This is a genomic window from Nostoc sp. DedQUE04 (assembly GCF_034530995.1).
Taxonomy (GTDB): Bacteria; Cyanobacteriota; Cyanobacteriia; order Cyanobacteriales; family Nostocaceae; genus Nostoc.
Window position 1 is genome coordinate 1 of the sequence record NZ_JAVRCA010000053.1, and the last position, 57671, is coordinate 57671.

General features: G+C 41.4%; 45 protein-coding genes and 1 pseudogene. 22 read left to right on the forward strand and 24 right to left on the reverse strand.

Features of this window, described 5'->3' with window-relative positions; genetic code table 11:
- Nucleotides 1–369: 369 nt before the first annotated feature.
- Nucleotides 370–1326 carry an ABC transporter substrate-binding protein gene (locus RM049_RS28305; protein ID WP_322687764.1) on the reverse strand — a complete coding sequence of 319 codons (957 nt, stop codon included), beginning with the start codon at nucleotides 1324–1326 and terminating at the stop codon, nucleotides 370–372.
- A gap of 94 nt (nucleotides 1327–1420) precedes the next feature.
- Between RM049_RS28305 and RM049_RS28310 the strand changes: the two genes are divergently transcribed.
- Nucleotides 1421–2866: an MFS transporter gene (locus tag RM049_RS28310; protein ID WP_322706538.1), complete on the forward strand. Its 1446-nt coding sequence runs from the start codon at nucleotides 1421–1423 to the stop codon at nucleotides 2864–2866.
- Nucleotides 2867–3066: 200 nt separating this feature from the next.
- Entirely contained in the window at nucleotides 3067–3870 is an 804-nt protein-coding gene (locus RM049_RS28315) for a phytanoyl-CoA dioxygenase family protein (protein ID WP_322706539.1), read from the forward strand.
- Nucleotides 3871–4280: 410 nt separating this feature from the next.
- Here RM049_RS28315 and RM049_RS28320 read toward each other — a convergent pair whose 3' ends face one another.
- The 5 genes from RM049_RS28320 to RM049_RS28340 form a co-directional block, all read right to left on the reverse strand.
- Nucleotides 4281–5192 (reverse strand): beta-1,6-N-acetylglucosaminyltransferase, encoded by a 912-nt coding sequence (locus tag RM049_RS28320; protein ID WP_416212670.1) that lies wholly within the window; start codon nucleotides 5190–5192, stop codon nucleotides 4281–4283.
- A 387-nt stretch (nucleotides 5193–5579) separates the two neighbouring features.
- Nucleotides 5580–6632, reverse strand: a complete 1053-nt coding sequence (locus tag RM049_RS28325) for a D-alanine--D-alanine ligase (RefSeq protein WP_322706541.1) — start codon at nucleotides 6630–6632, stop codon at nucleotides 5580–5582.
- Nucleotides 6633–6938: 306 nt separating this feature from the next.
- The gene (locus RM049_RS28330; RefSeq protein WP_322706542.1) at nucleotides 6939–8336 is read right to left on the reverse strand and encodes an ATP-grasp domain-containing protein; all 1398 of its coding nucleotides are present in this window, start codon (nucleotides 8334–8336) and stop codon (nucleotides 6939–6941) included.
- Between the two features lie 59 nt (nucleotides 8337–8395).
- A complete protein-coding gene (locus RM049_RS28335; RefSeq protein ID WP_322675537.1) occupies nucleotides 8396–9229 on the reverse strand; it encodes an O-methyltransferase in 834 nt (277 codons plus the stop codon).
- 4 nt (nucleotides 9230–9233) lie between these two features.
- Nucleotides 9234–10463, reverse strand: coding sequence for a sedoheptulose 7-phosphate cyclase (locus tag RM049_RS28340; RefSeq protein ID WP_322687769.1), 1230 nt, complete (start codon nucleotides 10461–10463; stop codon nucleotides 9234–9236).
- A gap of 1555 nt (nucleotides 10464–12018) precedes the next feature.
- On the opposite strand from RM049_RS28340, the gene RM049_RS28345 reads away from it, so the two are divergent.
- From RM049_RS28345 to RM049_RS28355, 3 genes are all read left to right on the forward strand, one after another.
- Nucleotides 12019–12198, forward strand: coding sequence for a hypothetical protein (locus RM049_RS28345; RefSeq protein WP_322706544.1), 180 nt, complete (start codon nucleotides 12019–12021; stop codon nucleotides 12196–12198).
- A 442-nt stretch (nucleotides 12199–12640) separates the two neighbouring features.
- Nucleotides 12641–13132: a hypothetical protein gene (locus tag RM049_RS28350; RefSeq protein ID WP_322675540.1), complete on the forward strand. Its 492-nt coding sequence runs from the start codon at nucleotides 12641–12643 to the stop codon at nucleotides 13130–13132.
- A 1511-nt stretch (nucleotides 13133–14643) separates the two neighbouring features.
- Nucleotides 14644–15750, forward strand: coding sequence for a response regulator (locus tag RM049_RS28355; RefSeq protein WP_322675541.1), 1107 nt, complete (start codon nucleotides 14644–14646; stop codon nucleotides 15748–15750).
- Nucleotides 15751–15881: 131 nt separating this feature from the next.
- On the opposite strand, the gene RM049_RS28360 is transcribed toward RM049_RS28355, so the two are convergent.
- Entirely contained in the window at nucleotides 15882–18467 is a 2586-nt protein-coding gene (locus tag RM049_RS28360; RefSeq protein ID WP_322706545.1) for a GAF domain-containing protein, read from the reverse strand.
- Nucleotides 18468–19136: 669 nt separating this feature from the next.
- On the opposite strand from RM049_RS28360, the gene RM049_RS28365 reads away from it, so the two are divergent.
- The 5 genes from RM049_RS28365 to RM049_RS28385 all read left to right on the forward strand — a co-directional run bounded on the left by RM049_RS28365 (nucleotide 19137) and on the right by RM049_RS28385 (nucleotide 26417).
- On the forward strand, nucleotides 19137–20030 hold the full coding sequence (locus tag RM049_RS28365) for a hypothetical protein (RefSeq protein WP_322706546.1): 894 nt from the start codon (nucleotides 19137–19139) through the stop codon (nucleotides 20028–20030).
- Between the two features lie 12 nt (nucleotides 20031–20042).
- Nucleotides 20043–21020 carry an SDR family NAD(P)-dependent oxidoreductase gene (locus RM049_RS28370; RefSeq protein WP_322706547.1) on the forward strand — a complete coding sequence of 326 codons (978 nt, stop codon included), beginning with the start codon at nucleotides 20043–20045 and terminating at the stop codon, nucleotides 21018–21020.
- Between the two features lie 116 nt (nucleotides 21021–21136).
- The gene (locus tag RM049_RS28375; RefSeq protein WP_322706548.1) at nucleotides 21137–21367 is read left to right on the forward strand and encodes a hypothetical protein; all 231 of its coding nucleotides are present in this window, start codon (nucleotides 21137–21139) and stop codon (nucleotides 21365–21367) included.
- Nucleotides 21368–21503: 136 nt separating this feature from the next.
- Nucleotides 21504–23843, forward strand: a complete 2340-nt coding sequence (locus tag RM049_RS28380; RefSeq protein ID WP_322675151.1) for a cation:proton antiporter — start codon at nucleotides 21504–21506, stop codon at nucleotides 23841–23843.
- A gap of 783 nt (nucleotides 23844–24626) precedes the next feature.
- Nucleotides 24627–26417, forward strand: coding sequence for a diguanylate cyclase domain-containing protein (locus tag RM049_RS28385; RefSeq protein WP_322706549.1), 1791 nt, complete (start codon nucleotides 24627–24629; stop codon nucleotides 26415–26417).
- Nucleotides 26418–26605: 188 nt separating this feature from the next.
- On the opposite strand, the gene RM049_RS28390 is transcribed toward RM049_RS28385, so the two are convergent.
- A complete protein-coding gene (locus RM049_RS28390) occupies nucleotides 26606–26824 on the reverse strand; it encodes an Hfq-related RNA-binding protein (protein WP_322706550.1) in 219 nt (72 codons plus the stop codon).
- Nucleotides 26825–26893: 69 nt separating this feature from the next.
- On the opposite strand from RM049_RS28390, the gene dapF reads away from it, so the two are divergent.
- Nucleotides 26894–27733, forward strand: coding sequence for a diaminopimelate epimerase (gene dapF, locus RM049_RS28395; RefSeq protein ID WP_322706551.1), 840 nt, complete (start codon nucleotides 26894–26896; stop codon nucleotides 27731–27733).
- A gap of 182 nt (nucleotides 27734–27915) precedes the next feature.
- Here the strand turns inward: dapF and RM049_RS28400 are convergent, their stop codons facing one another.
- From RM049_RS28400 to ada, 3 genes are all read right to left on the reverse strand, one after another.
- Nucleotides 27916–28929, reverse strand: a complete 1014-nt coding sequence (locus RM049_RS28400; protein WP_322706552.1) for a DMT family transporter — start codon at nucleotides 28927–28929, stop codon at nucleotides 27916–27918.
- A 62-nt stretch (nucleotides 28930–28991) separates the two neighbouring features.
- A complete protein-coding gene (locus tag RM049_RS28405; RefSeq protein ID WP_322706553.1) occupies nucleotides 28992–29630 on the reverse strand; it encodes a DNA-3-methyladenine glycosylase 2 family protein in 639 nt (212 codons plus the stop codon).
- Complete coding sequence (ada, locus tag RM049_RS28410; protein ID WP_322706554.1) at nucleotides 29614–30693, reverse strand: bifunctional DNA-binding transcriptional regulator/O6-methylguanine-DNA methyltransferase Ada; 1080 nt, start codon at nucleotides 30691–30693, stop codon at nucleotides 29614–29616. The genes RM049_RS28405 and ada overlap by 17 nt, the downstream gene beginning before the upstream one ends.
- Before the next feature lie 130 nt (nucleotides 30694–30823).
- Between ada and RM049_RS28415 the strand changes: the two genes are divergently transcribed.
- The 3 genes from RM049_RS28415 (at nucleotide 30824) to RM049_RS28425 (ending at nucleotide 35456) form a co-directional block, all read left to right on the forward strand.
- Nucleotides 30824–30952, forward strand: coding sequence for a hypothetical protein (locus RM049_RS28415; protein WP_322706555.1), 129 nt, complete (start codon nucleotides 30824–30826; stop codon nucleotides 30950–30952).
- 31 nt (nucleotides 30953–30983) lie between these two features.
- Nucleotides 30984–33605, forward strand: coding sequence for a PAS domain S-box protein (locus tag RM049_RS28420; protein WP_322706556.1), 2622 nt, complete (start codon nucleotides 30984–30986; stop codon nucleotides 33603–33605).
- Between the two features lie 63 nt (nucleotides 33606–33668).
- A complete protein-coding gene (locus RM049_RS28425) occupies nucleotides 33669–35456 on the forward strand; it encodes an ATP-binding protein (protein ID WP_322706557.1) in 1788 nt (595 codons plus the stop codon).
- A 35-nt stretch (nucleotides 35457–35491) separates the two neighbouring features.
- On the opposite strand, the gene RM049_RS28430 is transcribed toward RM049_RS28425, so the two are convergent.
- Nucleotides 35492–36061, reverse strand: coding sequence for a Uma2 family endonuclease (locus tag RM049_RS28430; protein ID WP_322706558.1), 570 nt, complete (start codon nucleotides 36059–36061; stop codon nucleotides 35492–35494).
- Nucleotides 36062–36177: 116 nt separating this feature from the next.
- Between RM049_RS28430 and ureE the strand changes: the two genes are divergently transcribed.
- The 3 genes from ureE (at nucleotide 36178) to ureG (ending at nucleotide 38006) form a co-directional block, all read left to right on the forward strand.
- Nucleotides 36178–36624 (forward strand): urease accessory protein UreE, encoded by a 447-nt coding sequence (gene ureE / locus RM049_RS28435; protein WP_322706559.1) that lies wholly within the window; start codon nucleotides 36178–36180, stop codon nucleotides 36622–36624.
- Nucleotides 36599–37291: an urease accessory protein UreF gene (locus tag RM049_RS28440; RefSeq protein ID WP_322706560.1), complete on the forward strand. Its 693-nt coding sequence runs from the start codon at nucleotides 36599–36601 to the stop codon at nucleotides 37289–37291. The genes ureE and RM049_RS28440 overlap by 26 nt, the downstream gene beginning before the upstream one ends.
- 118 nt (nucleotides 37292–37409) lie before the next feature.
- Nucleotides 37410–38006, forward strand: coding sequence for an urease accessory protein UreG (gene ureG, locus RM049_RS28445; RefSeq protein ID WP_322687918.1), 597 nt, complete (start codon nucleotides 37410–37412; stop codon nucleotides 38004–38006).
- A gap of 320 nt (nucleotides 38007–38326) precedes the next feature.
- Here ureG and RM049_RS28450 read toward each other — a convergent pair whose 3' ends face one another.
- The 4 genes from RM049_RS28450 to RM049_RS28465 all read right to left on the reverse strand — a co-directional run bounded on the left by RM049_RS28450 (nucleotide 38327) and on the right by RM049_RS28465 (nucleotide 43629).
- Nucleotides 38327–40210 carry an ABC transporter ATP-binding protein gene (locus RM049_RS28450; protein WP_322706561.1) on the reverse strand — a complete coding sequence of 628 codons (1884 nt, stop codon included), beginning with the start codon at nucleotides 40208–40210 and terminating at the stop codon, nucleotides 38327–38329.
- A gap of 231 nt (nucleotides 40211–40441) precedes the next feature.
- A complete protein-coding gene (locus RM049_RS28455) occupies nucleotides 40442–41188 on the reverse strand; it encodes a class I SAM-dependent methyltransferase (RefSeq protein WP_322706562.1) in 747 nt (248 codons plus the stop codon).
- Between the two features lie 338 nt (nucleotides 41189–41526).
- On the reverse strand, nucleotides 41527–42099 hold the full coding sequence (locus RM049_RS28460) for a single-stranded DNA-binding protein (RefSeq protein WP_322706563.1): 573 nt from the start codon (nucleotides 42097–42099) through the stop codon (nucleotides 41527–41529).
- Between the two features lie 273 nt (nucleotides 42100–42372).
- Nucleotides 42373–43629, reverse strand: coding sequence for an FAD-dependent oxidoreductase (locus RM049_RS28465; protein WP_322706564.1), 1257 nt, complete (start codon nucleotides 43627–43629; stop codon nucleotides 42373–42375).
- A gap of 210 nt (nucleotides 43630–43839) precedes the next feature.
- Between RM049_RS28465 and RM049_RS28470 the strand changes: the two genes are divergently transcribed.
- Complete coding sequence (locus tag RM049_RS28470; protein WP_322706565.1) at nucleotides 43840–45135, forward strand: ABC transporter ATP-binding protein; 1296 nt, start codon at nucleotides 43840–43842, stop codon at nucleotides 45133–45135.
- Between the two features lie 2 nt (nucleotides 45136–45137).
- On the opposite strand, the pseudogene RM049_RS28475 reads toward RM049_RS28470, so the two are convergent.
- From RM049_RS28475 to fldA, 4 genes and pseudogenes are all read right to left on the reverse strand, one after another.
- A pseudogene (locus RM049_RS28475) lies at nucleotides 45138–45410 on the reverse strand (DUF5615 family PIN-like protein); the annotation flags it as partial.
- Nucleotides 45411–45505: 95 nt separating this feature from the next.
- A complete protein-coding gene (locus RM049_RS28480; RefSeq protein WP_322706566.1) occupies nucleotides 45506–45736 on the reverse strand; it encodes a DUF433 domain-containing protein in 231 nt (76 codons plus the stop codon).
- A gap of 182 nt (nucleotides 45737–45918) precedes the next feature.
- Nucleotides 45919–46668, reverse strand: coding sequence for an alpha/beta fold hydrolase (locus RM049_RS28485; RefSeq protein ID WP_322706567.1), 750 nt, complete (start codon nucleotides 46666–46668; stop codon nucleotides 45919–45921).
- 72 nt (nucleotides 46669–46740) lie between these two features.
- On the reverse strand, nucleotides 46741–47253 hold the full coding sequence (gene fldA / locus RM049_RS28490; protein WP_322706568.1) for a flavodoxin FldA: 513 nt from the start codon (nucleotides 47251–47253) through the stop codon (nucleotides 46741–46743).
- A gap of 527 nt (nucleotides 47254–47780) precedes the next feature.
- On the opposite strand from fldA, the gene RM049_RS28495 reads away from it, so the two are divergent.
- Together RM049_RS28495 and RM049_RS28500 are read left to right on the forward strand one after the other, a co-directional pair.
- Nucleotides 47781–47999 carry a hypothetical protein gene (locus RM049_RS28495; RefSeq protein ID WP_322706569.1) on the forward strand — a complete coding sequence of 73 codons (219 nt, stop codon included), beginning with the start codon at nucleotides 47781–47783 and terminating at the stop codon, nucleotides 47997–47999.
- A 47-nt stretch (nucleotides 48000–48046) separates the two neighbouring features.
- Nucleotides 48047–48715 carry an HAD family hydrolase gene (locus RM049_RS28500; RefSeq protein ID WP_322675177.1) on the forward strand — a complete coding sequence of 223 codons (669 nt, stop codon included), beginning with the start codon at nucleotides 48047–48049 and terminating at the stop codon, nucleotides 48713–48715.
- Between the two features lie 450 nt (nucleotides 48716–49165).
- Here RM049_RS28500 and RM049_RS28505 read toward each other — a convergent pair whose 3' ends face one another.
- From RM049_RS28505 to RM049_RS28520, 4 genes are all read right to left on the reverse strand, one after another.
- Nucleotides 49166–51694, reverse strand: a complete 2529-nt coding sequence (locus RM049_RS28505; protein WP_322706570.1) for a mannose-1-phosphate guanyltransferase — start codon at nucleotides 51692–51694, stop codon at nucleotides 49166–49168.
- 78 nt (nucleotides 51695–51772) lie between these two features.
- Nucleotides 51773–51925, reverse strand: coding sequence for a hypothetical protein (locus RM049_RS28510; RefSeq protein ID WP_322706571.1), 153 nt, complete (start codon nucleotides 51923–51925; stop codon nucleotides 51773–51775).
- A gap of 30 nt (nucleotides 51926–51955) precedes the next feature.
- Complete coding sequence (locus RM049_RS28515) at nucleotides 51956–53815, reverse strand: glycosyltransferase (protein ID WP_322706572.1); 1860 nt, start codon at nucleotides 53813–53815, stop codon at nucleotides 51956–51958.
- Between the two features lie 106 nt (nucleotides 53816–53921).
- Entirely contained in the window at nucleotides 53922–55160 is a 1239-nt protein-coding gene (locus RM049_RS28520; protein WP_322706573.1) for a glycosyltransferase, read from the reverse strand.
- A gap of 914 nt (nucleotides 55161–56074) precedes the next feature.
- Between RM049_RS28520 and RM049_RS28525 the strand changes: the two genes are divergently transcribed.
- Both RM049_RS28525 and RM049_RS28530 read left to right on the forward strand, forming a co-directional pair.
- A complete protein-coding gene (locus RM049_RS28525) occupies nucleotides 56075–56998 on the forward strand; it encodes an energy-coupling factor ABC transporter permease (protein ID WP_322706574.1) in 924 nt (307 codons plus the stop codon).
- Complete coding sequence (locus tag RM049_RS28530; RefSeq protein WP_322706575.1) at nucleotides 56991–57644, forward strand: energy-coupling factor transporter transmembrane protein EcfT; 654 nt, start codon at nucleotides 56991–56993, stop codon at nucleotides 57642–57644. The genes RM049_RS28525 and RM049_RS28530 overlap by 8 nt, the downstream gene beginning before the upstream one ends.
- The last annotated feature ends 27 nt before the right edge of the window (nucleotides 57645–57671 follow it).

Genomic DNA, 57671 nt, shown 5'->3' on the forward strand with positions numbered 1-57671 from the left:
TTGAGGTACTCCAAAGTCGTGTTGAGGTACTCCAAAGTCGTGTTGAGGTACTCCAAAGTCGTTTTGAGGTACTTCCAAATAAAAAAACATACAATTTTTCTTGTGGGGTGGACATCTTGTCCGCCCCAAGCCTTGGGCGGGCGAGACGCCCACCCCACAAGATTGGATAATTTATTTCTTGGTAATCCCTAAAACAGGGTTTCAAAGCCTCTCCCCGAAGCGGAGAGAGGTTTGGAGAGGGGTAAAAACCATGCCACAAAACGATAAATCAAGACTTATGTATTTTTCTTTTTTCGTATGAAACCACTCTGCTTCCCTACCAAGGAAGGGGGAGAATTCAAAGCCTCTCTCCTGCAAGGAGAATTGGTATTAGTATGCTTCATCGACAAAATCCTTAGCGTTGGTCACGTCGAAGAGTCTGTCCTTGAGAATAATCCGAGGAGGAATTTTCTTGCCAGCAAAATACTCTTCCATTGTGGCGAAAACAAGCGGGCCAAAACGCGGGTTCGACTCGACACTAACACCAAGCTCACCACGAATTATCGCCTCAAGTGCAGTTTTTTGACCATCGATTGAACCGACCATTACATCCTTACCAGGCTTCATACCTGCGGATTTGAGAGCCTGGATGGCACCCAATGCCATTTCGTCGTTGTGAGCATACACTGCGGTAATGTCGGAACCTTTGGCCTGGATGATGTTTTCCATGACCCGCACTGCCGCAGCTCGCGAAAAATCCGCCGTCTGCGTGGCGATGATTTTCATGTTGGGATAACTAGCGATCGCATTACGAAACCCCTTAGCCCGATCGATTGCAACCGATGAACCCGCTGTTCCTGTGAGTTCCACGATGGATGCCTTACCGTTAGTCGTCTGGGCTAGCCATTCACCAACGCGGCGACCTTGGGCGATAAAATCCGACCCAAGAAAGCTGACGAAATGTTCGCCTGGTCTTCCTGCTGCTTCACGGTCGATCAGAAAAACCGGTATTTTTGCTGCTCTCGCTGCTTCGAGGGCGGGCGTAAGACCTTCATACTCGCGTGGAGCAAGAAATATCACATCAACTTGTCGTGCGATTAGATCCTCAATGTCGGCAAATTGCTTCGATGTCTGTCCCTGAGCATCTGTCATCAGAAAATCATAAGTTTTCTGACGCTTGGCGGCCTCCTCCTTAATGCTGTTGGTTTCGGCAATGCGCCACGGCCCAATGTTTTCCGTTTGCGAAAATCCGACAATTTTTTTTGTTTTTTCCCGTATACAGCCAGACAGCGAGAAAGCCGAAACAATAATCACAACGTAGGCGCTAAATACCAACAACTTTGGCATATAAGCTCCGATATCTACAGCTCAAAAGCCTAAACTTAGTATAGTACATGTGTATGATGCGTAAATCCTAATTATTTTCTTAAATACTAGATTTATGGATTCTTCTCAAATTGAAACAGGTGCGGCTCTTTCTATAGAAATTGCTCAGATTGCTTCACCATCCACAACACTCTCTCCTAGCTCAACACTCAGCCCTCGTATTCCTAAAGATGCTGTTCGCACCAGTTTGAGTGCTTCTACTATCGATGGTGTTTTCGCAGCACTTTTCTCTATTGGTACTGGCGCAATTTTGCTAGGTAATTTCTTGGTGGAGTTAGATGCCAGTCCAGTGGTATTTGGCATGGTGAGTTCTATCCCCATGTTGGTGAATCTTTTTCAGCCGATGGGTGCTTATTTGTCTGAACGCAGCACTAGCCGTTTTCAGTATTCGCTTCGCACTCATGGGATTGGTCGGCTACTATGGCTGATTTTAGTAATTGGCATTGTTAGCTTTAGTTGGGGAGGGCTTAATTCCAACCAATTAGTGATATTGTCGCTTTTGATTCTCGTATGCAGCAATTTTTTAGGAGGATTAGGAGCCGCATCTTGGTTGAGTTGGATGGCAATGTTAGTCCCACGGCAATTACGAGGTAGATATTTCGGGCTACGCAATAGCCTTGCTAACTTAACCGAGTTGGTCGGTTTGCCAATAGCTGGTCTTGCTGTATCACATTGGTACGGGGGAGCTATTCAAGGTTATGGGGTGGTTTTGTTCTTAGGCATTATCTTTGGAATTGTGAGCTTGGGGTGTCAGTATTTTCAGGTTGATATAAACCCTCAACTACAAAATACTTATTATGCTAACTCATCTCAAACCAGTGAGATTCAGTCGGACTTAGCACCAAATGAACCTGGTGAGATATCTGAACCAATCTCTCTGCCGCAAATGCCAACTCCTCAAAATCAGATAGATAGCAGCATTTGGAAAAACTCTAATTTTTTGGTGTTTCTACTTTATTTCGGCTCATGGACATTTGCTGTTAATCTAAGTGCCCCGTTTTTTAACCTCTACTTGCTAGACACACTGAACTTGGATGTGAGTTGGGTAACTTTCTACAACAGTCTGCGAGCAGGAGCACACATGCTAATGCTGATCGTCTGGGGTAGATTAGCAGATAAAATAGGCAATCGTCCGATTCTAATTTCTAATGGAATTCTCATTGCAGTCATACCTTGGCTGTGGCTGAAGATGGGTTCTAGTCCTCTCGATCTCTGGCTATGGTTGCCGCTATTACACATTTTTATTGGAGCTAATTGGGGAGGAGTTGACTTGTGTAACAACAATCTTCAGATAGAGATTGCACCAGTGAAAAATCAGTCTATATATTTTGCGATCGCAGCAGCTGTTGCTGGGGCAAGTGGTGCTTTAGGAGCAACTATCGGTGGCTTCATCGCTCAATTTGCTGGGTCTTTTGGCATAGCAGAAGTATTTATTGTATCTGGTGTATTACGATTAGCTTCACTTGTGCCACTCATTGTTAAAAAAGACTTAGGTAGTTAGGATGAAATCTCTTTGTTGCGGATATGAACACAAAAAGTTGTACTCAACTTGGAGATTTATCCGCCTATAGGAAGAACTGCTAACTTATATCTTTACTTTACAGTAAGAAAGATTTTTAACTTAGTGACCAAGTTAATGTCAGTAAAGCAGATTCTAGAAATCTGTTATTACATAAATCTGACTTTATTCGTTTTTTCGTAATGCTTAAGGTAGACAGATCAAAAATCACCACCCAACAAGTTGAAGCTTTCGAGCGAGACGGCGTTATCTGCGTCAAAAATGTTTTGGATGACATCTGGGTAGAACGGATGCGAACAGCCGTTGATAAGAATGTATTAATCCCCGGCCCTTTAGAAGTTAAGGGTATTCCCAGACCAGAAGGTCATGTGGAACATACCAGTAGCTTATGGCTCACCGATGCTGATTTCCGTGCTTTGGCTTTTGAATCTCCGCTAGCATCCCTCGCCGCTCAAGTCTTGAAATCAGAAAAACTGAACTTTTTGACCGACGGTTTCTTTGTTAAAAAGCCGAAAACAAACAGCCGTGTTGGGTGGCATAACGACCTACCTTACTGGCCTATACAAGGCTGGCAATGTTGTAAAATTTGGCTGGCTTTAGATAGTGCCAACCAAGAAAATGGTCGATTAGAGTATATCAAAGCCTCTCATCGATGGGGCAAAGAGTTACGTGAAGGATCAAACCCCTCCTGGTTTGTAGAGCCAGATCTGCAGGAAATTTTATCTTGGGATATGGAGCCTGGAGATTGCTTGGTTCATCATTTTCTGACAATTCATCATTCAGTAACCAACATATCTTCTACACAACGACGTGCAGTAGTTACCAATTGGACTGGCGATGATGTTACTTACTATCACCGCCCGAAAGCATGGCCTTTCAGACCTGTTGAAGAAATTGATTTACCAGAATTGAATTCATTCAAAACCAAAAAACCTGGTGAGCCGATAGACTGCGATATATTTCCTAGAGTTGAACTGCATCGCTAGTTGGAAATCGCTACTACTGTGTCAAGTTTAAATTGATCGAGAAGCAAGTTCGTAGTAAGTTCGCGCGATCTTCTCCCAAAGGGAGAGGCTTCTCTTTCAGAGACGCTAACCCAAAGCGTCTCCTAAACCAGGGAGTTTCCCTACGAGCGATTAACGAACTCGAAGGGTAATCCCTCTTTTGTCACTTTCGGCAGAGAATAATTTGTAACCCTTGCCCAGATAGGATTTTAATTGTAAGCTTGTTTGAAAATTTCTATTAGCTTGCGATCGCTAATCTTCCCACTAAATCTAGGTTTCATCATTTAGCTTCAATTTTTATTTCCCCAGAGTGACAAAAGAGGGATAAGGACTATAGTCCTTATTTTTTCAACACGAAAATGCTTACTACAAACCCTCAAAATATGTAATCGCTAGGATGTAATCTTATCAAGTTCATCAAGAATGTTACTATCTATATCAATGTCAAATTTCCGAGCAAAGTGAGCAGATGATGCAAGTAAATTTGGCAAGTCTTCCATAAGCAATGTCTTGGGATGACAACCTCCATCTGACCAATCAATGTAGCGTCGTCGGTCGTTTTGCAGCTTCAGATGAGATGCATTAGCAAGTACAGTTTGAAAATACGACTCATCTGTATACTTAAGCTTACTGTAGTACAAGGTTAAGGTATTTTTCTCACTGTGAAAATCGATAATGTATTTAGCAGCTTTACTATTAGCACAAAACCATTGACTTCCACTGAAACAAGCAAGTTGTTTTGAAAAAGGAAGGAATGGTTTTGTCAATAGTGGATGTTCAAAGCATATTTCTAGATTCAGATGTGCCAGATATGTTTTTGAGTAATTAAAAGAAAATGATTTTGTACAGTATCGTTGATAAGAATTTTTCAGCCACAACATATTCGGTTTTAGATCAGATTTATAAGTTTTATATGTGATTTGCTCGTATTGAATATAGGCATCATATTGACTTGAGGCTAGTTCGTCCAATATTTGCTTTGCAGTTTTAATGGGATAGTCTGCGCCACTGAGTAATACAAACCAATCCGGTGGATTTGGAACTTCATATATTAATTGAAGTGCTTGTATTGTGGCTTCTACTAAAGTAAAATCTGCCCACTTTGTTTGTAGATGAGGGCGTACTAATAAAACATTTTTTGACAGGGTATCTACAGATAAATCACATTTTGAAAAATCATGGTGACACACAATTAGAGGATAGTTAAACATACTATTTAACTTATTTATTAGTCTGTAAATTTGTAGAGGTTTTGTATGAGTTAGTAAAATAAAACCTATAGAATTGCTGGGAGAATTAGACATTTGCTTAAGTTGTGTATATTGAAAATATTTTAAAATATGTATGTTTCTGTGAATAATAGTTTCTCGGTTGAGTGAGGTATAAGCTAATCGTCATTTAAATTGCACCATTTTCATGGTAATAAAAGCTGCAAATCTTCCCCCTTGCTCCCTGCCCCCCTGCGATCTCAATGTGCTTTCTTATATGCTTAACAGCTTAGTAACCCCTCCCAACAAGCGAGGAGCTTGCTCTGATGTACCTCATGTGATTAGGAAATGCTATAAACATTTGTTAGTAGTTGAATAAGGGTTTAGTCTAGCTGCATTAAAATAGCGATAGGAGAGCGATCGCAGCATTAATCAGCGATCGCTCTCCAACCCACTACAAGCAGGAAAACCTATAGCAAGAAATCACGAGCAATTCTGCAACACTTTTTGATTACTGCCCAAGGTTTCATTGATAGCTGCGATCAATAACTCATCTAAAGGAATTCCGGCTGCTTTCGCCATAGAGGAAATCACACTTTTAGGGGCAAAAGAACAATACAACCCGGCTTCTAAGAACCAAGGTTCTCCCTCTGGGTCGATGCGGAAGTCAAATAAACTGTAGTGGCGACAACCCAAAGCCTGATGACACTTCTTAGCTACTTGTTGAACCTTTTGGGTAATTGGATCGTTAGGGTCTACAATCCAAGACTTTTTATTATCTTTAGCAGCAAAACCCAAGTTGCCATCGTCCGTTTGTTTGAGTTTTTCAGCATGGTTGCGGATGGGTTTGGAATGGGGGTCTAACAGATACTCTTCAAGGGGTAAATTTACTAGTTCCCCATCTCTGACAATAATGCCACATCTGACTTCTCGACCGAGTTCAATAAATTCTTCTACGATCACCTCATCTGAATATTCAAATGCTTTCTTCAGGGCAACATCATAGTCGGTAGCTTCTTTGACTAAATCCATCCCTAAAGAGTTATCGGAACTTACGGGTTTAACGATCGCTGGAGGTGTAATTGTCGGCGTGTCTCCTTGGCGAAGCAGTTCTCCACGAGGCACTTTTACCCCTGCGGCTTCAACAATTGCTTTAGTTCTGCCTTTGTGCGCCGTTATTGCCATGATATCTGGAGTATTGCCGATGTAAGGAATCTTCAGCAAGTCGAATAAAGCGCGGTATTCAGTCATTCCAGGGATACAAAACATTTGTGGTAACACGAGGTCAATGTTTTGTGCTGTTAGAAACTGTATAGCATCAGCCAGAGTCATCGGTTTGGTGTCAGCAATATCTTTAGAGCTGAGGGAAGGAGGAAATCGCCATTGGCGATCGGGTGTGATGTATGCAATTTGAAAATCATATTGCGATCGCTCTGCCATTGCTGCGAGACAGTCTTGGGCATAAAGGCGTGACAAATCACAGTAAAAATTATTGTATGCAGACCCAACTAAATGAAGGATACGAAGTACTGGCATGATTCATCTTCCTATGTATTGTTAGAATTTATATAGCGGTTCTTAGTTGAGTGGGCTATAAGAACCTACCCCCTCGCTACGGTTGTAGACACATCTTGGTAATGAAGCCCAAACCCTGGATTTACCCCCCTTAATCCCCCCTTGGAAAGGGGGGAAAAAAGAAATCTAGTTCCCTCCCCTTTCCAAGGGGAGGGTTAGGGTGGGGTAAAACCCTGGTTAATCAGCTATTTCAAACTTGTGTGTACACTGTAGGCAAGCGAGGAGGGGGCTATGATGTACTGAATTCTTCTTTAATTTACAAATTATTTAATCGCCACCTAATTCCACCAGTTTGCCAATGTTAAAATCTATTTTTACCCAGCCTTTGAGTTGTTGCAGATTCTTCAGTAAAAGTAAGGGAATCTGCCAATGATGCAAAGTCAAAAATGGTACAGGATCGTCAAGACTGTAAATAGCATCAGTGCCCCGCACTAAAGTATTAACCGATGTTTGCAGTTGTTTCCAGGAACGAATACCAGTTAGTCGCCAGATTTCGTGATATAAGAAGTAAGTCGGCTTGCTACTTGCTAAAGGTTCCAGAGGTGCAGCTAGGGGAGTTTTACCAAGATAGGCGTCTGCAACACCGGGGTGATTGTAGAACATTGTAATTGCCGAATGGGTACGAGGATTGCATTCAATGGCGTAAACTGTACCGTCTTCAGCTTGGATAAAGTCGAAAGAAACTTGCCCAGTCAGTGCCAAACTCTTGACAAAGTGTTGCACCCATTGACGAATTTGGGGATTTTCGACGTTTTCATAGTTGATTTGAAAAGCAGAAGAGTTTGAACAGCAATGCAATCTTAATTCCCCATCCCGCACTGTACTATGTGTGCATAGCTCAATACCCGGAATAAACTCTTGCATAATCCAAGGTTTTTCTGGACTGATGGGTAAACTGTTGACAAAGGCTGCTGTCTCTTCTGGGGTGTCGCAGGGAAGTTTGGTTAAATTTAAGCGGCGAACGGAGTCGTAATCAATACTTTTAAGAATATATTTGCGGGTTTCTTGACTAAAATCGAAATTGATAACTTGTTGAGGATCTGTAATTTTAAACGATTTGGGGACAGATAAACCAAGCGATCGCGCCCGATCGGTAAAGGCAAATTTATCATCCAACATTTTGGTTATATCTGGATCGAAGTGGAAAACTTCGCAGTATTCTGATAATACAGGTTTTGCTAAAGAGTCATAATAGCTAGCGACAGGACTGCATACAGGGACATAAACGTCAACCTTTTCTTGCTTGACGATTTCTACTAGCGCCTGGATATAGCCTTCTGGGTCTGATTGCGGAGCCGGAACTGTATAAAAACGACTTACCGCTTTTGAGAATCTATGACCAGACAACCAGTATTTGTGACCTTCAATCAAAATAACTCTATGTCCTGCGGCATGGAAAGAGCGGGCAAGTTGCAATGCTTTAGTCATCTTGGCTCCACTTACCAAGATAGTCTGAGGATGAGCAGCTACGATCGCTTTTTTCGTAAATGGCGATTGCACAATGCCCCACAGCAAAGATATCAATACTATCAACGCATTGAACGGCAAGGCTATTAGTAATAATGTCAGAGTACCAAGAGTTTTGAATAGAGCTATTACCTTTACCCTAACACCTGTTGATGATGTTGGAGATTCAGGCAGAGATAAAGAAATTGATTGTGCCATAAGTCTTTCCTTTGTGTTTATTGTAGAGACGTTGCATTGCAACGTCTCTACAAACTTTGTTACACCACGCGTCTAATTAGCGTTATACCATCTCGGATGGGTAATAGAACTTGTTCTACACGAGGATCGGCGGCGACAACGCGGTTGAACTGAGCGATCGCTTCACCGTTGGCGGTGCGTTGTTCGGGTGGTAGGTAAACTTGTCCCTGCAACAAAGTGTTATCCACACAGATTAAACCGTCGAGAGTCAGTAAGTTACTATCCAAAATGATCTGGAAGTAATCTACATACTCTTTTTTATCTGCATCAATGAAGATCAGATCGAATACTTCTTTTCTAGCAGCCAGCTTGTGGAGTGTCTCTAAGGCAGGTGCTACTTCCACAACGATTTTGTCGCCGTGGGGAGACTCACTAAAGCAAGCTTGAGCAAATTCAGCAACATAAGCATCTACTTCGCAACCGATAAGTTGCCCATCACTTGGTAATGCTTCTGCCATTGCTAAAGCTGAATACCCTGTGAACATTCCTACTTCTAGAATGCGCTTTGCTTTGGTGATATGAACAAACATTTTCAATGTCTGTCCTTCCAGATGTCCTGAGAGCATTTCTTGCTCTAGTTGACGCACTGTTTCACCATCACTGAAGCGTTTGCTCCAGTCTTCAATGCTTGTTTTTTGCGCTAATGCTGTTAATGCGCTCGATTCCGGGGTGGTGTAATCATCCAAGTAGGGATCTAAACCCGTCGCTAATTGAACTCCCTGCCGCAAAGAATCTAATATCTCTACAGGAATGTTCTTCTCTTCTGCTAATTTGAGGGTTTGCTGTAGCTGGGCTACTAAGATACTGTGTGGCGTTATCGGTCTAGCTGTTTCTCGCCCTAAAACACTCGTCATATCTTCACACCCCTACTAGCTTGCCTTTTTGACTTTCAATGTATGCGTCAACCCCTTCTCCGCCACGAGGGTATTTAGCACAAAGACGTTTGTGTTCAGCTAAGGCAGCATCAAGTTCTTCACGAGTCAGATCGTTGGCAAAGAAGCACTCACCAATCGGACGAGGCATGGCTGCGCGTTGTTTGCCATCTCGTGTCAAGCTTATAGACTGAGTTGCATACCAGAGCAAATCCCCATCTAAAAGAGGATGATCGAGTGATAAACCGATACGACTCATCAAGTCTAGGATGCGATCGCGCTCTTCTGTGGAGATATAGCCGCGTTGTGCTGCAATGGTTGCAGACAAAGCCATATCTATATTGACCGCATGACCATGATATAAAGGTATCTGAGGTGCTAATTCTAGGGTAGGACTCCAAGTGTGACCGTAAGCGATGACGCGATCGAGGTCTATTTCATGCAAGTTAGGAGTCTCTAACTCCAACATAGTTTTGATTGCTTCATAGTTGACTTTATGGGCAATCTCTTTAATTTCCGGTGTTGCATTCACATGTCCAAAGTGAGTGGAAAGCAGTTCTTCGCCATATTCGTATAGCAGTTCAAAGACTTCCAAGTTAGAAACTACCGCAATTTTCACCAACTCTGCCATCCCATTGCGAACTTGAGCAGTTGGCAAGGTTTTTAAGAATGAGAAATCCAGAATCACTTTCAAAGGTGCATGATATGCTCCCAAGCGATTTTTTTCTTTACGATGATTAACTGCTACCTTAATTGCTACACCTGCATCAATTAAACCAATCAACGTGGTAGGAATGCGGATATAGTTGCTCTTGCGACGGTAAGCAGCGCAAGCAAATCCAGCCACATCAGTAACTAGACCACCACCGACAACTAAAACTGGTTCTTTACGAACTAAGCCGAAGTTCGAAAAAGCGTCAACAATTTTTTCAAAGGTTGCCAGGGTTTTAGCCGGTTCTGTAATGATGATCGGAAATACTGTCAGTTCAATGTCATAGTGTCTAAAATATGACTTGATTTGATCGCCATAAAGTTCATGAACATTGGCATCAATTACAATCAGACAGCGACCAAATTTGGCGTAGCTATCTGCAATTTCTCGGTTTTCAATATCAAATGCACCGTTCACATAGACAAGACTAAAATCGATTTTTTCGTAACCTTGCACGTGAAACGCAGTTTCGGTAGCTTCAAATGATGCTTGTACCTTATTCATTGTGTTGCCCTTATTCCAATTAAAAAGTTGTGAGATTTCGGTAATAGTTGCGATTTACCCTAATGTATGCCAGCAAACAACTATGCTTTTTACCCTTTCAGATAAAAGACAGGAAAAAATTAGCTTTTAATAAAAAGCTAACGTTTATTACTGACTGGCAATGTTTTTAAACAACATCATTCATTTGAGTAAATTCTGTAGATGGGTTAACCTTTAATTCGGCATAACCTCAAACAAGTCAACTAGCCCTACTAGCAGTATATTCGCACAATACTTGCCTGCTTCTGCTGTGGATTGTTGACTTGAAATTTGGGAAATTCATCTGAATTCAGATTTATTCCACTACATGTAAATATAGTGGCTTTCCAACTGTACCATTCCGCAAAAATTCTAGTCTAGACAACTGATTGTATCGTCGATCTCCAAGCTTCAATTTGAGATTAGAACCCTGATTAATCGTTAGTTCGCTATTTATTAGCATTAGTCTCAAACCTTATATTACTAAACTCGCTACATTCTATTTGCTTCATAATAACAGTGGACTTTTAGTAAGTTTACCTGAATTTTTATTAACTCCACTATATTTGTCTCTAACAACCTTCCGATCGCTAGACTTTGCAAAACTCATATCTTAGTAAACTACTCATATTGTTCATCATTGTCTATCTCTAGGCTGACATTTGATATGACAGAAATGATTAATCCTCATCTCGCTGTTTTTTTGCAAGTCTCAAACCATAAAATGGCTAAAAACAAAGATGACTTACTGCATTCTATTCAAAATGTCAGCACAATACCTCTTTGATGGGTAAAATTAATACTCAATAATCAGCATACTTTCCTTAGCAACTCCCGAAAATTCTGAATTTAAATGTATCTGAGTTCCTTGTAACAAAAGCTTAACTTTTTTAAGGAATACTTGTGTGTATTAAAGGTTTCTAAGTTTGCTGAAATTGCCTTCTTAGCCCTAAATTAAGCCTTTTCAGCTTAAACCAACAATTAATTTACTAATTGGTAACTGAAAAGTACAACACAAATCATTACATTACATTAATACAAATCATAACATCTGTAAATATATTTAAGTCAATCCACCATGCGAAGTGTACTGGATAACCAAATGTCTACAAAAAATATGTCTCAAGATAGATACTTTATACAAGAATATATTATCAAAATCTATATCTAATATCGTGTCCGACTAAAGACTTATCATTTAGATCGCAGTTCTTGCTGGGGGAAAGAGGCTTTTGGAATTTTTGCACAGATGCGGTAATCATAAGTAATTAACCGGACTTGATATAATAGACATCTGGTGAATTTACAGCTATTTTCAGGTAAATAGACCACGCGGTAGGGGCGCAAGTCCTTGCACCCTTACAACAGGTGTGGTTCAAATACATAAAAACTGCTGTAATTATGGGTGATGTTGCTCGAAATCCGTCGCTTTTGGCGGTTATAGATGCACGTACATACAATAAACTTCTTGGCATTGTCGGGAAAAGGGGCGGGGGAAAGGGGGAAAGATTTGTTATTTTCACTTTCCCCAATAAAGATGAGTCATTTTTCCCGCAAGAGTGCAAAAAGAACTTTTGCTCATAGGTCTAATGTTTCACTTTTGCAGGCAGATTCACGGGTAAAAGCTCGCGATTTACCGAATGAACTCAACAGTACACTAATTCACATAGATAGTAAAATATTGCCACGATATGCGATCGCAAGTGGCGTAGTCTAAGACATTGTGGAACACAGGCTGTTTTTATATCATATCTGCGTTCAAAAATGACAATGTTACTGTTGTCTTAGATCGCTGTCAAAAGAGGGAATGAGTGAGTGCGATCGCTTAGTTACTTTACAATAAAAAGTTAAGTATTTATAAATATTGGGATTGAGTTCATAATTAAAGGGCAACCTATACATAAATAACTCTTAACCCAAGCGTATTGAGTTATGGATTCTAAAGAGTTGCTCAAGGGTTATGCTTGAGTATTTCTCGCAGAAAAAATCTATTTAAATTGCTTTTTATAAAATCTTAAGATTTATTAACTTAGGTTAAAAAATCTTGGTATTAACTTCAGAATGTTAAGAGCGATCGCTTTGTAAAGGTTAGTTGATATTAGTTGTCAAATTGCTTGTGAAGTTAGAAACTAAAGAAATACAACACACGCAATTATTTTATGACTGCTATTTCTAACATTGAATTCAAACGACCAATTTGGCAAACCGCGATCGTATTGACCTTGGGCTTTTGGCTCAGTGCTAGTCTAGTTTTGGACTGGGTAATTATGCCTAGCCTTTATCTTTCTGGGATGATGAGTCAAGCTGGTTTTACGACAGCAGGCTATGCGATTTTTTGGAACTTCAATCGGATGGAATTATTATCAGCTGCTGTAGTGCTGACTGGGGCACTAGCTTTGAGCAAAACCCGATATCACTGGAGTATTGGCAGTATTGTTTTATCTGTGCTGCTGTTGACTATCGCTGTGCTTGACACCTATTTCTTAACTCCGCAGATGTGCGCGATAGGAGTTCAACTCAACCTATTTGAAGCTGCTGCTGCTATTCCATCGACAATGAATTTACTACACGGTAGTTATTGGCTGCTAGAAGTAGTGAAGTTGATAGCTGGTGGTACACTTTTAAGCTGGTGCTGGCGGGAGCAATTTTAAGTAGATGGAGAAAGTATAACGGTGAGAATGTCCACTTATAAATCTCACGCTAAAGACGCAAAGAATTCCTTTGCGTCTTTTCGCTACATATATCTTATGGATTGATGAATGTGATGTTTACGACAGGCTATGCCTAAGCGTACAATTTTGTATTTATATTTGTGATTTTTCAAACTTAGGATTTTTCGGGTAAATTGCTGCTATAGCAATCTGATTTGATTTCTGAATTAATCGTAGGGACTAGGGACTGGGGACTGGGAAGAAGGAATAAAGCTGTACTGAGTTTTTTTCAAAAATCAAATATGAGTCCTATATAAAATAATTCAGTTTTTTATAAGTGTGATTCGATAAGCAAAGATATAATTATCTTTTACTATACATTTTCAGCTTTCCCGGACATTTTAACAAATAAATATTTATAACAATTTTCTGGAAAATGATATCAATTAGTTTTCATGTTTACTTTACTGATTATCATGAAGTTTATATATTTCTGCTAATTTTTTTTGGAAATTATAGTAATCTAAGTTTTAGTGAGTATGTTACTTGTTATCTACCATCTAGCTGAAAACAGCTATTTTGCAAGGTATCTACTACTAATCAAGAATTTCCCTGTAAGTTCTTGAATTTATCACTCCAATTTGTGCAGGGTGACTATTTAGGTTCACACAACATTAAAACCCGTTTCCAGTACTTATGAAGAGATTCCCTTCTGCTGATTTAGTCGCCTGCGCATCTCACCACACACCATCATGGCGGCAATTATCAGCATCATTCTTGGGCGGAGGTTTACCATTATTGTTGTGCAAGCGATAATTTTGCCAAATCCCAAGACTAATTGCTCTACAATCACAAACTTAAGTAAGATATTGAGCTTTTGGAATGCTTAGTTTTGAATAATACTTTTTTGATTGTGAAGTTGCCCTCAAGAATAAACTTCTTGAAAAAGTACCCAACGACTTTCGTCACGGATATAAAAACATACTTCGTCAGCGCGGAATTAATGCTTATAAGTCTTGATAGAGAAACATTTACCTTTACATCACAGTAAATTTTAGTCGCTCCAGACTTTAGGATTAGGGACAAAACACTTTTGCAAGAGAATTCAAGTATCTATAATTTTAGGCTACAAAATACGGATAACAATGATACTTTTGTGACTGATGGGCGAGAGCCAATGGTCTTTGTGTGGCACTTGAGTTACTGTTAGATTGGCTAGATTAGCTAAAGATACAGAAAACCAATCTAATTTTTGAAATACTATATCCTGGCAACTAGTCGGGCAATTTTGCTATTGGTCAGTAGCATTAATTGGTTTAGTTGTAAGTTGTGGATTATAGCTTAACAGAGATTGGTGAATTAAGAGTTGGGGGGTGTGGAATCTCTGTACTAACTCAAATATGACCGCTATATTTATCTGAATAGTGCTTTCAACAAAGTCACGCTGAATTCCGAAAAGGTAATTCACTAATTTTGCCTGCAAATGTTAATTTTATTTCAGAGCGATCGCAATGAAGACACTTCCGATTAGTAGATACAGATTTTTCCAAAAGCTCCAGCCCCTAACTTTGTTGAAAAAAATCACTGGTAAGTCGGTTACTGGTTGTTTACAGGTGTTTAGCACATCAGGCTCTTGGTCAATATATGTAGATGAGGGGAAACTAATTTATGCCAGCTACTCAGAGAAAATGTTTGAGCCGCTTTACAGAAATTTGCAACGTTTGAGTCAGCAAATTTCTACTCTCCCTGACGGAATCAAAGATCAGTTGCGGGCGATATTTGAAACTGGTATTGAAAATCAGGCAATACCGAACCCAGATTATCTGGCTATTTGTTGGTTAGTCAATCAGAAATATATCAGTTCTTCTCAAGCAGCAATGCTGATAGAGCAATTAGCGCTAGAAGTTCTAGAGTCATTTCTGAATTTAGAGGAGGGAAGTTATGAATTTATTCCTGAGAGTTTTCTGGATGATATGCCAAAGTTTTGTCATCTAAATGTTCGTTTATTAGTTGAACGATGTTTAACGCCCCAAAATGTTCGCGTTAGCGTCTCTGAAAGAGAAGCGGTTTATCGTCAAACATCATCAAGTTATCAATCACATACCTCACAATTTTTCCAAATAAATGAACTACAATCTAAAGCCAAAACTACGCCAAAATTGCCTAAAATACACAGCTTTAAACCAGCAGCCTACTCGATTAATACTAATGAATACAGAGGTCAGCAAATCATCCAACCGCCTGCTGACAGAAAAATTTACACAATCTTGTGTATTGATGACAGTCCTACGGTATTGAATGCTATTAAAAGTTATTTAGATGAGCAAACCTTTTCTGTTATCGGAGTCACTGATTCTTTAAAGGCTCTAATGCAGATTATCCGGATAAAACCAGACATAATTTTGTTGGATATATCCATGCCTAATCTCGATGGATATGAACTCTGCTCTTTGCTGCGTAAACACTCATATTTTAAAAATACACCTGTGATTATGGTGTCAGAAAAAGTAGGATTTCTAGATAGAGCTAAAGCTAAAATGGTGAGAGCATCAGGCTATTTAACTAAGCCTTTTAAACAAGGAGATTTACTAAAAGTTATTTTTCAACATATTGTTTAATTTACTAATATAGCAACTCACTCCATTTAAACATGCCTATTATTTTAGATATTTAAGACAAATAATCAGTTAATCTATATCTTCTTTAAAATTGGTATTAGTTACAAGCCCTAATCGAAAAGTCGGTGGAGTTATTTTTCCTGAAATGTCCAGACTCCTTCATCCCAATCTGATTCTGTTGGGGGTGATTGTAACCAATGCTGACAACGTAACAGATGCAACATAGCAGCTTTGTCCTGGCTGTCTGCTGCCAAAACTAGGGCAAATTCAGCTCTAGCACGGTTAAAATCGCGTTTGAGGTAATATTCGCGTCCTTTGTGATAATGCTCAATCACTTGCAATTTTTCGCTTTCAATTGGATTGGAACGCAAACCCAGTAATTCGTATATGGCTACTGGTTCGTTTCTACCCTTAACACGAATGTAATCTAATTCCCTAGCCCAAATATTATCTTGGCAAGGTTTAAAAGTGTTATGGCTAATAATAATATCGCAACCATACTGTTTACTAACACTTTCTAATCGGGAGCCAAGATTAACGCCATCACCAATGGCGGTAAATTCCATCCGTTTACTAGAGCCAATATTCCCACTAATCACGGTATCTGAGTTGATGCCAATACCGATTTTAATTCTAGGCTTATTATCTATATGGCGACGTTGATTAAATTCGTGTAGGCGATCGCGCATTTCTAAGGATGTTTGTACTGCCATCCAAGCGTGTTCTTCTAATGGTAGAGGAGAACCAAATACAGCCATGATGGCATCGCCGATATATTTGTCAAGAGTGCCTTTATGTTTAAAAACTGCCTCCACCATTGATTCAAAATATTCATTGAGCATACTCACCACTTCTTCTGCTTCCAAGTTTTCTGTTAATGTGGTGTAGCCGCGAATATCGGAAAATAAAATCGAAACTTCTTTGCGATCGCCTCCGAGTTTAGCGTCATCTAATTTCAGCAATTCTTCGGCTAATTCCTGGGTCATGTAGCGGTACATTGTACTCTTGAGCCGCTTTTCATCACTGATGTCTTCCATCACTACCAGCGCTCCCCGGACTTGCTCTTGGTCGCTAGCATCGGCTATTGTGTTAATCGATAAATTGATACTATGTTGTTCTGTACCAGTGCCGATCAGTGTGCGATCGGGGTAATATTGCTGACGACCTTTTAAGTCAACTGCATGTAAAGCATCCTGATACCACTTGCTAAAGTCGCCTTCTTTGATGCCGATCGCGTCAGTAACTAATTTACCTTCTAAACGGTCATCTACTCCCAGCCCTAGCAAACGTTGGGCGCTTTCATTGGCGGCGATAATTAACCCAGTTTTATCAGTGGACACCACGCCATTGGAAAGACTACGCAGAATATCCCGTTGCATTTGTTCTTGTTGCTTGACTGTGGCAAACAACTGAGCATTTTGCAGCGCGACTCCCGCTTGAATATTAAAAGCTTCCATGAACTCTTCATCGTTGCGGTCAAAGCTAGCTTGGAAGCAGTCGGGAGCTTTGGGCCAATCAGCTGGATTATAAGGGGGAAAATCCCCGGATTTCTTTTTATTTACGAGTTGGGTAACACCAATCAGTTGTTGATCGGCATTAAATACTGGCATACAAAGCAAGCTACAGGTGCGATAGCCATTTTGCTGGTCTAGTTTTTGGGCTGTCTCTGAGTCAGGATCGTAGTACAAATCAAAGCCAATATTTAACTTTTTGCCAGAAGCCGCGACTATCCCAGCAAAACCTTTACCTACGGGGACTCGTAACTCTTTGGTTGAACCATCATCCTGAGTGATTTTCGTCCACAATTCATCACGATCGCGGTCTATTAACCATAGTGTACTGCGATCGGCATTCATCAGTTCCTTGGCTTCATCCATCACCCGCTTCAGGGTGTCTTCTAAGTCAAGACTGCTTTGAGAGAGGGACTTGATTGCCTTCATTAGCGCCGCTACTGCTCTTTGTTTTTGAGTAGCTACATAAAAAGAGCGCGAGGACTCTAAAATCAGACAAATCGAAGGGGCAAATTCTTGAAATAATTGTTCGTCAGCACGGGTAAAACCTCTGGTATCAATGCGCTCTGCAAGTGGAGCATCATAATGATTCTTAGATTTTAATTTATTCAGTAATTGCACTACTGCAACTAATTGCCCATGTTCATTTAAGAGTGGCAAAGCTAGCATGGTGTAGGTGCGATAGCCAGTTCTCTTTTCTTGTTCTTGGGCAAAATGCGATCGCGGATCGTTATAAAAATCAAAGGGAATATTGATAACTTCTTTAAAAGTGGCGACTTCACCACCAATGCCTTTATTTGCGGGGATGCGAATTTCTAAAGAGCGACCGCCCTCGCCCTCAGCTAAAATTGACCAAAGTTCTTGTTTTTCTTCATCCAATAAAAATATTGTCGTTCGGTCTGCCCCCAGTAATTCCCCGGTTTTCAAGGTAATCGAATGCAACATTTCTTGCAAAATGGTTTCAAACCCATGCGAATCCAGCATTGATAGGGTTTGATGGACAATCTGTAATTTTTGCTCGACATCCTTAACGACCTGTTTAAAAGTATCTTGAGTCAGGGGAGCAAGAAACGTAGAAAAAGTTCCTTGTCTTGTGGCAAGAGCACCCACAGGAGCAGAATTTGCTGTTAATTCGAGGTTTTCTTGGTTGTTACCACCAATAATTAAATCGGTGGTTTCCCCATAACTTCCTTGATACGCTGGCATAACTGGTATTTTATCTAACAGAATGAGGTTTTAGATTTAACAATGAGATTAAATTTATGTAAGTGGTGTTAAAAGCAACAATTGCTTGACATTATCCATAGTTTAATCGCTTGTTTAGCCAGCGTCATCCTGTGAATAAACGCTCAAGTTGATTACCAACAAGCATGGCTTGACCAAAACCCCTTCCCACTGCGATCAATAGGGGGTTAGACCCCTCACATAAACGAGAAAACAATGTTTTCCGCAGGCCAAAGATTGTTAGTGTTGCCTCGTAATATTTTCCAGAAACAGACTAATGAGCATTGCTGTATCCGTAAGATATAGTCGATTTATCTAAAAATAGCTGGATTGTGTAAGTGATTACACGTAAATATTTCTTGCTCAACTGCGATCGCTTCCTGTCGCAGATATGTTAGCTGGAAAAAGAAGTGTTGAGTAAAAAATACTGAACCCGCAGATCCCCGACAACTTTTACGAAGTCGGGGATCTTGTCGATCGCGAATGATTTAGGATTGCTATAGATATTAATTTTTATACAGATAAAGTTAATTAAAAATATTAAGCACAATAGCATTTCAGCCAAACATAAATATAAAATCAGATTCAATCTTTGGGCTTTACCAGGATAGAACATTTTCCCTATTGTTATCAATCCACAGGATTATTTTAATGAAAAAATTAAAGACTCAAGTATTTTTAAGCTTGACAGGTGCATTTTTGGCAGTCGGATCTTCCAGTTTGCTAGCTAGAGAAATTCCCATACAGAGTACATCAAAGCTCAGAAAGTATTTGTTAGCGCAATTAGAAACTAATCCAAATGTAAATGAGTATTTGGAGAAAAATAAACCAGAAAGTTATAACGCGCTGAAAAGGCAGTTAGATGCAGCGATTGAGGATGCAAAAAGACCGAGTGAAGATAAAGTCATAAAAAATCTTTGGTCATTGTCAAAAACTAATCCTCAAATAAAGTGGAGAGAAAATAATGGCAAAATTGAATATTTGATGGCGAGTTGGAAATATGTCAAAAACCCAACCGAGGATTGGAAAGTAGGTACAAAAAAAAGTATAGAAGCACGGACTTGGTTAACAGCCGTTCCTCAAGTTAAGGAATTTTGTCAAAATTGTAAGGGGATCGGTATAAATATTCCCGGTAATATTATGCTTTCTCTAAGGTTACAGCAGTATTTAGGCTTAATTTTAAATAGAAATTCCAATAAAACGCATTTTGTCGAAATGTGGGTGAAAGCTGAAGATTTAAGTAGACCATGTGTCGATCCAGAAATTAATGATTCTAGTTGTAATGTTTTTAAAATCCCGATTTCTGCTAGTTATCCGATTTTGCAAGAGATATACACAACTTCTTATGCAGTCGCTAGCCAAGAACATTATCCTTGGACGGGTTTAGGTTACACCTATGATTGGGGAAATCCGAAAAAACCTCGTGAAGGAGCTAGTGAATTTCTGATCGACGGAACTAAAGAAAAACCGATAGAAGTAGAAGTTGTTTCAGTCACAGCGACGAAAGAATATTGTAATAATCAATATTTAACGCTAAAAAATTAGAAATGAGCGCTCATGAAACACCTTGAAGGTAAAGTGGCTTTGGTAACAGGTGCGACGCGGGGAATTGGTAGAGGAATTGCCATTGGTCTTGGTGAAGCAGGTGCAACTGTATACGTCACGGGTCGCAGCCTCAACAACTCTTCCAGTGATGGGGTTTCAGGAAGTCTTAGTGAAACGAAATCAGCCATTGAGGAAGTCGGTGGTGTATGCATTCCCGTCCAAGTAGACCACAGCGAGGATGAGCAGGTGCGTTTGCTTTTCGATCGCATTCAAGACGAGCAAAATGGCCAACTAGACCTACTAGTAAATAATGCTTACTCAGGAGTTCAGGCATTAAAAGACGCTCAGGGACAACCCTTTTGGGATTCTGAACCTAGTCTTTGGGATGCTAGCAACAACGTTGGCCTTCGGAGCCACTATGTTGCAAGTGTTTTTGCGGCTCGGATGATGACTAAGCGTAACTCTGGACTCATTTGCACTATTTCTTCGTGGGGTAGTATGTTTTATCTCTTTAATACAGTTTATGGTGTTGGCAAAGCAGCTTGCGATCGCCTAGCTGCTAATATGGCTGTTGAGTTAGAACCCCATAACGTCACTTCTGTTTCTATTTGGCCGGGTATTGTTGGTACTGAGCTTTTTTCTAGTTTTGCTTCCCAAATGAATCAAACAAATGCTACTGACCTGAAAACCTCATTTTTAAGCGATCGCTACAACTGGGAAACTCCCTTATTTACTGGACGAGCGATCGCTGCACTTGCTGGTGAGCCAAATGTTATCCGCCGTACAGGACGCGTGCAGATTGTTGCCGAACTGGCTAAGAAATATAATCTTGTAGATGAAAATGGGCATCAGCCCGCATCATTACGCTCTCTGCGTTTTGTACTGCCTGTTGCATTGCCTGTACTGAGAAAGTACTTATGGCTCATACCCGATATTAAAGTGCCGTGGTCGCTACTATTATTGAATGCCCTCGGTTCGCCTAAAATTTAAGGGGCATTGGGCATGGAGCCAGAAGAGATGCGTCTTAAATAATGCAACAATAAGTCTTTGATACTCGTGCATGAGTATTTGAACTGGATGAATCCACCTTTTTACTCCGTTAACGAGTGTTTGAACTGGATGAATCCACCTTTTATCTCCATCAACGAGTATTTGAACTGGATGAATCCACCTTTTATCTCCATCAACGAGTATTTGAACTGGATAAATCCACCTTTTATCTCCATCAACGAGTATTTGAACTGGATGAATCCACCTTTTATCTCCATCAACGAGTATTTGAACTGGATGAATCCACCTTTGATACTCGTGAATCAAAATACCTGCAAAAACCTTGATGTATCCTTTCTGCTCACCTACTGTCTGCCCCTTTTAAGATAAGCAAATTTTGCCACCCCTTCAGCAAACAAGCTGTTTGAGATTGTAAAACTTTGTATTCTGAATTAATAGGTCTTAATAGTTCTTTTAAAACTGGTGCAAGAAGATTTTCGGTTAATTGTTGATTTAGTTTTAGTTCTAGGCGTTGCAGCCTGTGGCGGACTATTAGCGGCACTTTTACGACAACCCGTGCTGCTGGGGTATCTCATTGGGGGGATAGTCATTGGGCCAACGGGACTGGGATTGATTAAAGAACTGATTCAAGTCGAGACTCTGGCACAGTTCGGGGTCGCCTTTTTGTTATTCGCCTTGGGTGTGGAATTTTCCTTTGCGGAACTCAAGAAGGTAAAAGCGATCGCTCTTGGTGGAGGTGGACTCCAGATTGCTTTGACGATTTTGGTGACAGTTTTAGTCTGCGGGTTAAGTGGAGCCTGGGGAGCCTTACCTGCGAAGGGGATGTTTTTGGGGTGTATTCTGTCCCTGTCTTCCACAGCGGTTGTCCTTAAGTGCTTGATGGAGCGTAACGAAACAGAAACGCCCCACGGGCAAGTGATGCTGGGAATTTTAGTTGTTCAGGACTTAGCACTAGGACTGATGTTAGCAGTCTTACCAGCCCTCAACCAACCAGCAGAAACTATTGGCATTGCTGTCCTAACAGCGTTAGGTTCGATTGCTTTATTTGCTGCTGGGGCTGTAGCTGTGGGGATTTGGCTGATACCGCCTTTGTTGCAACTGCTAGCCCGTACCGAAAGTAAAGAACTATTTTTATTAGGGGTTGTAGCCCTGTGTTTGGGTATTGCCCTGTTGACAGAGCATTTGGGACTATCCATTGAAATGGGGGCATTTGTCGCGGGTTTGATGATTTCTGAGGTAGAGTACGCCGACCAAACCCTGACTTATGTCGAACCACTGCGAGATATCTTTGCCAGTTTGTTTTTTGCCGCCATTGGGATGTTAATTGACCCAGTGTTTTTGTGGAACAACCTGGAATTAATTTTGGTATTAGTGGCAATAGTTTTCGTCGGTAAATTTTTGATTATCACGCCCTTAGTGAAACTGTTCCGCTATCCTTTGAAAACAGCCATAATCGCCGGTTTGGGATTGGCGCAAATTGGGGAATTTTCTTTTGTTCTCGCCAGTGAAGGGCAGTCTTTGGGGCTGGTGTCTCGACAAATATACTTATTAATTTTGGGAACCACCGCAGTCACTCTGATGCTAACTCCTTTTGTACTGCGGCTAGTGCCATTTTTATTTAACTTTGCCGAATCAATGCCTTGGTTAAAACCGTACTTAGAAGAAGATGAGGTGCAGGATGTGTCGGAAGATTTGCCTCTCAAAGACCATGTAGTAGTTTGTGGCTATGGGCGAGTCGGCAAGAATTTGGTGAAGTTGTTGCAGCAACACGACCTACCTGTGCTAGTAATCGACCAATCAGAGAGGAGAATTCAGCAGTTGCGCGAGGCTGGGGTGTCTTATGTCTATGGTAATTGCGTTAGTTTACACGTTTTGGAAACTGCCGGGGTGAATCATGCCAAAGGAATGGCGATCGCACTCCCAGATCCCATAAGTACTCGTCTTTGCTTGAAACGCGCTTTAGAATTGCGCCCAGAATTAGATTTGGTTGTCCGTGCTACCCAGGATAAAAATATTGAGGTGCTGTATCAATTGGGAGCCAGGGAAGTTGTACAACCAGAGTTTGAAGCTAGCTTAGAAATGGCAACCTATTTATTGACTGGCTTAGGCTTGTTGTCGCCGCCTGTAGTCCAACGAGAAATGCAGCAAATCCGCAACGATCATTATTTAGATTTGCGCCCAGAGCGCTCTGCAACTGAAGTTGCTCGTGATTTGCGCCAAGCCACCCGCGATTTAAATCAGCGCTGGTATCCTCTGCCATCGAATTCGCCCTTAATTGGCATGAGCATAGAAGAAGCAGATATGCGCTATTTAACAGGAGTGAGTTTGATGGCGATTCGCCGCGCTAACGGCGAAGAAATCGATTATCCCAAAAATCAAACCAAATTGGCAGAAGGCGATCGCTTGCTGGTAGTGGGAGCAGATGAAGAACTGGCAGCTTTGGCAGAATTCGCTAAGGGACAAGTGGCTGTTCCCGGAGAAAATAGTGCTTGTCAGTGGGTTACAGTCAATGCAGACGCGCCAACACTAGGTAAAACCCTTGCAGATTTAGATATCGGCAAGCAATATGGAGTCCAAGTACAGGCGATCCGGCGAGATGGTAAGTTTATCCGCTATCCTGATGGCGGCATGGATTTGCAAGTCGGCGACCAAGTATTGTTATGTGGTGGTTTGACAGGTTTGAGTCAACTACAACAGTTATTTGCGATCGCAAATTCAGTACCCCTGTCTATCCCAGTGGTGAAAGCTGGTGAAGCAGAAGCGCTCAAAGACTTTTTACCTGCCGATAGAGTGACTGATTGAACTTTAAGACTCCGCAAATTTAAAATTCGGCTTGCCCCACACCCTCGTGGTTCGGGTCAATCCAAAATCCAAAATCCAAAATCCAAAATTGATTGACTGCTCTAAATTTACGTGAGTTCGATGAACCTCTCCCTCCCACAGGGAAAGGGAGCAACGATAAATTAGGGTTTTAGCTCTTTTCTGGGTGTCCAAGAGGAGTTGGGGGAGAGGTCAAAAAAGGGCTTGTCGAACTCACGTTAAATTTTGATTCTCTTTTGCAGAAAAGTATTTAATGGGGTCATCTGCTTGATTTTTGCCAATCGCAGAAGTTTTTGGTCTATTGAATTTGATTACCTTGTTTGAGAAGGAACTTCCAAGAAATAAATTATTCAAATAAACGAACCACTCCAGACACAGAGAACACAGAGGAATAAGGAGGAGAGAGTTTTTTCGCCAGTTTTTTGAGTGAGTATTTTTTTATTTGGAAGTCCTTAACTGAATCTATCTAAGAACTGAGTTTTATTTTTTACAAATTTATTCTGTCTTTACAATACTTTTTTATCTCATATTTTCAGTTATCAGATACTTTGGCGATAATGATATTTACTGTACTGTATTTACAGTACTTTATCCCAAATTATTTGTGATAAAGCTTTTTAAGACTTAATGACAAAAGTCAGATGAAGAGAAGCGATCGCGAAACTTTATTACGCGATAATGGTTATAAACTAAGAAAAACTACGTTTTTACATCGTTGTAGCTGTATCTTTTCATTTTTAAAAAATTCCTGAAATTATACTTATAATGTTGTACACAAAGTTACGTATTATTACTAGAGCATCTGCTAATTTACTCTGTAAGCTTTTAAGACAGCCTAGTGTTAGTAATTTAGAAACTCAACTCCATGAGAAACAAGTTCAAATTCAGCAGCTAGAAGAGCAAGAAAGGGCGCTTTACCGAGTTATTAGTAAAATTCGAGCTTCTCTTGAGTTAGAAACAATTTTTCGTACAACCACAAAGGAAACTTGCAAGTTACTCCGAGTCGAACGGATTGCCGTTTATCGTTTCTATGAAAACTGGGGTGGAGAATTTGTTAGCGAGTTTGAGTTTGCAGAGACTGGATGGGATGATGTAGATACATTAGGAAAAAATACAGTTTGGAATGACTCTTATCTACAAGAAAATCAAGGTGGACGGTATCGTAATAATGAAACTTTAGTTGTTTCAGATGTTTACGCAGCAGGCTTATCTCAATGCCATTTAGAAATTTTACAACAGTTCCATATTCGAGCTTATGCAACTACATCAATTTTTGTGGGAAAAAAACTGTGGGGAGTGCTTGCTGCTTATCAGCACTCACAGCCACATGAATGGAAACAATTAGAAATTCAGTTTTTGTCTCAGATTGCGACGCAGTTAGGATTTGCAGTTAAACAAGCAGAATTTTTAGCTCAAGCAGAACAAAAAGCAGCAGAACTGTATAAAGCAAATCAGCAGCAGGATATTCTGTTTAATTTAGTTGCTGAAATTCGTGAATCTCTGAATATAGACATTTTATTTAAGACTACTGTACGAGAAATTCGTAAGGCTCTCCGTAGCGATCGCGTCAGTATCTTTCGATTTGATCTGGGATCGAACTATACCTCTGGTGAATTTGTCTCCGAGAATGTATTGCCTGACTACGATTCTACGATCGCCATCAAGGTAAAGGATAATTGTTTTGGCGAAAAATATGCAGTTGCTTATCACCAAGGGCGTATACAGGTAGTATCAGATATTTATCAAGCTGGGCTAAAAGATTGCCACATTCAACTGTTAGAACAATTTCAAATCAAGGCACAAATTGTTGCACCTTTAATGAAAGGAAAAACTTTATGGGGATTACTATGCGTTCATCAGTGCCATTTTCCGCGCGAATGGAAAAAGTCGGAAATTCAATTTATCCACCAGTTAGCTGCTCAGTTTAATGTAGCTTTAGAACATTCTGAATTATTAGAGCAATTCCGCTCTCAAGCTAATCAACTTGCTCAAGCAAACAATGCTTTAGAAATAGCAAATTCTCAGCTAGAAAAACTTAGTAAACTAGATGCTCTAACCCAAATCGCCAATCGTCATTGTTTCGATCAGTTTTTAGATCGGGAATGGGATCGACTAATACTAAATGAAAATTATTTATCTTTAATTATATTTGATATTGACTATTTTAAGGATTATAACGATTCTTATGGACATCTAGCTGGGGATGAATGCTTAATACAAGTTGCTCGTGCAGCACAATCTGTATTAAAGCGTCCTACCGATCTACTAGCTCGTTATGGTGGTGAAGAATTTGTTGTAATTTTGCCAAATACGAACGAATCAGGTGCGATTAAAGTAACTAAGTTGATTCAAAAATCTATTCAAGAATTAAAGATTCCCCATAAAAAGAAGAATAATTTTCAATATTTTGTGACCGTCAGTTTAGGTGTTGCAATTCAGAAACCAACAGATAAAACTTCATCTCAAGATTTAATTAATGCCGCCGACAAAGCTTTATACAAAGCTAAAGAACAAGGACGCAATCGGTGGGTTTGTGCTGCAAAAACCTGGGTCTAGTGATGAAATAATTAAAAATACACAACTTTAATTATGGGATACAAGCCCACAATAAATAAAGAATTGCTTCGAGATGCGAGGTGCAAGGCATCTTTATTCCAAGCCCACGGCTCAAGCCGTGGGCTTGAATTTTTAATCCGAGTGAAGCAAATGATAAAGCGATAGGTTGTGGTGTTTTTGCCTCACTCCTAACTCACTTTCGGCTTGATGTAGGCGATCGCTTGTTTCCAAACGGTGGTTTGCTGACTGTTTTCATCCGCAATACAGATACACTGTGGATCTTGCCATAAAACTTTTCCTGTGAGCACATCACCAGTCAGCAGCTTTAACTCTACTGGCGTTGTTTGTTTAATCAGGTTTTGGACTTGTCTAATACTGGGTAAAGTGGTGTCAAATTCGGTAAGCATTTTTAGTAAAGATGAACCTACAAGGCAAAATAAAGAGTAACTAATCCTTGATAATTCATCCTTGAAGAAATGGCAATCGAATTTACTAAGTATCATGGTCTAGGCAACGACTTTATTTTGATTGACAATCGCTCGTCATCAGTGCCTGTAGTGACTCCAGAGCAAGCCATCAAGTTGTGCGATCGCCACTTTGGCATCGGTGCTGATGGTGTAATTTTTGTCCTCCCTGGAGAAAACGGCACTGACTACACGATGCGGATTTTTAATTCTGATGGTTCAGAACCAGAAATGTGTGGCAATGGCATTCGCTGTTTAGCTGGCTTTTTAGCAGATTTAGAAGGGGAATCGCGCAATCAAGACTCATATCGTATCCATACTTTGGGTGGTGTAATGACTCCCCAACTCTTAGCTGATGGTCAAGTTAAAGTAGATATGGGTTTACCCAGGTTACTCGCTAGCGAAATTCCTACCACCCTTGCACCCGCTGAAGAAAAAGTTATTTCTGTGCCGTTAGAGGTGGCGGGGCAAACTTGGGAAGTCACCTGTGTAAATATGGGAAATCCGCACTGCATTACCTTTGTGGAAGATGTTGCAGCAATTGAGTTAGAAACCATCGGCCCAAAATTTGAGCATCACCCAGTTTTTCCCCAACGCATAAATACCGAATTTATTCAAGTGGTACGTCGTGACTATTTGAAAATGCGGGTGTGGGAACGGGGCGCTGGGATTACCTTAGCTTGCGGGACTGGTGCTTGTGCTTCTTTAGTAGCTGGAGTGTTAACTGGGAAATGCGATCGCACCGCCACTGTAGAATTACCTGGTGGCCCCTTGCAAATTGAATGGTCAAAAGTAGACCAACGAGTTTATATGACAGGCCCGGCTGAAAAGGTATTCACGGGTAAACTGTAACCGACTTACTATTGGCATTACTCAAGTAGTAGTGCCATAGAAACAGCGATGTCTGTGGCGGGCTGTGCCATCGTTTCTTATCGCAATTCAATTAATGATTGCAACACGTCCTTGGGTAAAGACGCGATGAATCGCGTCTCTACAATATGGTCTATTTGTCGCATTATTTTTTCAAATTGGTATTATTTTGGGGAACTGGCGGATGAATCTATTTCTGCTGGAGATTGGATCTGGGGATTAATTTTAGATTGCACAGCTTCTTTATTAGAAATTGCGAGATATATACCCCCTAAAATTAGAGCCAATCCTAACAAGTTAAAAATACTCAAGTTTTCCGAGAAAAGTATCCAAGCAAGAATCGCAACAATCACTGGATTGAGTAGTAAGAGTAAAGAGATAAATCCTGATGAAAAATTTTTCAGGCTGTATACAATTAGCCCATGACCCAAGGCTTCGCAAATCGCAGCTAGCGCAAATACTACTAACCACCCCGACAAAGTAACTGGGAAAACTTGTTTTTCCAAGATTAGCACTACTGGTATCATCAATGAAGTTGCGATCGCACAACGCCACAGGAGGATGGTAATAGTTGAAAACTTATTGCCGATCTGCTCGATAAGTAAAAAGTTTGCTGCATAAAATATCGATGATATGAGGGCAATAGCATCACCTGTAATATTATTATTAGAACGCAATAAATCTTCAAATCCGACTGCGATCGCACCGATTATAGCTAAGAACAGACCGATGATAAATTTGCGCCCAAAAATTTGATTAAAAAATAGCCATCCTCCTAAAGTAGTAAATAGCGGATTGAGGCTACCTAACGCATTAGCATTCGCAGCACCAGTCTGAGTTAACGCCCAAGTCCAAGATAATCGACCTAATACATGAACTAGACCCACTGCGATTAAAAGCGCTATCTCTTTGATTGGATAAGGCTGCTGTGGTAATACAGGTTTATCATCTGTAATTTGAGTTCGTACTTGATTAATTCCATTCCATAAGCCAAAGATAATAGTCGCTATCCATAAACGATTAAAGAATGTAGCAACAGCGCTCATTTCTCTAACAGCAACCTTAATAAATATTGCTGTTGAAGATAAAGCTAATAATGCAATTATTACTATGATTATCGGCAGTATTTTGGAAGTTTTATCATTTTCTGGTGTTAGGCTTAATTGATTTTCTGCCATTTAGTTTATATTTATTATACGAACCGCCAAGTGCGCCAAGTGCGCCAAGGGAGAAGTAGCAATTATTTGGGATTACTTAGGTAATAATGCCATAGAAGTCTTGCTGCAACTGCTCGCCACGGTCGCCAGTGCTGTGTCATGGCTTCTAGTTGTGCTGGTGTTGGACGCGTCGCCAAGTTTTTGAGTTTTTGTAGAGCGATCGCGATCGCTAAATCGCCTTTAGGAAAGACATCAGGACGTTGCAGCGCCATGAGCAAATAAATATCAACTGTCCAATCTCCGATACCTTTGAGACGCTTCAGCTCAGTTCTGATCGTATTTTCGTCCATTCTTTCCAGCTTGCTGAGGTCAAGCTGACCAGTTGCAATAGCATTCGCCAACCCACGACAGTATAAAATTTTTTGCCGACTGAATCCAATCGCTCTTAATTGAACATCATCCAATATCAGAAAATTTTCTGGTGTCAGAGTGACAACAACCCCACATAATCTGGTAAATATAGCCTTTGCAGCCGCTACAGAAACTTGTTGTTCCAGAATGATGCACAGAAGTGTTGTAAAACCCGCTTCTCTTTTCCACATCGGTGGAGGCCCCAGTGTTTCTAAAATCCGAGCCAAATCGCGATCGAGTTTGGCAAGCACCATTAAACCACGGGTAAGACTTTCTTCTGTCAACGATTCTAGTTCAGGTGTTTGAGTCATCTTTGAGAAATTTCGATTCTTGTGTAAGCAGTTTTTGTTTGCGCTCAATTCCCCAGTGATAACCACCAAGACTGCCATCACTCCGCAGCACCCGATGACACGGTACAATCAGCGCGATCGGATTAGCGCCACAAGCATTACCTACAGCGCGGACTGCTTGGGGCTTGGCAAGATTACGGGCGATATCAGTGTAAGTGCGGGTTTCGCCATAAGGAATTTTTTGTAATGCTTGCCAAACCTGTTTCTGAAATGCTGTCCCACGAACATCAAGTGGTAAATCAAGATTTGTTTCACCTCCTGCAATGAAGTCGAGGATTGCTTGTATCCATTCCTTGTGTGTGCGATCGTCACGCACGATCTGCGCTTGGTGAAATTCCTGGTTCAAAATGTGTTCAAGCTTGTCTGCTTCATCACCTAGTTTAACGGCACAGATACCCTTCTCTGTTGTTGCCACCAGCAAATATCCTAGCGAACATGGAGCGATCGCATAAACAATGTTGATTGTTTTTCCAGCTTGTTGGTAAATTTTTGGTGTCATTCCTAATTGTTTAGGTGCTTTCTCATACAGTTGACTACTTGAACCATACCCAGTATCGTAAACTGCATCAGCAATTTCTTCCCCCGACTGAAGACGCTGTTTCAATCGCTGGCTACGCAGCGCATCTGCATATTGAAAGGGAGATACGCCAATTATTTGCTTAAATATTCTTTGCAGGTAACTGGGACTCATTTCTACCTGAGAGGATAATTCCGATAGGGTTGGTATGCGATCGACTTGTGCTTCAATATATCGACATACTGCTAAGATTTTGGCTGTATTTGGAACTATTTCAGATTGTGGCTGACAGCGCTTACAAGGTCGAAAACCTGCAATTTCAGCATCTTGTACCGACTGGAAAAAACAAACTTGATTCCGATTCGGTCTGCGACTAGGGCAAATAGGTCGGCAATAAATGCCTGTAGAGCGAACACCGTAAAAAAACTTACCTTCAAAAGCGGAGTCTCGATTGAGAACTGCTTCCCATAGTGTTTCTTCTAAAAGTTGTGTCTGTTGTAATTGCATTCATCGCTCCTCAAATCTATTGCAAAGTACCCCGACTTTGGATTGCCCATGATTAGTTTTTGCCTTTAGGTAAAACTAGATTAAATGTATCGTTCAACTACTTTCTATCTGATTGTTGCGATCGAAGTTGATGATCTCAGGGTATTCTGTCAGCACTCCTGAAGTCATTCGCTCTTTGACAAATGGTTCACCCGATTGGGTGAATGCGATCGCAGCATCCAGAACTACGCTGAAAGTAGAGCCACTTTTTTGCTCTTAGCGATCGTGCTGACAGCTAAAAAACTTTTACAATGGCTATGATTACCTTGAATATTATGCCAATTGCTTATATATCAAAGGGTCTAAGAGTGGATGAAATTGTAAAATCATCGCAGAAACCAGATTTTCTACCAGAGAAGATCCCCCTGCTGGAAACAATTGCTGCCAATTTACCGGGAATGATTTTCCAAATTCTGCAACGGCAGGATGGTTCTGTATTTATTCCTTATATTAGTTCTGGTTGTAAATATTTGTATGAATTAGAACCAGAGGCTATACAGCCAGACTTTCAGGTGTTATGCAAACTGATTTATCCACAAGATATAAAAGCTTTTACAGAATCTATTGCTGTTTGTCGTACTACTCTTACACCTTGGCATTGGGAAAGTCGGATTATTACGCCTAGTGGCAAACTTAAATGGATTCAAGGTACTTTACAACCAGAATTACAAGCAACAGGTGATTTTCTTTGGCATGGCTTGGTTATGGATATTACAGATCGAAAACAAGCCCAAGAAAAATTGCTTGAGAGTGAGGCACGATATAAAGCAGTTTTGGATGCTATCCCCGATTTGATGTTTCGCATCAGCCGCGATGGCGAGTATCTAGATTTAAAAAGTGAGGGTGCAAATATCACTCTTTCGAGAGAAGAAATAGTTGGAAAAAATCTGCAAGAGTTATTGCCGAGTGATGTTGCAGCTATTAGCCAAGTAGCGATCGCTAAAACTTTAGATTCGGGAATTTTGCAAACTTGTGAATATCAACTACCAACATCTTTGGGAAACAGAGATTATGAGGCGCGGTTGGTAGTTAGTGGTACAGATGAGGTACTAGCAATTGTCCGAGACATCACAGATCGCAAACAAGGGGAAGTCGCCTTACAAAATCTTGCCCAAAAATTTGCGAAAGCTTTTAGTTGCAGCCCCGATTCAATTACCATTAGCACGCTGCAAGAAGGACGCTTTATCGAAGTTAACGACAGTTTTGTGAATCTTTCCGGTTATGGGCGAGATGAGGCAATTGGTAAAACTTCTTTTGAATTAAATCTTTGGGTACACGATCGCGATCGCCTAAACTTAGTGCAAGAGTTGCAAAGCACGGGAGTTGCTCGTAACTTAGAAATTGATTTTCGGAAAAAATCTGGCGAGATAATTACAACGCTGCTGTCAGCCGAAGTCATTGATTTGAATGGTATTCCTGCCATTTTAGCAGTGCATCATGACATTACAGAACGCAAACAAGTAGAAGCACAATTACGCTTTTGTGCCCAACGCGATCGCTTGTTGGCAGAAACCCTAGTGCGAATTCGATCTTCACTGAAATTAGAGGAAATTCTTCAAACCACCGTGACGGAAGTCAGGCAATTTCTGCAAGCAGATCGAGTTTTCATTGGTTTAAATAATGCTAATTTAGGAGTCAAAACTCTTGCTGAATCAGTAGATCCTAAATATCCATCAGTTTCAGGTTGGTCTACTAAAGATGAAGCTTATCTACAAGAATTAAGAAACTTATTAAAAGATAATCGTGTGCGTGTGGTTGAAGACGTAACGCAAATATCAGCATCTCCCAAAGTAAAAGCACACTGTCAAAAATTCCAAACGAAGGCTAGCTTGGCTGTACCAATTATGCTAGGCAATGAATTATTTGGGGCGTTAATTGCCAATCAATGCTCAGGGCCGCGTCATTGGCAGCCAATAGAAATTGATTTGTTACAGCAGATGTCAGAACAGCTAGCGATCGCGATTCAACAAAGTCAGATATGCCAAAAGCTAGCAGAACTCAACACTAATTTAGAATACCAAGTCCAAGAACGGACAGCACAGTTGCAGCAGAAAATGCAAGAAGTTGAAAATTTGCATCGTGTAAAAGATGTAGTTTTGCACACAGTTGCCCACGATTTACGAACTTCCGTGATGGGTAACTTGATGGTGTTAAAGAATTTGTTAAATCAAGGGCAGGGGAGCAGGGGGCAGGGAGACAAGGGGACAAAGGGACAAGGAGGACAAGGGGACAATGAAAATAACCTTGCCCAATGCCCAATGCCCAATTCCCAATCCCCAATCCCAATATCTCGCTCAATCATCGAGCGAATGATTCAGGGCAACGATCGCCAACTAACAATGATTAACTCATTGCTAGAAATTAATTCCTGTGAAAAACAGGGTATTGAAATCAAACTCGAACCAGTGCAATTTAGCACCTTACTGGGAAGTACATTTGCTCAGTTGGAACCGATGCTGACACAAAATCAAGCGACTCTGAAGAACTTGGTTCGGGCAGACTTACCGTTAGTAATGGCAGATGAGATTCGATTGCAGAAAGTTGTAGTAAATTTGATCGCACATAGCTTGCAAAATAATCCGCCAGGATTAAATTTTACCCTGAGCGCCACCGTTGAAGGGGGAATGATTCGCACTCAGATTCAAGATGACGGTGTGGTAATGAGTAAAGTAGAGTGCGATCGCCTCTTCGATCTCCATGTCCGCGATCCTCAAGATTGCTGCTCTACAAGCATTGGTTTAAAAATGTATCTTTGTCGGAAAGTTATTAAGGCGCATGGCGGCGAAATCGGGGTTATAAATAACCGCAAGCGTGGGTTAACTTTCTGGTTTACACTACCTTTGACAACTTCATCCGCAACAAATCGCCCATAAATCACCAAAAAATGAGAGGGTGTTATTTATGGCAATGTTGAGTAAAGGAAACACCCTCAAGATATGGGCAAAGTTGCTCGGATGCTATTGGCTACTCCATTGACAACAGTGCAAAGGTGGTGGAGAAAAACCTTTTTTGCACCAACAACTGATGAAATCGTTACTCTTTACAGAGTTTGGCGTAACCGTTTTTTGTGGCAAAGATTACGTTTATGGTTATGGCTGGCGCTGATTTGTCTGTTGTCTTTTACTTTGCGAGATATTTACGGCCTGTTTTTTCCATTTGCAGAGTTGCAGCCGTTGCCAGAAGTACTTAGAACTCAACGCCTGGTAATTAATGTTGCAATGCTTGCAAGTATAATTATTTGCTTTGCTTTACATAAAACTAAATTAGGTCGTCATCGTCCAGATTTATTATTTTTGGGGTCTTCTTGGTCACTTAGTTTAGCGTCGCAGTTATTCGCAACCATCAGAGGTTTTGCACTACCCGATACCATCGGCTGGTCGCTGTTGTTCTTGAGCCAAGCTGTGTTGATGCCTGTTTGCTGGATTCTTCACTTGCTGACTCAAGTGAGTGTGCTGATTTACTATTTCGGTGTGAATACAGTACTTGGGCTAAAAACACCAATCCCCGACCACCCAGAAATATATAATGTAACGTTCATTTTATATATCTTCTGGTTTTGTACTATATGTGACTTCGGTGTTTATCTGTACGATCGCCTGCAACGTTCGGAATTTTTCGCCCGCCAAGAACTAGAATCTGCCTACCAAAAACTCAAAGTTGCCGAAGCTAAATATCGCAGTATTTTTGAAAACGCTGTTGAAGGGATTTTTCAAAGCAGTCCCGATGGACGTTACATTACGGCAAATCCTGCTTTAGCGAGGATTTATGGCTACTCCTTAGTAGACGACGTGACAGCAAATTTTACTGATATTGAACAATTGTACGTTGACCCAAACCGCCGAGCAGAATTTGTGCGCCTGATGGAAAAGTATGGCAGCGTTTCCGATTTCGAGTCCCAAATTTATCGTCAAGACGGGAGTATTGTCTGGATTTCCGAAAAAGCCTATACAGTCCGTGACGAACAAGGAAAACTGCTTTACTACGAAGGTTTGATTGAAGACATTACCCAGCGCAAGCAAACTGAAGAAGAACTACGAGTGTTTTTTCATGCAGTTTCCCACGACTTACGCAACCCAGTACTAGGTACTTTAATGGTACTGAAGAATTTGCTGGCCCGTTCAGAGGAAAATATTACGATTTCCCGCTCAATTTTAGAGCGAATGATTCAAAGTAGCGATCGCCAACTGAACTTAATTAATTCGTTGATGGAAACTCATATCAGTGAGGTGCAAGGTGTTGTTTTACAACTTAAAGCCGTACAATTACTGACAGTTGTCGAAGCTGCGATCGCAGATTTAGAGCCATTGCTAGAGCAAAATCAAGCCAAGCTGACAAATTTGGTATCCGCAGATTTGCCATTAGTGAATGCAGATTCCACGCAACTATGGCGAGTTTTTTCTAACTTAATTGTCAATGCTTTGAAACATAATCCCCCTGAATTGCTTTTGACAATCAATGCTACCCGTCAGGATGACATGATTTATTGTACTGTTAGTGATAATGGCGTGGGCATTAGTCAACAACAAAGCGATCGGCTTTTTGACCTTTACTTTCGGGGTACAAGTATCGGCAATTCTGTAAGTTTGGGATTAGGGTTGTATTTATGTAAGCAAATTATCCATGCTCACGGTGGCGAAATTGGTGTGAACAGTGCATTGAATGCAGGGGCAACATTTTGGTTTACCTTACCAATTAGTAGCTCACAGCATGAAGTTGCTAATTAAACCTTTTTGTTACCAAAAATATTTTTTTAAATTTGTTATTCAGGAAAAAAGAAACGAATAGAACAACAAAATCCGGGTAAAAGTGGCGATGTTATTTCATCATCGCCTAATAAAGTAGCAACTAAAACCAACTGTGCTTTTTCTCGCCGATAAACTTCAACTTGTTTAGTGAAGCAATCGACAATCCAATACTCACGCACGCCTTGAACTGAATAAAGTTTCAGTTTTGCTTCCTTGTCTCGAAGTTCGTTTTGTTTACCTGGGGATAAAACCTCTATTACTAACTCTGGTGCGCCTGTCAAATGTCCTGCTTCATCTTCAATTTGCACCAGTCGTTCTCGACTTACCCAAACTACATCCGGTATAACACTATCTGCTTGCGAAAAAATCACACCTGGAGCCACAATTGTTTCCCCTAAACCACTCGAATCTGACCAAACATCGAGTTGTCGGAATATTTTGCCACAAACTTGTTGATGACGGCGGTGAGGAGTGCGAGTCACAAAGAGTTCTCCATTAATAATTTCATAGCGCGTCCACTCATTTTCGGGTAGAACCTCTAAATCGTGAATTGTCCAGCGTACTCCCTCAATGGCTTGGTTCATAATTGTCCCCATTTAGCTCGTTGCCTTTGTTTAATTTTATCTTTTCTTCCGGCAAGGCAGATATTGTATTTAAATTAGAACCATAATGAAAAGCAAAAGTTCAGGCGAAACTCTGTATGCTGACATTTACCCAACTTAAACCACCTAATTACGATGCCGCTGTTACTTTTACTCTGGCGCTAACAGCAGAAGAACGCACCCGCAGTCGTCATCGTTTTGAAACGGCAGATGGTAAAGTTGTGTTTTTACATTTACCCAGAGGAACTGTTTTACACGATGGCGATATTCTGCAAGAAGAAACCCATAGCAGTTTAATCAGAATTACTGCCAAACCAGAACTAGTAATGACAGCTTTTGCCCAAACATCACTTTTATTATTACGGGCAGCATACCATCTAGGAAATCGCCATGTACCTGTAGAAATTACTCCAACTTATTTACGCTTATCTTCAGATTCAGTTTTACGCACTATGTTGGAACAATTGGGGTTAGAAGTTAAAGAGGAAATTTTACCGTTTCAGCCAGAATTAGGAGCTTATGGACAACACCATCATGCTCACTGATAGTCATCTTTTGAGTATTTTACAGTTGGCTAGCCCCGCTTTACCTGTGGGAGCATATAGTTATTCTGAAGGTTTGGAAATGCTGGTAGAAAATGGTACGATCGCTAACCACACACATCTCAAAGATTGGTTAAAAGCAGAGTTGCTCTACGGGGCAATTCGGTTAGAGGCGGCGGTGATGGTACGATCGCAGCAATCCGTAAAAATGAATGATTTAGAATCGCTATGCCGTTGGAACCTGTGGTTGTCGGCTGCTAGGGAAACAGAAGAATTACGTGCCTCTAGTTGGCAGATGGGGCGATCGCTCATCCAATTACTTGGTAAACTAGAACCGCAGATTATGCCTATTGCCAATGCTGTGGGTAATCCTTGCAATTATGCGATCGCTTTTGGTATTGCCGTTGCCCATTGGCAAATCAGCATCCAAGCCGCATTACTCGCATATCTGCATAGTTGGGCAAGTAATTTGATTACTGTTGGCGTGAAACTGATCCCCCTTGGACAAACCGCAGGACAGCAGTTATTGCTAGATTTACAACCATTATTTAGCGTTGCGGCGTTAGAAATTCTCACGTTGGAGGACGATGAACTCGCCTGTTGTAGTTGGGGTTTATCGCTGGCAAGTATGCAGCATGAAACGCAGTATACAAGGTTATTTAGGAGTTAGTCAAAATAATTCGTAATTCGTAATTCGTAATTCGTAATTCGTAATTCGTAATACTTCGACTTCGCTCAGTACAAGTTCGTAATTCGTAATTATTACAAAGGACAAATGACAAATGAAAATAAATGCATTTCGAGTGGGAGTTGCTGGGCCAGTGGGTTCGGGGAAGACAGCTTTAGTGGATGCTTTGTGTAAGGGGTTGCGCGAGCAGTATCAGGTTGCGGTGGTGACGAATGATATTTATACTCAGGAGGATGCTCAGTTTTTAGTGCGCTCTCAGGCGTTGGCTAGCGATCGCATTTTGGGTGTAGAAACTGGTGGTTGTCCTCACACTGCTATTCGCGAAGATGCTTCGATGAATTTGGCGGCAATTGAACAATTAGAAGAACGTTTTATCGATTTGGATTTGGTATTTTTGGAAAGTGGCGGCGATAATTTAGCTGCTACTTTTAGTCCAGAATTGGTGGATTTAACAATTTACGTCATCGATGTTGCGGCTGGTGATAAAATTCCCCGCAAGGGTGGCCCCGGTATTACTAAATCTGATTTATTGGTGATTAACAAAACTGACCTAGCACCTTATGTTGGTGCAGATTTAAGTGTGATGGAACGAGATGCTAAAAAAATGCGCGGCGATAAACCTTTTATTTTTACTAATTTAAAAACTCACTCTGGACTTGCAGATGTAATTAACTTTGTTTGCACAAATATCTGTTGAAAAAGAATTCAGAATTCAGGAGTCAGAATCAAGACAATTAAATCTGACGTGAGTTCGACAAGCCCTTTTTTGACCTCTCCCCCAACCCCTCTCCGACACGGAGAGGGGAGCCAAAACCCTAATTTCTCGTTGCTCCTCCCTTTCCCTGTGGGAGAGGGAGGTTGTCCGGGAGAGGTTCATCGAACTCACGTTAAATCTGCATATTTAATGGGTGTGTAAAAACGCCGTTTATTCAGATGTTTGCATCGCTACCCCTTGGCTATGCGCCACTTTTACAGAATTCATGTCCAATTCTGACGACTGACGCCTTTATTCTGTTTCTATAAAGCCTTCTGATGACGACTTCGCACCCGTTCAGCACTACCGGTAGGAATCGCAGCAATTAATTTTTGCGTGTATTCCTCTTTAGGTTCTTGGTAGATGCTTTCGGCTGTCCCTTCTTCAACAATTTGACCGCGATTCATGACTAAAATGCGATCGCTCATAAATTTCACTACACTTAAATCGTGAGAAATAAAGATATAAGTAAGCTGAAAGTCTGACTGTAACTCTTTGAGAAGATTTAATACCTGCGCTTGTACTGAAACATCTAGCGCTGAAACTGACTCATCGCAGATGATAAACTTAGGATTTAACGCCAAAGAACGAGCTATGCAAATCCGTTGGCGTTGACCGCCAGAAAACTGATGAGGATAGCGGTTAATCGCATCTGCACTCAACCCCACTCGTTCTAAAAGTTCGACTACTCGCTGGCGTCGTTGTTGTTTTGTCTTCCCAACAGCGTGAATTAACAAAGGTTCCATTACCGCGTCCCCAACCTTCATTCGGGGATCGAGGGAACTAAAAGGATTTTGGAAGACTATTTGCATTTCCCGCCGCAGTTTTTGCAACCGTTCTCCTTTGAGACTAGTTATATCTTGTTTCTCAAAGATAATCTGACCACTCATCGGTTCAATTAATCGCAGCAAGGTTCTGCCAAGGGTCGTTTTACCGCAACCAGATTCTCCCACCAAACCTAGTGTTTCTCCTGGTTTAACATCAAAAGAAACGCCATTAACTGCCATATTGTAGCGTTTTGTACCACCAAACACCCCGCGCACTGGAAAACCAACTTTCAGGTTGCGGATTTGCAGCAGAGGTTCTTTCTCATTAAAGTTTGCCAATCTTGCAGCAATCTCTTCTTTGGTGACTTCTGTAGGTTGTGCGGGTTCTTTCGGCTGAATTACTACTTGTCCCGTTGGCGTCTCTTCTGCACTCATGTAGTCGGAAACGGTGAGTAATTTTTGGGGACGGCGGTCAAGTGTGGGGCGACAAGCTATCAAACCTTTAGTATATGGATGCTTGGGAGTGGTAAAAATTTGCTCAGAAGTACCAGATTCGACAACTTTACCTCTATACATCACCGCTACTTGGTCAGCAATTTCTGAAATTAGTCCCAAGTCGTGGGTGATGAAAATCATTGCCATGTCACGACTTTGCTGCAATTCTCGCATTAACTCCAAAATAGTCGCTTGCACCGTCACATCCAAAGCTGTGGTTGGTTCATCGGCGATTAAGATTAATGGGTTGCAAGAAATTGCCATTGCAATCATTACCCGTTGCAACTGACCTCCAGAAAGTTCATGAGGGTAGCGTTCCAGCATGGCTTCTTTGTGTTCTTTAACCAACTGTGCCAACTTTGGTGCATCTGGTTTCGATGACTTGTTGGTTTGATGCCAAGTTTCGATATACTGCTGCTGGATTTCCTCATCGCTAGGTAGAAGTTTAACCTCTTGCAGACCTGCGATCGCAATTTGTCGTGCTTGGGCTGCTGACACATTTTGATGCCGCATAATCGCTTCTGTTAGCTGAAACCCGATGTTATAAACTGGATTAAGCGAACTCATCGGTTCTTGAAAAATCATGGCGATGTCGCCACCCCGGTGTAATTGCATTTGCTCAGGAGGCAATGTTACCAAATCAATGGGGTTGCCATTTTCCTGCGGACGAAACCAGATTTCACCGCCAGTCACTATGCCAGGAGTTTGCAACAAACCCATCACAGCTAAGGCTGTCACCGATTTACCACTTCCCGATTCTCCTACTATTCCTAGAGTCTCACCTCGATGCAGCGCAAAGGAAATACCATCCAAAGCTCTAACAGTGTTGCCATCACCGGGAAATTCAACTTGGAGATTGCGAACCTCTAGGACAGTTTCTCTCATAGGAGTTGGGTATGAATATTAACTTAAAATTATTTGGATTTTAACAATAGTTTTGATGTATATGTCTGTAAATTTGGTTTTTACACTTCTTGGCAGTTTTCACTGCTTAAACTTTAACCACAATTGACATCACATACTTCCACAATATACATGCATTTGCGATGTAGAACTGCTTGCGATCGTCCACAGCCGTAACTTACAGTTAGCCATTATCTGCCGAAGTACGAGACTTTATCTATTTTTATAAGCAATAACCAACAGTTGAGGAGCATCAAAACCACCCTGAAGCACAAGGTCGTGTACAATCTGCCATCCCTTTCGAGTAAACAACAATTCCCAAAACGATGGGCTGGATTCTGAGTATAGTTGTCTCCAGTAAAGCAACTCACGACGAGTCAAAAAACACTGGTCACAACGGTAATAATCTATACAAAAACCTGTTGTTTCCAGAAGCGTAAATATTTGCTCCTGAGTGAAGGCATGAAGGTGGTATGGATCAAAATGACGCGTCTCACCTAGCGGTACAGACATCATCAATACACCATTGCTAGTTAAATAATTACTGAGTTGTTTTAAAAAATAGGTCGGATTTTTTAAATGTTCTATCGTCTCAAAGGAGATAACAACGTCAAAACGCTCTGAACACTCAAATTGCTCTGCATCAGCGCAAATAAAGTTTATTCCGGGTATTTGGTAGTGTTTCTTAGCGTATTCCACAATCTGGGAGCATATATCGACTCCAACTACACTGCTTGCACCTGCCACACGAAGCATTTGGCTACCATATCCACTGCCACATGCTATATCTAGAACTCTTTTTCCCAAGACATACTTAGTTGCAGTTTCGTAGCGTCCAAGATGTAGCTCCACGATCTTGCGACTAGCCGAATCCTTAGCCATGCGCTTGGGAATCAAGCGTTCCCAAGTTACAGCCAGGTTATCCAAAGCTTCAACTGAACTGCTAACAAAGTTACTCATATAATTTACGGTTGACAAAGCGCTAGTGTTTTTTATGGTAGTTTTCAATTATACATAGCTGTCAGTAACCCTAACCCTGCATTCAGACCAGATGCTCTTGTATACGATCTGGCTAGGGTGTTGATTTTGTTGGAAATACCATCATAATTTCTCACGTAATTTTTGTGTCGTTAGTAGAATCAGAAGAATTAGTATAAGCGATGCCTCACGATCAAACGTAATATAAAGCGTCAACGCAGAAGACAAAAAAATAGCACATCCTCAAGGATGGCTATTTGTAGAAATTGTCTAATCGTAATCATTAGTTAGCAAATTGAATACACGCTCAACTACCAACTTTAGAAGGGAATATCATCTGGATCTGGTTCTTCCTCTTTCACTGCTGGATAAGTAGTTCGCTCATAATTTGTGGATTGGGGTACGGGTTCGTAAGTTTTCGTTTGGGGAGCAACGCCAACAGGATTTGTCGCTGGGGTAGGCGCTGGACGTGGTGACTCGTAACTGGGAACCTCTTTCTGTGCAGGACGAGATGCTGCTGGTTGTCGGGGAGCAGTTTCAGTGAATGATGGAGTTACGGTTGCTGAGGGTAATGGATCGGTATTAAAACTACCTCCAACAGATTGAATTTGTTGTACTGTCAATTCAGCGCGTTTTTCTTTAAAACCTTCTTGACGATCGACAGTATTCATAGTTAAACGTCCTACCAAGATGACGCGATCGCCTTGGTGGTAGTTTTGCTGAATTTCTGTTGCTAAATTCCCCCAACCAACAACTTTCAGCGTGGCTGGCGGATCTTCTGGTTTCTGAGAATTGGGAAACTGCACCAGCATTTCCGTGACTCCCAGATTATCCGCTGTATAGCGGAGTTGCGGCTCGTTAATAATTTCCGCCATCAAAACGCAGCTGTTCATTAAAATTACTCCTGACTGCAAAAAGTACTGATTGAAAAAGAGGGTGTTTTTGTATGTAGTGCCAATTAATATCTAGATATGTTTAATTGTTTGCATTTTTTAATAATGCCTGAGTTTTTAGTTATTTCTAGCATAAAAGCCAAGCGATCGCTTTGAACAGCATTGAGTATACCGTTCGCCACCTTCGCTTGACTAAATTGAGCATTCAATTCTGCATAGAGTAGTATAATTGTACCACTGAATTAATTAAATAGAAAAAATTCTTGCCAAGAATTAAGCCTTGACGTGAACTGGAAAAACACCCAAGGCGATCAACCTGGCGGGAAGGTCGCGCAAGATGGGTAAGCGCAAAAACGCAGGTGGTACAAAGGTGCGATTTGAGGTGAGAACCGGGGCCAATACCCGCTTTTGGATCAAAGTTTGAAACGCCTGAATAATGCGTGTGGGCAACTCGCGTTGACGTTGTACTTTTGCTAGGTCACTAAGTTGTACTTCTCGGTTCTTGAGCGGTTTGCTGAGTACATTTGCCGCGACTACAGCATCTTGAATCGCGTAATTAATGCCAACTCCACCAACGGGGGACATTATATGAGCTGCATCACCGATGAGTAACAGTCCCGGACGATACCAGCGTTTGACACGGCTGGACTCGACTGAGAGAAAAGCTATTTGTGACCAATCATGTAAATTTTGAATGCGTTGCTGGAATTCTGGTACAACTTCGACAACAGATTTTTTTAATTCCTCCAAACCCGCAGCCCTTAGTTGTTGATAGCCTCCTTTAGGAATAACATAGGCAAGTTGCCACTCATCACCACGGTCAAGCATGGCGATTAGCTTACCTTGACCAAAGCGCCCCATTCCCCCTTCAGGGTCTTCTGGCTGACGCGGTAGGCGAAACCAGAGGACATCCATTGGCGGCGAAGTTTCGATTGACTCAAACTCACCCAAGTGGCGTAAACGTGAGTGGCGACCGTCTGCACCAACTGTCAGTATTGCCCGAATTTCATGCCAACCACCGCCTCCTCGATAGCGGACACCTTGAATCACGCCATTTTCGGCAATTAATTCCTGCACATTCGCACCCATCACCAGATGGAAACTAGGATATTTTTGTGCTTCTTGGGTGATGAACTCCAGGAATTTTACCTGGGGAAGCATTGTAATGTAGGGATAATGGGTTTTCAGATGGCTAAAATCTGCAAATGTGACAGTATCTTGAGGAGTTTGAATACTAATTTGCCGCATTTTGGTATGGGGAAGTCCTAGCAAGCGATCGCTTAATCCCAATTCCTCCATAATTTCCATCACCGATGGATGAATCGTATCGCCACGAAAGTCGCGATCGAAGTCTTTGTGTGCTTCCAGCAGCATCACAGAAATGCCTTGACGCGCTAACAACAGCCCCAATACTGCTCCTGCTGGTCCCCCACCCACAATGCAACAATCTGTAGTTTGTACGTCTACAATGTCATGGACAGGATTAATACTTGGGTCTTGGGAAAGATTTTTAGGTACATCGGTAGTCATCACAACACCTCTTGATAGCCCTAAAATTTAGAATAGTTTGCTTTTGATAGTGTTAGCTGTTTTTTTAACTTTTCGTATTTACCCTGAAGGTGTATTATGATGAGCGCTAAACTGTCATTGGTCATTAGTCATTAGTCCAAATCTAATGCCCAATGCCCAATGCCCCATGCCCCATGCCCAATGCCCAATCCCCAATGACAATAATTAGTTGTGTCCCAAGTTATTTTAGAAAACGTTTATAAAAGTTTTTCCTCGCGTAAAGGGGAAAGTGTTACCTCACAAACCCAATCTCCTCTCACGCCTGGGGAAAAAATCGATGTAGCCCAAGAGCGGGCGGAAAGTGTCAATGTTTTGCGGCGGATTAACCTGACGATCGCAGACGGCGAATTTATGGTGTTGGTAGGCCCTTCTGGTTGTGGTAAAAGTACCTTGCTGCGGTTAATCGCCGGCTTAGAAGTGATGACTGGCGGTAATATCTGGATAGGCGATCGCTTAATCAATGATTTACCACCCAAGGAACGCGACATCGCAATGGTGTTCCAAAATTACGCCCTCTATCCTCACATGACGGTGTATGACAACATCGCTTTTGGGTTGCGCCGCAGGGGAAGCAGAGGAGATACTTCCTCGTCTCTTTATTTTCGGACGTGGGCGGAAAATCTTTTTGTAGGAGCGACCAGAAAGTTACCTAAAGGATTGCGCTACACTTGTGACAAAGAACGGGCGGTGGATGAACAGGTGCGTAGTGTTGCTCAACTGTTGCAAATCGAAACATTGCTGAATCGCTTACCCAAACAACTATCTGGGGGACAAAGACAACGGGTTGCATTGGGAAGAGCGATCGCACGTGACCCGCAGGTATTCTTAATGGATGAGCCGCTTTCTAACTTAGATGCCAAACTGCGGGCGGAAACCCGCGCTCAAATTGTCAAATTGCAGCGCCAATTGGGGACGACGACAATTTACGTTACCCACGATCAAACAGAAGCTATGACAATGGGCGATCGTATTGCGATTATGTCTGAGGGTAAAATTCAACAAGTTGCTTCTCCCTTAGAACTTTACAACCGCCCAGCCAATCTTTTTGTAGCAGAATTCATTGGTTCACCACCGATGAATTTTATTCCTGTAGAATTTCATGCCCCGCAGTTGATTACTTATTCCCAGTTTCGTTTCACTCTCCCAGAGGTTTGGGCAAAAGCCTTACAAAAATATGATGGGAAAACTTTAATTTTAGGGATTCGCCCAGAACACTTGAACTTGAGTATGCCTGCCACCAAAAATCTACCCGTGCAAGTAGATTTGGTAGAGAATCTCGGTAACGATTCCTTTCTCGCTGTTAAGATTGCCGAACCGGGATCTAAACCTGCCACTACATCTAATTACCTACAAGTGCGAATACCACCAGACCGATTTGTACAACTTGGTGAGCAACTATGGTTATCACTAACTCCAGAGAAAATTCACTTTTTTGATCCAGAAACCGAGTTAGCAATATTTCCCTAATACTATCCGCGTCTAATTGGTAGAATACGCACCCTAGATTGGGCTTGGTCAACAGTGACCAATGCGCCTGTTTCTAGTGAAGACTCAAACTGATTCACGGCTGAAATAACTAGATTTTCAATACTGTTTGGCAAAACATCCTGGGTACGAACCTGAATAACACTGGGAGTATCGGCACCTGTAGTAGCTAGTAAGGAACCGAAGTCTAAATCGTGAGTAAAGACGATATATTCATTAGTTCTTGCCCACTGCATAATTATTGAATCTTTCTCGCGGGGATCGCCAACGCTAGATCAGTGGACAGAGGAGATATTATACCTCTCAAAAACCGCAACCCAATCAGGAGAAAGGTTCATATCAATCAAAATTTTCATGCACTTTTAAGAGGGACTTCAATCTCTTCAGCCCGCCATGCAGCGTAGGCAAGTGCCTCATAGATGTCGGCTTCTTCGAGGTAGGGATATGCCTTGAGGATGTCGCTATTACTGTGTCCAGATGCTATTAACCCGACGATGGTACCAACAGTAATACGCATTCCCCGAATACAGGGTTTGCCACCCATCACTTCAAGATTGCGAGTAATTCTAGTGAGATTTTGCATAATTTTTGTAGAGTATTATATTGAGCATTTTAACTTTCACAAGTGCGATCGAATTGGTAAAAAAGTGCTTTCAACTGTAAAGTAGCGATGCCTACGGCGGCAAGCTACGCACCCCATTACACCCCAAATTTCATCGGTGCGTAGCCGTAAGGCTTTTCGTCAGACATCGCACCTCAAAGTTACTAATTTATAGAAGTGCTAAAAGATAGTGCAGATGCTTCTAGTAGATGCGGATGGTGACTTTGCCAAAAACTCAAAATTTGTTCGCCAACCTGTTGAGGATAAAAATAGTGAAAAAAATGATACCCTTCTGGGTATTCCCAGAGTTTATCTTCTGGCTTGAACCAATTTAACCAGTCATGCAATACAGTTGAGTTGACTACCGGATCGCTCTTGCTACCACATACCATCATTGGCATAGAAACTCCACCTTTGGGTAAATAAACCAACTTAAATAAAGAGTGTGACGTGGGAGATTGTTCTAAATCTTTATCTAAGGCAGCTACTAACTTTTTAGTGGTATGAGGTGGTTGATTGCCAAATAGACTGCGAACGGTACTTGCTAGAATTAGTTCACGGCTGATGCTAAAAAGTTGTCGTTGAAAGTAATAGTGAGCCTGCCAATTGTTTGCAGGTTGAGCAGCTACAGCTAGCAGAGTGAGCGATCGCACTTTTTGCGGAAATCGCCGCGCAAAAGTGAAAGCGATCGCACCACCCATAGCATGACCTGCTAAATGCACGGGGCCGCGGCATTCCAAAAATTCATACAGTAAATCTACAGCTTGATCTATGGAACTGGCTTCATCTTTAGTTTGCTGATATTCCCACTGAGCAATATTTATATAACTAGATAAATATTCAAGTAATGGTTTATCAAAACGCTGCAAAACAGGACTGGCACTTAACCATAAAACATCAAATGAATCAGACATAAATACCTATAACTTCTAAATTAAATTATCAGTTTCAACAAAGGCGTACAGTTAGCTGTACGCCCTAAATCTCTACAAACCAAATTCTTTCTTTAACTGAGCAACCCAAGTTTTAATTCGCTCATCTGTTAAATCAGATTGACTACCTTCATCAAGTGCCAATCCGACAAACTTGCCATTTCTCAAAGCTCTAGAATTCTCAAAGTCATATCCCTCGGTTGACCAGTAACCAACAGTTTTACCGCCCCGTTGGGAAATCTTTTCTTCCAGAATTCCGATTGCATCTTGGAAGTTATCGGCATAACCATATTGGTCTCCATCACCAAAATAGGCAACTAGCTTTCCACTAAAATCTATTTCATCTAGATCGGAGAAAAAGCCTTCCCAATCGCTCTGAAGTTGACCAATATCCCAAGTAGGAGAGCCAATAATCAGCAATTCATATTCATCAAAAGTGCTACTATCCGCCTCGTAAATGGGATGTAATGTCACAACATCATCACCAAACTCATCCCGAATTTTTTCAGCATCAGATTCAGTGTTACCAGTTTGAGTACCGTAAAACAAACCAATTTTTTTTGACATATTGACACCTGATAAATAGTTGTGTGCCCTGCTGGAAAGTCGCCCTGAGAGGTTGGTTAATCTGCCAAAGCATCGACTCCAGTGTTTCAACAGCCACGCAAGTCAAAAACGTTATCTTTTCAGAAAGTTTGCCAATAGCTGAAATACATCACCTGCTTAATGAGTATTAGTCTCAATAACCTTGAAGATATCCTACCAGACTAATTGAGAGTTTTTTTCATTTAAATAGGTAAACTTTTGTTAAGTCTTTCAGGAAACAAACCGAAAACTAGACGAGGCAGCAAGAATTCTCCTACCTTAATTGGTCAAAAACTTCCCACTTACTCGAATAGGAGTATTGAGATGAACGTCTGAACAAAAGAGTTTAGACAAAAAGCGATACAAGACTCGATCTTGCAGGAGTTATGCGATCTTGTCCTTTGGCTGCCTTAAATACGGTAAATCAATCGAGTTACCGTATTTTCATATTAAGAGTGAATAACGCACTCTGCAAGAAGATAGTTTAAATCAAACGGAAATTGTCCCTTATGCCAAAAGACTGGTTTGAATGGCACGATCTCTACAATAGTGAACCAACATTGCAGCAGCGACTGCAAATTGTTCGGGAATATATTTCTCATAGCTTGGATGCATCTTTACCGGGAATCATTCGTGTAGTCAGTGTTTGCGTGGGTGATGGGAGGGATTTATTCGGGAACGCTATCAAAGCACTCCTGTGCAAAAGATGTGTACGCACGACTTGTTGAACTTGTCTAGATTACAATTACTGAAAAAAGTAACTGTTCGTTAAGCTATGACAAATTTGGAATTGATCATTTTTGATTGCGATGGTGTGTTGGTAAATAGTGAACCGATAGTGAATCGTATTTTTGCCGAAACATTAACTGAAGGTGGATTGACAATCACCTATGAAGAAGTCACCCAACAATTTATGGGGAAGTCATTGGCAACTTGTTTGGAGATTATTAAGAAAACCTACGGAAAACCAGTTCCTGCTAAATTGCTTGAACGCTGTAAGGAACGAGAAATCGCTGCATTGCAACAAGAACTCCAAGCAACTGAGGGAATTGCTGCCGTTTTAGAACAGATTACATTGCCAAGATGTGTAGCATCGAACAGCAGTCCTCGGCATATTCAATTCGTTTTACAATTAACGGGATTGTTGCATCAATTTGATGGCAAGCTATATAGCTCTCATCATGTTGAACGCCCTAAGCCCTTTCCTGATGTGTATCTGTATGCGGCTAGCCAAATGGGTAAGACTCCAGAAAATTGTTTGGTAATCGAGGACTCGGTAACGGGGGTGCAAGCAGCATCTGCCGCCCGAATGCAGGTATTTGGTTATACTCCACGAAGTAATCAAGGCAATTCTTCGCATCACGATGCTTTGATTGCCGCAGGAGCAAAGCTAGTTTTTGAGGATATGTATCAATTGCCGATTTTATTGAAATTGTGGAAGTGATTTCAAAGTTTTTGTGGGATATCACTTAAGGTTTACTGAACCCAGGACAATCACCTTATTCATTCTTATACTGTCCAATTTTCTGAAAATTTAGGATATATTGTTGACGACTTTTTTAGCTTAGGTAATCGCCTAGAGTCTGATAAGTCACATTTTCAAAATAAGTGTATTTTGTCAATACGCCCAAATGTAGAAATAAACGACCAATACCTGAAAGTATTCAGTTCACTCTAACTAAATTTCTCGAATTTGGATAGTGGACAGTTCAACTTTAGAGGCATTATTTTGTAACGGAAAAACAACGAGGCTCCGACCAATTTTTCTTCCGAACGCCTTCTCAAAATCTCTTGAAAACTACCTTACAGCCTTAATTTGTGACGAATGGGCGGGTGGTCAAGATAATTCGTAGTTCGTAATTAAAGAATTCAATTACGAATTACGAATTACGAATTACACTTCGGCGGGTTGATATTCTTGTTGTCTTTCCACAAAAGTCTGAACACGGGTGCGGTAGTTTCTCACAGTCTCATCTACCCATTCGCGATCGTTGCTATTTGCATACAAATGCACCAGTGGTTCGCTGGCATCTGGTAAAACTAACAGCCAACTGTCATCGTAGGGTTGACAAATTTTCACTCCATCAATTAATTCTAGATTTTGGGCTGGGTGAGTTTCTACCAAGTAACGCATTAAAGCACCCTTAGCTGTCCACGGGCAACGGACTGTATAACTTTTGTGAATTACACGGGGCAATTCTGACCGCGCCGCAGCAAGCGATCGCTCCTGGATAGTCAACATCTCAATTATCTTGGCAATGCAGAACATAGAATCAAATCCCGGATGCAGTTGCGGGAAAATAAAACCAGTATCTCCACTACCTCCTAATACCACATTCTGGTTTTTCTGGCAAGCCTCCATTAAAGCTGTAGGGTTGGCTTTAGTGCGAATCACTCTACCATCATGGCGACGGGCGACTTGTTCAATAGCACTAGAAGCATGAACTGGTACAACTACTGTTCCTCTGGGGTTAGCAGTTAATATCATGTCTACCATCAGTGCTGTTAACATTTCCCCGCGAATTGGGTAGCCTGATTCATCAACTAAAATTAGCTGTTCTCCATTAGCGGATACTTGCACACCAAAGTTAGCTTTTAATGCCTCCACTACATGACCTAACTGAGTCAGCAATCCTTCGCGATCGGTGATTGACATTGCCGTTTTATTGACACTGGCATTCAATACCACTGCATCAGCGCCAAATTTATCCAACATTTGGGGTAAAACTGCCCCTGATACTGCATAAACATAGTCAATCACCACTTTTGCCCGACTGTTGCGGAGTGTATGAACATGCAATAGTTTCTCAAAAGCAGTGCAATAGCGCTCCATGACTTGGCTGGGGTAAGATACATCGCCAATTTCATGAATTAGCGCCCGCCGCATATCTTCCTTAAAGTAAGCCCCTTCAATTTTCTTTTCCAGGGCTTTGGTGATATTAATGCCCTTGGCATCCATGAATTCAATCAGAATATAGTCAGGGCGGTCTGGGTGTACCCGGACGTGGATACCACCAGCTACCGACATTGTGGGTATAACTGTACGGGCGATGGGGATAGCTGTAGCATCAAGGTTTTGAATGTCAACACCTACCGACATTAAACCTGCAATCAGCGATCGCGTCACCATCCGAGAGACATTACGCTGGTCGCGGGAAACTGTTACTTTAGAACCAGGTTTCAAAGTAGAACCGTAAGCAGCTCCCAATTTCACAGCAAATTCTGGAGTAATGTCGATATTAGCTAATCCTTGAACACCACGTTGACCGAATAAATTTCGTTGGGCAGTGTTCCCCCAAATTAAGTTAATGTTTAAAACTGCCCCTGACTCAATCTTTTTACTGGGCCAAACGCGCACACCAGGGCTAATTTGGGCTTCTTCTCCTACCGTAGAAAGCGAACCTACAACAGCAGCTTCTAATACATGGGCGCGGCGGTCTACACGAGTGCCACGGGAAATTACACAGGCAGAAAGATGTGCTTCATCGCCAATAAATGCCCCATTCCAGACGATGGGACGTTTGAGATTAGCATCAGCGCCAATAGTGACATTATCCCCAATTACGGTTCCTGCCTCAATCTGTACTCTTGCCCCAATACGGCAATTGTCACCAATCACAGCCGGGGTTTCAATCACAGCCGTGCGATCGATGTAAGTATTTTGACCTACCCATAATTCATGAGAAACTTCTTTATAGGCAAAATCCAACTGGACTTTTCGATCTAACGCGTCATACTGAGCCTCACGATAGGCATCTAAGTGACCGACATCACACCAGTAACCTTGAGCAATGTAACCATACATTGGCTCATCTTTTGCTAGCAGTAAGGGGAATAAGTCTTTAGAAAAGTCACATTCAACGTTTGCTGGCAGATATTCCAAAACTTCTGGTTCGAGAATATAAGTACCAGTGTTGACGGTATCAGAAAAAATTTCACTACTAGAGGGTTTTTCTAAAAATCGTCGAATCCGGGCTTCCTCATCAGTAATCACCACTCCAAATTCAATCGGGTTGGGAACCCTGGTTAAAATCAAAGTAGCTTTTGACTGTTTTTGTTTGTGATATGCGATCGCCCCCGTCAGGTCAAAATCTGTTATGCTATCCCCGCTAATCACTAAAAAGGTTTCATCAAGAAGTTCGGCAATGTTTTTTACACAGCCTGCTGTACCCAAAGGTTGGTCTTCTTCGACAGCATAAGTCATCTGAACGCCAAAATCGCTGCCATCTTGAAAATAGTCTCGCAAGACATCAGGTAAATAATGCAATGTTGCAATAACTTCTGTAATTTGATGTCGTTTGAGGAGATTGATAATATGTTCGGCAATTGGTCGATTTAGAATCGGCACCATCGGTTTTGGCAGATCGCAAGTCAACGGGCGAAGCCGCGTTCCCGAACCCCCCGCCATCAGTACTGCACGCATAAATCCTCCTTAACTAGTTACAGCTTTCGCTATTTGAAAAACGTGTCAGATATATTTTGTTTTTCTTTCTCTAGTCTCCTATGGATATTGAGATTTGAGGAACTTCCACAAGATGCATATAGATTGGGGATTGGGGATTGGGCATTGGGCATTGGGCATTGGGCATTGGGCATTGGGCATTGGGCATTGGGGAGAAACTTGTTCAATATTTCTCCCTGTTATCTTTCTCATCCCCCCAGTCCCCAGTCCCCAGTCCCCAGCTTATTGGCAATGATAAAGTTCATATTCGTAGCCGTCTACGGGTGGCAAAGATTGAGTATCAGATATAACACATATTTTCACGGTTTCTGCTACGGGTGCGTGAAAGTTTACCAGCCACAAGTCAAAAGGTCGTGGTAATTTTTTTAAAGTATTTTCCAGAGCAATGGTGGAAGCATTCGGATCTCGATCTTGATGAGCAAGGAGAAACAGGGGATTTTGGAGTGAATTTGCACGTTTAATCTCCCTCGCGACTCCCATCATTTCCCCAGTGTGTACATAAGTTTTGTGGGTGGTGGCAATCAGTACTGGTTTTGGGGATGTTTGTTGAATTAGTTGCACAAACAGGTCAGGACGATAATATTTTTGATAGCCGAGATTGCAAACTACTGTAACTGCACTGAAAAATCCCATTAACCAAATTAACATTACGGCTTTTTTCCCGTTTATTCCCCATTTCCCTATGCTTGTTATCCCATTTTTCCCTGGCTCTGTTTCCATCTGGGGAGGATGCCAACAAACTGCGAGACTTGCGCCTAGTAAAACCACGATCGCGGGAAAGTAAACAAAGTTATATCTAGCACCTCTGGTGAGGTCAATACCCAAAAAGTACGTAAAGATAAAGAATATTGCGATCGCACTGATAACGACTCCAGCAAGTACCTGAATCATCATCCGGCTTTCTGGGTGCTGTAGTTGAAGTTTAATCCCACGCAGCAAAATTGGTACTGCCCAAATAAAGAAAGTCAGCATCACTATTCCAGAAGGAATCACAATCAAAGCTTGAGAAGATTCAACTGGTAATAGGGAAATCATGGCAATCAATGTTCCTAAAGCTTGAAAAATTGGGCTTAACCAATCTAGTCCAACGCGCGAACCTCGAATCCACTCGGTCAAAGCACCACGATTTTCATTCTCTAACAAGGTTGGTATCCAAATTAAACCCGCTACACAAGTACCTATGACAACGGCATAGATGCGCCGCCAAGGAGGAGAGAAGAAAAGAGAAAATTTGCTACTATTTTGCAATTGAAGCCAAGCCAGAAAAATCAAAACTACGACTTCTGTGCAAAGGGTAAGGCTGAAAAAATAATGAGTAGCAATACCTAAAGCATTAGTTACTATCCAGAAAAGTGCTATCCATATAGGTAAAGGTGTGCGGTTTTGAATATGACGTGTGGCAATTACTAAGCAGGTGAGAGAACCAATTACCCATAAGATTGCCAAAGTATAATGACGCGCTTCTTGTGCTAAAAATACGCCATAAGGTGATACTGCCATCATCGCAGCAGTCAAGTGTCCCACTAATGACGAACGAAACGCTACTCTACCTAATACGTAAACACACGGAATGGAGGCAGCACCGAATATAGCTGGTAGCAATCGCGCACCAAATAGCGATATTAATCCTCCATCGCTGTTAAATAACTTCATCCACAGGTAAGCCAGCACAAAATACAGTGGTGGATGATTATCTTGTGTCGCTAAGTTATGAATGACATCACCAATAGTTGCAGCTGGGTTTAGTTGCAGTGGTTGTAATAGGATATCAGGTGCGATCGCTCGATCGAGGGGAACTGATATAAAAGTATTCCCCAAGCTAAACACCAAGGTGGCAAACTCATCAGTCCAAGGAGGCTTTGCAGTCAAGTTGATTAGGCGCAAGCTGATGCCGACAATCAACCATATTAAGATCGCCAAGAGATGAACCCAGAAAGGAGGAAGGCGATGCCAATTATGCCAATGCTTGCGTTGTGAGCCAGAGTTTTTATCTGCCAGAGGCAGGAAATGTATAGCAGATGCAGATAGCAACGAGATAATTTGTTTGTAAAAATAAAATGCACCTTGGAAAAGAACTCTCATTGCTGGGCCTCACAGTCATGGATTTGTAGATTTGACGTTTGAGATTTAAGTTCGTTCGTTCTAAAATCTAAAAACAAAAATCTAAAGCTCAAATCCCTCGTTGTGATTATTTCACGTCTGTGACGCGCCAGCTAAGTTTCAAATTAACCCAGAAATTCCAAATGGTAGCAACTGCGATCGCGATCAACTTAGCTAAATACTGATTTATTTCCAAGATATTATAGAGAAAGTTAATTATTAAAGCTTGTAATATAACTCCTGCCAAACAGACCGCACTGAACTTCAAGAATCGCTTGAAACGTTGATGTGAAGCACGTTGCCTCTGAGAAATATCACTAAAAGTCCATATATCATTCCATAAGAAATTATTTACGATTGCCACTCCAGCTGAAAGAATCGTACTGCGGGTTAAACCTAAATGAATTACAGTACGCAGCAAGTGAAACACCGTTAAATCCACAAACACACCACTAAAGCCAACAAACCCAAAACGGACAAATCGACCGATAGGGAAATTGACTTTTCTTTGCAATCGTCCTACTTTACCTGTGGAAAGCCGCAATCGCACTAAGTGGTGGATGTAATCTATATATTGCTTCCATGTCACCTTACTCTCGCCCTCTTTGCGTTCGCAGAATACATACCCAACTTCGGCAACTTGGTCTACTTTTCCCCGGCCAATTACTTCTAGGAGAATTTTATATCCAACTGGATTGAGTGTTACACCTGCGATCGCACTCCGACGCACCATAAAATAACCACTCATCGGGTCAGAAACTCTGCCCAATACCCCCGGTAAAATTACCAAGCCTAACAACTGAGCGCCACGAGACAAGAAACGCCTAACAACACTCCAGCTACTAACACCGCCTCCTTCTACATGACGGCTAGCTACTGCCAAATCTGCTCCTTGCTCAATATTAGCCAACAGTTGTATTAGTACCTCTGGTGGATGCTGCAAATCTCCATCAATCACCCCCAACACACTACCTGTAGCTGCTTGCCATCCACGAATCACTGCTGAGGATAGCCCCCGTTCCTGTTGGCGTCGCATCACTCGCAACTGGGGGTATTCTGTCGTTAAAGATTGCGCTATCTCCCAGGTTCGGTCTGGGCTATCATCATCTACCACTATTAGTTCATACTTTTCTGCAATAGATTCATCCAGTAATTGACTCAATATGCTGACTACATTCTTAATATTGTCACGCTCTTTATAAGTAGGAATTACTAGAGAAAGATGAATAGAATTATCATCTGTACCCACGGGGTTGGGGGGCAACTCTGAAATCTTTAGCGGGCCGGTTGATACTGTTAACAACGAGTTCGATGAGTTTGTTTTCATATTCCAAATTGCAAAACGAGGGTGTGTAAAGTCCGTGGAAAATAGAATCAAACATCTGGTGCCTTTATTGACTGAACCTAGTTACTCAAAAGTTGAGGAATCCTTTTGTTACAGTTAGTTGCCCTAAAAGTTTAGTAATTTCCGCACTTCGATTCCCAGTATTTTCCTAAATTCATCTAAGTTTTACATCTTACCCCTTATTTTTATGATATTATACGAAGAATTACGTATTTTTAGCAAAACCTCATGTACTTTTAAGTAAACTAAGTCAGCAAATATACAGTTTATTCAGCATATCTTTATAATTATTTAATGAGACTACAGGGAATATTAATTTAGTATGGAGTATCAGAAATTTTGTTAATGTGCTTATACATTATTATGATTTTTACAGCAAGGTAAAAATAAAGTGCAAATATTGATTACATAAGCTTGTTACCCCCGTAAAAACTTATTTGTTGATGCAATAAAGAATTAATTAAACACTACAAAACAAAAAAATCAAAACATTTTTTTTGGAGAAATAGTTAAAGCTATTTCTTCACTGTAAGAGCAGCTATAAATTCCTGTCTGATTTTTGAAAAAGCGAACTACTCCATAAAGTAAGAGGTAGCTAAAGTTTCTTTATTATCTCTTTTTCGGAGTAATTTGATCGACAAAATGAGACGAGATAAGTACAGTCCCATTCTGTCAACGTTTAGCAATATAAAAAATCAGTTTAACAAAAATTAATATATTACTAAATAAGTATACTAATTAGTAGAGACTTGATTTAAAATATGTCAAAAGTAACATTATAAAATCCCCCGGTAGGGCATTGCAAAAAAGAGAAAAATTTTGTTTGTTATTAAAATGATGGCGTAGTTTTATTGCTTGTTTTGAATAAATGAACCTCTAAAAATACAGGGTAGATCATGCATATTCCTGATGGATTTGTTTCTATTCCAGTGGCTGGGGCTACTGGTTTAGCGAGTGTGGCAGCGTTATTTGTTGCCTTCGGGCGATCGCAAGAGGCTTTTGGTATTCGTCGTGCCCCGATATTGGGACTAACCACTGCCTTCATTTTTGCTGCCCAGATGATCAATTTTCCAGTAGCAGGAGGTACTAGTGGTCACTTGTTAGGGGGAACCTTAGCTGCGATCGTTTTGGGCAGTCCTTGGGCAGGAACGTTGTGTATCGCCACAGTTTTAATTATTCAAGCCGTGTTATTTGCTGACGGTGGCATTACAGCCTTGGGAGCAAACATTTTTAACATGGGAGTGATTGGTGTTTGGGTTGGCTGGGTTTTAACCGAAACCTTGCAACGGCTGTTTGGGGGGTCTAAAGGGCGCTTACCCTTGGCTGCTGGGATCGCCGCTGGTGTGAGTGTAGTGGTAGCTGCGATCGCTTGTGCCATTGAATTAGCCCTCTCTGGAACTGCACCGGTAGCCATAGTTTTACCAGCCATGACTGGTGTGCATATTTTGATTGGTATTGGCGAAGGAATGATTACTGGGGGTGTGCTGACTTATCTGGCCACCGCTCGACCAGATTTGTTACCAGGCGAACAGCACGAGTTTCGTGGCTGGTCAGTGCCTATTGTCACCATTTTTTTGATTGCGGGGGTGCTGTCACTCTTTGCTTCAGCATGGCCCGATGGTTTGGAGAAAGTTGCCGAAAATACAGGTTTCATTAACTTAGCCGAGAAAGTACGGATAATTGTGCCGACTCCCTTAGCTGACTATGGAATTGAGGGTTTAGGGCCAATTGGCACTAGTATCGCTGGGCTGGTGGGAGCTGCGGTTTGCTTTGCTGTTGCCTTTGGAATTGCCAAGGTAGTGAAACCGAATAATGCTTAAACTTTCCTTACCGCTACGCTTACAACTGTCTCTAGCGATCGTGGTGGGAGCAGCTTTATTAAAGCATCATGCCTGGTATGGACTAAGTGTATATGGCGCGATCGCACTTTTATGGGCTTGCTTCTTGCGCGTACCAATTCGCCAATTGGGAGGATTACTCGGCACAGAATTGATTTTTTTGTCATTGCTAGCATTGCCCTTGGGATGGGAACGAGCCAGTTTTTTGCTAGTTCGTTCGCTGGTTTGTCTGGTGACGATGAATAGTTTTTTGTTAACCTTACCGCCCCACAGTTTCGGCATTGCCCTGAAAAGCTTACCAGTACCAGCACCTTTAAAGGAAAACTTGTTATTAGCTGGGCAATATATGGAAATTTTGTTCTCAGAAGTAACGCGGATGCGGCGCAGCGCTCAACTACGCGGTTTGAATGGAACTACGGGATGGTTGCGCTATGCCAGTGCAGCCATGATTGGAGCTTTGTATCTCCGCAGTCTAGATCGAGCCGAGCGAGTCTATGCGGCAATGGTAGCTCGTGGTTACAACGGACAATTACCCATAGATTCTACCCTTAGACCAAAAGAACGTTTTGCCTTATTACTAGCTTGGGCGATCGCTGCTAGTGTAACTCTAACTTCTTACAAGATTTAACCCACTCGTTAGTACAGACGCGACTAA

Bases quoted from the DNA above. Each gene is read 5' to 3' on its own strand.
- RM049_RS28305 (WP_322687764.1), bottom strand. From the start codon at position 1,326: ATGCCAAAGTTGTTGGTATTTAGCGCCTACGTTGTGATTATTGTTTCG.
- RM049_RS28310 (WP_322706538.1), top strand. From the start codon at position 1,421: ATGGATTCTTCTCAAATTGAAACAGGTGCGGCTCTTTCTATAGAAATT.
- RM049_RS28315 (WP_322706539.1), top strand. From the start codon at position 3,067: ATGCTTAAGGTAGACAGATCAAAAATCACCACCCAACAAGTTGAAGCT.
- RM049_RS28320 (WP_416212670.1), bottom strand. From the start codon at position 5,192: ATGTCTAATTCTCCCAGCAATTCTATAGGTTTTATTTTACTAACTCAT.
- RM049_RS28325 (WP_322706541.1), bottom strand. From the start codon at position 6,632: ATGCCAGTACTTCGTATCCTTCATTTAGTTGGGTCTGCATACAATAAT.
- RM049_RS28330 (WP_322706542.1), bottom strand. From the start codon at position 8,336: ATGGCACAATCAATTTCTTTATCTCTGCCTGAATCTCCAACATCATCA.
- RM049_RS28335 (WP_322675537.1), bottom strand. From the start codon at position 9,229: ATGACGAGTGTTTTAGGGCGAGAAACAGCTAGACCGATAACGCCACAC.
- RM049_RS28340 (WP_322687769.1), bottom strand. From the start codon at position 10,463: ATGAATAAGGTACAAGCATCATTTGAAGCTACCGAAACTGCGTTTCAC.
- RM049_RS28345 (WP_322706544.1), top strand. From the start codon at position 12,019: ATGAGTCATTTTTCCCGCAAGAGTGCAAAAAGAACTTTTGCTCATAGG.
- RM049_RS28350 (WP_322675540.1), top strand. From the start codon at position 12,641: ATGACTGCTATTTCTAACATTGAATTCAAACGACCAATTTGGCAAACC.
- RM049_RS28355 (WP_322675541.1), top strand. From the start codon at position 14,644: ATGAAGACACTTCCGATTAGTAGATACAGATTTTTCCAAAAGCTCCAG.
- RM049_RS28360 (WP_322706545.1), bottom strand. From the start codon at position 18,467: ATGCCAGCGTATCAAGGAAGTTATGGGGAAACCACCGATTTAATTATT.
- RM049_RS28365 (WP_322706546.1), top strand. From the start codon at position 19,137: ATGAAAAAATTAAAGACTCAAGTATTTTTAAGCTTGACAGGTGCATTT.
- RM049_RS28370 (WP_322706547.1), top strand. From the start codon at position 20,043: ATGAAACACCTTGAAGGTAAAGTGGCTTTGGTAACAGGTGCGACGCGG.
- RM049_RS28385 (WP_322706549.1), top strand. From the start codon at position 24,627: ATGTTGTACACAAAGTTACGTATTATTACTAGAGCATCTGCTAATTTA.
- RM049_RS28390 (WP_322706550.1), bottom strand. From the start codon at position 26,824: ATGCTTACCGAATTTGACACCACTTTACCCAGTATTAGACAAGTCCAA.
- dapF (WP_322706551.1), top strand. From the start codon at position 26,894: ATGGCAATCGAATTTACTAAGTATCATGGTCTAGGCAACGACTTTATT.
- RM049_RS28400 (WP_322706552.1), bottom strand. From the start codon at position 28,929: ATGGCAGAAAATCAATTAAGCCTAACACCAGAAAATGATAAAACTTCC.
- RM049_RS28405 (WP_322706553.1), bottom strand. From the start codon at position 29,630: ATGACTCAAACACCTGAACTAGAATCGTTGACAGAAGAAAGTCTTACC.
- ada (WP_322706554.1), bottom strand. From the start codon at position 30,693: ATGCAATTACAACAGACACAACTTTTAGAAGAAACACTATGGGAAGCA.
- RM049_RS28415 (WP_322706555.1), top strand. From the start codon at position 30,824: ATGATCTCAGGGTATTCTGTCAGCACTCCTGAAGTCATTCGCTCTTTG.
- RM049_RS28420 (WP_322706556.1), top strand. From the start codon at position 30,984: ATGGCTATGATTACCTTGAATATTATGCCAATTGCTTATATATCAAAG.
- RM049_RS28425 (WP_322706557.1), top strand. From the start codon at position 33,669: ATGGGCAAAGTTGCTCGGATGCTATTGGCTACTCCATTGACAACAGTG.
- RM049_RS28430 (WP_322706558.1), bottom strand. From the start codon at position 36,061: ATGAACCAAGCCATTGAGGGAGTACGCTGGACAATTCACGATTTAGAG.
- ureE (WP_322706559.1), top strand. From the start codon at position 36,178: ATGCTGACATTTACCCAACTTAAACCACCTAATTACGATGCCGCTGTT.
- RM049_RS28440 (WP_322706560.1), top strand. From the start codon at position 36,599: ATGGACAACACCATCATGCTCACTGATAGTCATCTTTTGAGTATTTTA.
- RM049_RS28450 (WP_322706561.1), bottom strand. From the start codon at position 40,210: ATGAGAGAAACTGTCCTAGAGGTTCGCAATCTCCAAGTTGAATTTCCC.
- RM049_RS28455 (WP_322706562.1), bottom strand. From the start codon at position 41,188: ATGAGTAACTTTGTTAGCAGTTCAGTTGAAGCTTTGGATAACCTGGCT.
- RM049_RS28460 (WP_322706563.1), bottom strand. From the start codon at position 42,099: ATGAACAGCTGCGTTTTGATGGCGGAAATTATTAACGAGCCGCAACTC.
- RM049_RS28465 (WP_322706564.1), bottom strand. From the start codon at position 43,629: ATGACTACCGATGTACCTAAAAATCTTTCCCAAGACCCAAGTATTAAT.
- RM049_RS28480 (WP_322706566.1), bottom strand. From the start codon at position 45,736: ATGCAAAATCTCACTAGAATTACTCGCAATCTTGAAGTGATGGGTGGC.
- RM049_RS28485 (WP_322706567.1), bottom strand. From the start codon at position 46,668: ATGTCTGATTCATTTGATGTTTTATGGTTAAGTGCCAGTCCTGTTTTG.
- fldA (WP_322706568.1), bottom strand. From the start codon at position 47,253: ATGTCAAAAAAAATTGGTTTGTTTTACGGTACTCAAACTGGTAACACT.
- RM049_RS28495 (WP_322706569.1), top strand. From the start codon at position 47,781: ATGCCAAAAGACTGGTTTGAATGGCACGATCTCTACAATAGTGAACCA.
- RM049_RS28500 (WP_322675177.1), top strand. From the start codon at position 48,047: ATGACAAATTTGGAATTGATCATTTTTGATTGCGATGGTGTGTTGGTA.
- RM049_RS28505 (WP_322706570.1), bottom strand. From the start codon at position 51,694: ATGCGTGCAGTACTGATGGCGGGGGGTTCGGGAACGCGGCTTCGCCCG.
- RM049_RS28510 (WP_322706571.1), bottom strand. From the start codon at position 51,925: ATGAGAAAGATAACAGGGAGAAATATTGAACAAGTTTCTCCCCAATGC.
- RM049_RS28515 (WP_322706572.1), bottom strand. From the start codon at position 53,815: ATGAGAGTTCTTTTCCAAGGTGCATTTTATTTTTACAAACAAATTATC.
- RM049_RS28520 (WP_322706573.1), bottom strand. From the start codon at position 55,160: ATGAAAACAAACTCATCGAACTCGTTGTTAACAGTATCAACCGGCCCG.
- RM049_RS28525 (WP_322706574.1), top strand. From the start codon at position 56,075: ATGCATATTCCTGATGGATTTGTTTCTATTCCAGTGGCTGGGGCTACT.
- RM049_RS28530 (WP_322706575.1), top strand. From the start codon at position 56,991: ATGCTTAAACTTTCCTTACCGCTACGCTTACAACTGTCTCTAGCGATC.